Source organism: Mucilaginibacter sp. P2_A4 (genome assembly GCF_056405015.1).
Genome location: NZ_JBFUCX010000004.1, coordinates 346,029 through 403,699, shown reverse-complemented (window position 1 = coordinate 403,699; position 57,671 = coordinate 346,029). Strand labels below are relative to the sequence as shown.

Genomic DNA, 57,671 nt, shown 5'->3' with positions numbered 1-57,671 from the left:
CGGTCATGTTACCGGCAACCAGTGGATCTTCTGAATAATATTCAAAGTTACGGCCACCCAATGGGTTACGGTGAATGTTTAAGCCCGGAGCCAATAAAATATCCACTCCGTATTCGCGCACCTCATTACCGAAAGCTACGCCCACTTTGTTTACCAGCTCGGTGTCCCAGCTGCTGGCAAGCAGAGTTGCAACAGGGAAGGCGGTTGCATAGTATGTTTTTGATTTGTCGCCATCGCGGATAGGCTCTATACGTAAGCCTGCAGGGCCATCAGATACCGTCATTGATGGGATGCCCAAACGAGGGATGGCATGGGTACGACCGGCAGCACCCGGAACTTTTTCAGGAATATTATAGGCATCAGGATCAGATGGAGGCAATTTAAAGCCACCAATATCTATGGCTTCCGGCTTTTTCCCTTTAACAGGCGGCGGCATACCCGGCATTTTAAAGCCCATGCCTACTACAAGTTTTGATTTTTCTTCTAATGTCATCGCAGCCACTATCTGCTTAACATTATTTGCGCGCAATTGCAGCGGCTGTTTTTCACTTTGAGCCTGCACCGTGGAGATTAAACTTCCGGTAGCCCACATAATTACAATAGCAACATTAAATCTGTAGCTTATCTTCATGATTAAAGGTTAAAAAATTGGTGTGTAATAATTGGCTATAACTTGTTTATTAACAGCAAATAACAACATTGTGTCAATATAACACAATAGTATATATTATCTTTTGTAATTGCAAGTGTTTGGAAGATTTTTGGATGGAGGATATTTGGAGCAAGGAACAAGGATTTTTGGACGTTCAGACAAAGGACTATCGGACTTTGGGATGAAGGAACAAGGATTTTTGGCGCTGGATACTTTTGGGGGGCAGAGGCATTAAAAATAAAAAAGGCACCTCAGTTGGGTGCCTTTTCATTTAAATCGTTTGTCCGAACATCCTGTCGTTCAAAAACCCCTCATTCAAAAATCCTTATTCCTTGCTCCAAAAATCCTTGCTCCTAAAAAAGAAGCTTATTCTTTAACGGAGTATCAAACAGAAGCTTTTCGGTGTATGAGCAGCGCAGGGCATCTTTTAATGCGGAAGCGTGTTTTTCATGGTGCATATCACTTGATATGAAATCGATCATATTATTATCGATAAGCATTTCGGCCAGTTTTTTTACTTCTTTTCCATAATAGCCTGTTAATGATATGGTATTCAATTGCATGCTGCATCCCCAGCCCTGTATGTTTTTGTATTGCTCAAGATCCATATATGGATACCTTTCCGGATGGGCTAAGATGGGTTTATAACCCATATCATTCATTTTTTGTAGAACAGGTATAACATTAGGTGGCTGGTTGATAAAAGAAAACTCAAACAGCACATAATTATCGCCCATGGTCATTAATTTACCATCAGCTACACGCTGTTCAAATGTTTCATCAAAATAATGCTCTGCAGCCGTTTCAATAGGTATATCTATGTTTTCCTTTTTCAACTCCGCTTTCAAGCTTTCCAATGAACTTGCAATTGTTTCCGGCGTGTTCCTGTAAAAATCGATCATCACGTGGGGGGTGGCAATAATCTTTTTTATACCCAGATCCATCATCTTACGGATAAGTATAACGGAATCCTGTGGTGTTTTTGCGCCATCGTCTATTCCGGGCAAAACATGTGAATGCATATCAACCATGATAGAATCATAATTGAAATTCACTTCTTTTCTCTCTTTTTTCTTTTTAAATAACCCAAACATAGTTACCGGTTAGTATACTGCCCTTTATAATATTGCTGGTAGTTACCTGATGTAACATTTTGCAGCCACTCCTCATTGGCGAGGTACCAATCTACGGTTTTTTCCAATCCCTCTTCAAAAGTTATTGTTGGAACCCAGCCCAGGTCATTCTTCAATTTTGATGAATCAATGGCATAACGCATATCATGTCCGGCCCTGTCTGTTACATAAGTAATTAGTTTTGCAGAATCACCCGCTTCCCTGCCCAGTTTATTATCCAGGATAGTACACAGTAAGTTGATCAGGTCGATATTTTTCCACTCATTGTGGCCGCCTATGTTATATGTTTCTCCGGCTTTTGCCTTATGAAAAATTACATCTATCGCCCTTGCATGATCCTCTACCCAAAGCCAATCGCGAATGTTCTCGCCCTTTCCATAAACAGGAACGGGCTTGCTTTGTTTGATATTGTTAATGGCCAGGGGAATCAGCTTCTCCGGAAAATGAAAAGACCCGTAGTTATTTGAGCAATTTGATATCACCGTATTGAGCCCATAAGTATCCTGGTAAGCTCTTACAAAATGATCAGAACTGGCCTTTGATGCTGAGTATGGCGAATGCGGATCATAAGCTGTTTCCTCCGTAAACATCCCATCTTCGCCCAAAGTGCCATAAACCTCATCTGTTGATACATGGTAAAAACGGGTTTGATCGTAGCGTCCTTTCCAGCTTTCGCGGGCAACATTCAGCAGGTTAACGGTTCCTACCACATTGGTCATCACAAACTCCAGCGGATTGGTAATTGATCTATCCACATGCGATTCTGCCGCAAGGTGGATCACTGCATCTGGTTTTTCTGTTTCGAAAAGATTATTTATAAATTCAAGATCTACAATATCGCCTTTTACAAACCTGTAATTGGGCTCATTCTCAATATCTCTTAAATTTTCGAGGTTGCCCGCGTATGTTAATTTATCTAAATTAATAATGGTATAGTTTGGATAGGTTTTAACAAACCGGCGCACCACATGCGAGCCTATAAAACCAGCGCCACCCGTAATAATGATCTTTTGCATTAGCTGAATTTTAATTTATAACGGATTTTGAGATATGTATTTTTCCCATTCCCAGGCAGATGACATCATGGTTTCAATCCCCAACTCTGTCTTCCAGCCTAATTTATTGGCAGATTTGGTTACATCACCCCAAACCTTCTCCACATCGCCGGGCCGGCGGGGGCCAACTTCGTAATTTACTTTTACACCAGTAGCGCGTTCAAAAGCCTTTATAACACCCAACACGGTATTGCCCTGGCCTGTACCTATATTAAATACATCGTAGCTTTGATCTTCTTTTTTCTCCAACAACCTTAGCGCAGCCACGTGAGCTTTAGCCAAGTCAACCACGTGGATATAGTCGCGAACACAGCTTCCATCCGGGGTATCGTAGTCATTACCAAAAACAGTGAGTTTTTGGCGTTTGCCAATGGCCGTTTGCGTGATAAATGGTACCAGGTTTTGAGGCACACCAATTGGCAACTCGCCTATAAGTGCTGTTTCATGGGCACCAACCGGGTTAAAATATCTTAATGATACAACTTTATAGCTACTTGTACCAGACGCAATCATGTCTTTCAGTATTTCCTCGGCAATTTGTTTAGTATTGCCATAAGGCGATTGAGCAGGTTGCACAGGGGCTTCTTCATTTACCGGCAAATGCTCTGGCTGCCCGTAAACGGTACAGCTTGATGAAAACACAAAATTTAATGGCTTGCCATAATATGCATCCAATAAATTAATAAGCGAATAAAAATTATTACGATAGTATTTGAGCGGTTTTTGCACCGATTCGCCTACCGCTTTAAAAGCAGCGAAATGAATGATACCTGCAACATCTGGCTCGGCAATAGTCAAAGCCTTTACACTGGCCTCATCACAAAGATCGAGTTTGTGAAAAACCGGTTTGTAGCCAATGATTTTGGCCAGCTGATCTAAAATCTTAGGGTCAGAGTTGGAAAGATCGTCAACAATAACAGGTTCATAACCTGCATTTACTAATTCAACAACGGTGTGGGAGCCTATAAAACCCAGGCCGCCTGTTACTAATATCTTCATTTATGGTGCATGTATTAAAGCTATTCCTTTAACAGGAATAAGGTTGCTATTTATTATAGTACGTAAAATCCTTGTGGTTTATTTCTGTTGCAGGTAATGATTTAAAGTAATCCAATGTGATCTTTAAGCCCTCGCTCCTGGAAACCTTTGGTTCCCAGCCCAATATAGCCTTTGCCTTGGTAATATCCGGACGGCGCTGTTTTGGATCATCTGTTGGTAATGGCAGGCTAATAAGTTTTTGATCGGTGCCTGTTAGCTTGATGATTTCCTCACCAAACTGCCTGATGGTTATTTCATCAGGATTACCGATGTTCATCGGCTGGGCATAATCACTATGTAAAAGCCTGTAAATACCTTCTACAAGGTCATCAACATAACAAAATGAACGGGTTTGTGAGCCATCGCCAAACATGGTTAATGATTCGCCCCTTAAAGCCTGGCCAATAAAGGCTGGCAATACGCGGCCGTCATTCAATCGCATACGCGGCCCGTAGGTGTTAAATATCCGTATGATACGTGTCTCTAAACCGTGGAAAGTATGATAAGCCATAGTTATTGCTTCCTGGAAACGCTTGGCTTCGTCATATACCCCGCGTGGGCCAACCGGATTTACATTGCCCCAGTATTCCTCTGGTTGTGGGTTAACGTTTGGATCTCCGTATACTTCTGATGTGGAAGCGATAAGCATCCTTGCTCCTTTTGAGCGGGCCAAACCTAGCAAATTATGCGTACCTAATGAGCCTACTTTTAGGGTTTGGATAGGAATCTTTAAATAATCAATCGGGCTTGCCGGCGATGCAAAGTGAAGTATGTAGTGAAGTTCGCCGGGAACAAATACAAAGGTGGAAACATCATGGTTATAAAACTCAAAATTCTCCAGCTTAAAAAGGTGTTGAATGTTGCGCAAATCACCTGTTATCAGGTTATCCATTCCAATTACATGGTAACCTTCTTTAATAAACCTGTCGCAAAGGTGCGAGCCTAAAAATCCGGCGGCTCCGGTAATTAATATTCTTTTACGGTTTGTCATTAACTTATTACTTTACGTCCGATACTATTATAATAAAACCCATGGTCTTTCATCCTGTCAAGATCGTAAAGATTACGACCATCAAATATAACAGGAGCATTTAACTTTTCTTTCATGAAATCAAAATCAGGGGTGCGGAAAACCGGCCACTCTGTTACGATCAACAAGGCGTCTGCGCCGTCAAGCGCGCTGTACCTGTCTGCAGCATATTCAATTTTATCGCCAAGTAATTTCTTAACGTTTGGCATTCCTTCCGGGTCATAAGCAATTACGGATGCGCCCGCAGCCAAAAGCTCATCAATGATGTATAAGGCAGGTGCCTCACGAATATCGTCGGTTTCTGGTTTAAATGCAAGGCCCCAAAGCGCAAACCTCTTGCCTTTTAAGCCGTCCTCTCCATAATAGTCCCGCAGTTTAACTACCAGGCGCTTCTTCTGCGTTTCGTTAACCTCCATCACCGAGTTCAGGATCTTAAATTCGTAGTTATTTTCTCCGGCCGATTTTGCAAGCGCCTGCACATCTTTAGGGAAACAACTCCCGCCGTAACCAACTCCCGGAAACAGGAAACGCTTGCCTATACGGGCATCGGCTCCCACGCCTTTACGCACCATATCCACATCTGCGCCAACCAGCTCGCACATATTGGCAATCTCGTTCATAAAAGTGATTTTAGTGGCAAGAAATGAATTGGCCGCATATTTTGTAAGCTCGGATGAGCGCTCATCCATATAAAGGATAGGGTTACCCTGGCGCACATAAGGTGCATAAAGATCGCCCATAATCACCCGCGCTTTTTCATCCATGGTACCAATAACAACCCTGTCTGGTTTCATAAAATCCTCAACGGCCACACCTTCCCGTAAAAATTCGGGGTTTGATACTACCGCAAAGGGAATATCGGTATTGGCTTTCATTATCGCTGTAACCTTATCCGCGGTACCAACCGGTACGGTTGATTTGGTAACGATAACCTTATACTCGGTAATTAACTTTGCTATATCTTTTGCGGCGCCAAGCACGTAACTCAGGTCGGCAGAGCCATCGGCGCCCGGAGGCGTTGGCAATGCCAAAAATATAACCTTTGCAGGACCTATCGCTTCGGCAAGGTTGGTGGTAAATGTTAACCTCTCCTGTTTTATATTGCGGTGAAATAACAGATCAAGGCCCGGTTCATAAATAGGCATTTGACCAGCACGCATCTTATTAACTTTTTCTTCAACTATATCTACGCAGGCTACCTCGTTCCCGGTTTCAGCTAAGCACGTCCCGGTTACCAAACCAACATAGCCGGTACCAATTACAGCAATTTTCATTGTTTATATTGTTTTAAGTGTTTAAGTTCTAAATCCCGCATTAATTTAAAGCAGGCTTTAAGCCCCTCGTTTTTACTACTACAGTAATTAATAATTGTTACTACTTTTAACCCCGGCTAAGATAACGAACATAATTAAAATGGTGTTATTATATAATATTGGGTTAAGGTTATATTTTGTTGCCATATATATAGTGGCGTTTTTTAATAAAAAAGCCAGCCAGTGGATAAATGGGAGAAAAGACCAAAATCTTTTACGTATAAATAGTTGTATTTGGTTTCATTTTGCATCACTCGGCGAATTTGAACAGGGGAGGCCCATTTTAGAAGCGTTGAGAGCCCTCCATCCCGATAAAAAAATCGTTGTCAGTTTTTTTTCACCGTCTGGATATGAGATAAGGAAAAATACCCCCCTTGCCGATTTTGTGTATTATCTGCCTTTAGATACGGCTGCAAATGCCGCTCAGTTTATCAATACTATACAGCCCGAATTGGCTGTTTTTACCAAATATGAATATTGGTACCACTACTTTAACGAGCTGCACAAACACCAGGTGCCGTTATTCATCATATCGGGAATTTTTAGGCCAAAGCAAATATTTTTTAAGTGGTTCGGTAGCTTTTCCCGTAAAACATTGAGCTTTGTAACTCACTTTTTTTTACAGGATGAAGCATCAAAGCTGCTGTTACAAAACATTGGCTTTACCAATGTAACCGTAAGCGGCGATACCCGTTTTGATAGGGTTTGGGCTAATGCGCAGCAGCAAAAAGAGATAGCAGGCATTGCTCAATTTGCCAATGGTAAAAAAGTTTTTGTTGCCGGCAGTACCTGGCCACAGGATGAAGAATTACTGGCTGCGCTACCTGCACTATACCCCGACTGGAAGTTCATTTTTGCACCACATGAAATTGGGGAAGAACGAATAAATAACCTTATCGGTTTATTACCCAAAGGCTCGGCAATAAAATACTCCGGGTTAATTCAAAAAGAGGAACACTCCAATCAGCACTCATACACTACACTGGTTATTGATAATATTGGTATGTTGTCTTTTTTATATGCGTACGGAGATCTTGCCTATATTGGCGGTGGTTTTGGTGCCGGCATTCATAACACATTAGAGGCGGCTGCGTTTGGCCTGCCGGTAATATTTGGGCCTAATTACCAAAAATTTAACGAGGCAAGGGAATTAATAGCTTTAAAGGCCGGGTTTAGCATCAACGATGCTGCACAGCTGAAAGGTATTGTTGATACTCTTGCTACCGATGAAGCTTTTTATAGTATAACCAGTAAAAAGGCCGCGACGTATGTAAAAGAACATACCGGGGCTACAGATAGCATCATGACTCAGATTGGTTAAATACCAGGAAGATGGCCTATTAGTACGATTTGCCCATATATGATTGCAGTAATATCACCGCCGATATGGTATCAACCAGCTCCTTATTCTGCCGGCCTTTTTTATTCATCCCGCTTTGCGCAATAACCGCCGAAGCCATTTTTGAAGTAAAACGCTCATCCAGCATTTCGACAGGAATCTCCGGAAAAGTTTTTTTTAGCAGGCCCACAAAGCCTTTAACATGAATGGCCGATTGTGACGGCGTGTTATCCATCTGTTTCGGTTCGCCTACGATGAAACGTTCAACCTGCTCAGTTTTAAAATACGTTTTCAGGTAATCTATGATATACATAGGATGTACCGTATCCAACCCGGTGGCGATGATCTGCAAAGGATCGGTAACCGCAATGCCAATACGCTTAGTGCCGTAATCAAAAGCCATTATTCTCATTTGGCAAAGATAGGAGATGTGAAAGGTGGTGAGAAAGGCCTGGGAAATTATTTCTCATATTATTAATCCTTAATACTTATTAAATCAGCATATACACTCATCTGCCTATATATCTGCTTCCTATATAAAATCTGTCCCCGTCATATCTCACATCCCAAATCTTCTTCTTATTTTGCACCAAATGCAGTTTAAGCAAATAGTAGGACAAGCGGCAACAAAACAACGGTTGCTTAACTCGGTGACAGAGAACCGGGTAAGCCATGCGCAGTTGTTTTTGGGCCCCGAGGGATCGGGAAGCCTGGCACTTGCTGTTGCCTATGCCCAATACCTATCCTGCGAAGATAAGCAACCGGATGACTCCTGCGGCGTATGTTCATCATGCCGCAAGTACAATAAATTAATGCACCCCGATCTGCATTTTTCATACCCTTTCTTCGCTAAACATAAGGATGATACCGCGCTTACTTTTATTGAGCAATGGCGCGAGGCCTTTACCGCAAACCCCTACATGAACCTGGATACCTGGCGCGGATACCTGGATGCCGAAAACAAGCAAGCCAACATCAACATTGCCGAGTGCCACCAGATTATCAAGAAACTCAGTTTCAAACCATTTGAATCTGCCTATAAAATATTGATCCTTTGGCTGCCCGAATATTTGGAAAAAGAAGGGAACGCATTACTAAAGATCATTGAGGAGCCTCAGCCAAATACCCTTTTTATATTGGTGGCCCAAAACCAGGATCAGATCCTGAACACCATCCTTTCGCGCACGCAGCTGATAAAAATACCTTGCCTGCTTTCGTCCGAAGTGAAGGAATACTTAATTGCAGAGCACAACCAAACCGAGGATGCCGCGGCCGAAATTGCTTACCTCACCAATGGCAACTTAACCGAGGCGTTAACCATGCTGCAGCAGGATACCAAGAGCTATCACACTTTATTTGTGCAATGGCTGCGCCTGTGTTTCAGCAACAAAGGGCTGGAGGTTTTAACTTTTGTTGACCAGTTTGCCAAGATGGGAAGGGAGAACCAAAAGAATTTTTTACGATACGGCATCAGTTTTATCCGCGAATGCTGCCTGCTGATTGCGGGCGCCGGCAACCTGGTACACCTGCCTGCCAAAGAGCTGGAAACAGCCCAGAAAATGACCAACGTGCTGAGTATAGAAAAAGCACAAACCATAAGCACCGAGCTTGAAAAGGCACATTACCACGTAGAGAGAAACGCAAACCCTAAAATTTTATTTTTAGATGTATCTTTACAGATTATAAAAATACTAAATTTAAAAACCATCCCTACGGGGAGTCAATATATACCAAATTAATTATGGGATGTGGAAGTTGCTCAACAGGGGGCGGATGCTCACCTGCGGGCTGTAAAAGTAATGGCTCATGCCTTACTAATGGTTGCAGCAAATTAGATGTTTACGATTGGCTATCCCATATGGATATGCCAACTAATTATAAACCGTATCCGGTTATCGAAGTAAAATTTAAAGGTTCGCGCAAGGAGTTTTTCCTGAATAACGACAATATTTACCTCGAAGCCGGCGAACTGGTAGCTGTTGAAGCAACTACAGGCGGCTATGATATTGGTCACGTTTCTATAACCGGCGAACTGGTGCGCATGCAAATGACCAAGCGCCATGTAAAAGAAGCCGACGTGGTTAAAAAGATCTACCGGAAAGCTACCGTAGCCGATGTAGAAAAGTGGAAAGCCGCCAAGGATATGGAGTGGGAAACCATGCACAAATCGCGTAAGCTGGCATTGGATCTTAACCTGAGCATGAAGCTTAGTGATGTGGATTACCAGGGCGATAAAACCAAGGCTACCTTTTATTATACAGCCGAAGGCCGTGTCGATTTCAGGGAGCTGATAAAAAAAATGGCCGAAACTTTCCGGATCCGGATAGAGATGCGCCAGATAGGGATGAGGCAGGAAGCAAGCCGGTTAGGCGGTATTGGCTCATGCGGACGCGAGCTTTGCTGCTCAACCTGGTTAACCGATTTTAAAACGGTTTCTACCTCTGCGGCCCGCTACCAAAACCTTTCTTTAAATACCTTAAAACTGGCCGGGCAATGCGGTAAATTAAAATGCTGCTTAAATTACGAGCTGGATACTTACATGGATGCCCTTAAGCATATCCCTGATAATGTGAATGTGCTTAAAACCGAAAAGGGCGACGCGCGCCTGCAAAAAACAGACATCTTTAAAAAGATCATGTGGTTTAGCTATCCCCGCGAGGAATCATGGGTGCCTATGCCAATTGCAAAGGTTAAAGAAATTCAACAACTGAATCGTGAAGGTATTATCCCTGCCGACCTGGGCGAAATGGAGGAAGACGAAACACTAACTGTTAAAGCGCTTGACTATGAAAACGTAGTTGGCCAGGATAGCCTTACCCGCCTTGATGACCGTGCGCGCAGCAAAAATCAAAAGAAAAACAACAACAATAATCGCAATAAAACTCAAAAACCGGCTACTCCCGGCAGCGATGTAAAACCGAACAACCAGCAACGCCCACAAGGAGCAGCGCCTGCAACCGAAAAAACAGCCGGCGCCCCGGACGCTAATCGCCCGCCACAAGGTAGCCGCCCGCCAAAGCAACAAGGCAACCGTCCGCCGCAAAACCAGGGTAATAAGCCACAACAACAGGGGCCTAAACCACCGCAGGCAGGCAACAAACCACCACAGGAAGGTGACAGACCGCCGCGTGAAGGAGGCAATAATAACAGGCGTAACAGGCCAAACCGCCCAAACCCCAACAGCCAAAACCGTAACAATAATAATCCACCACAGCAGGATACACCACAATAAAATGAAACGGTTTATAAAGATACTTTATCCGGCAGCATGTATGTTAATCATGCTGCTGAGTAGCTGTACCGACCCTAAAGCGGTTATTGATGCCAACTCGTCCATTACAGATCACAATTGGTCGTACGTTAACCGGGTAAAGTTTGATTGTAACATCACAGATGCAAATGCTGCCTACAACCTATACTTTAATTTAAGGGTTACCGATGCCTACAAATACTCCAATATGTTTGTACTCATTTATCAAACATCGCCCGGCAAACAGGTAAAAGTAACCCGTTACGAAGTAAAACTTGCCTCCCGCGATGGCGAATGGCTGGGTAAAGGCTCGGGTAATTTGTATAGCTACCAGCTGCCTTTTCAAACCAACATTAAATTCCCGGCAAAGGGCAAATACCATTTCGAGATAGAGCAAAACATGCGGGATAACCCTTTGCATGAGGTAAGCGATGTGGGCCTGAGGATAGCGAAGGTCCAGTAATTATTTCTTTTCCCCTGATCCCAAATACAGCCATGCCTAACTATAACCGCGCTTGATAAAGCCGGTGCCTGCGCTGATTTTAATAAAGCCGTTGCCACGGGTAATAAACTGGCTCCTAATAATATTACTAATTTTTGTAAGTAAAATATAGCTTATCTCATTTATTTCGGCACCGTATTTTTTGGTATTGCCTCTTATTTAGCAATACCATTTTTGTATATCCCCCCTTCCTTTACTAAAAATATTATCTTAAATTTGCTAATATTTTTATCAAAATGAGTGCTGATATACTAATTATCGTAGCGGTTGTTATCCTGCTGATAGCCGTTTTATTGTTCATCAAAAAGCCTAAGGCTGCTGAATTAATTTCGGCAGAGGAACTGAACAGGCTACGTGCGGAAAGTGACCAACTTAAAATTTCACTGGCAAGAGCTGAGGAAAAAGCGAGCGGCTTATTAAGCGACAAGGAAAGTATCACCCGGTTTTTAAAAGAAGACAAGGACCGTATACTGGATGAACTTTTTCAGGAACGCGCACTGCTGGCACAGGCCAATCAATCGCTGGAGAGTGCCCGGTCTTACTATAAATCGCAGCAGGAAAAAATGCAGGAGCAGAAGCTGGAGATAGAGCAGATCAGGGTACAGTTTCAGCGGGAGTTTGAGAATGTGGCCGAGAAGCTGCTGAAAGAAAAATCAAAAGAATTTATTGATGTAAACCGTACCAACCTGGATCTGATCCTTAATCCGCTTAAAGAAAACCTGAAAGCTTTTGAAGATAAGGTAGAGAAGGTTTACAACATGGAGGCCGCCGAACGTAATACGCTTAAAGGGGTAATTACCCAACTGATGGACCTTAACAAACAGATAAGCGATGAGGCGCAGAATTTAACAAAAGCTCTTAAAGGTGATAACAAAAAACAAGGCAACTGGGGCGAGGTGATCCTGGAGAGGGTATTAGAACGCTCGGGCCTGGTTAAAGACCAGGAATACCGCATCCAGGCAGCTATGCAGGCCAATGATGGCACACGTTACCAACCCGATGTAATTATCGATCTGCCGGATGATAAGCATTTAGTAATCGATTCCAAAGTATCCCTCATTGCCTACGAGCGACTGGTAAATGCCGATACCGAAGAAGACAGGAAGCTGTTTGCCAAGGCACACATAGAATCTATCCGCGGCCACATCAATGGGCTATCGGCCAAAAAATATCATGATTTGTATAAGATCAATTCGCCCGATTTTGTGTTGCTTTTTGTGCCGATAGAATCCTCTTTCAGCATTGCTGTACAGCTGGATGGCGAGTTGTTTAATTATGCCTGGGATAAAAAAGTGGTGATCGTGAGTCCGTCTACATTACTGGCAACCCTGCGTACCATTGCCAGCATGTGGAAACAGGAACGCCAAAACCGCAACGTACTGGAAATTGCCCGCCTAAGCGGCGATATGTATGATAAGTTTGTAGGCTTCCTGATCGATATGGATAGTATCGGGAAGAATATTACTTATACCCAAAATGCCTATAACAGCGCCATAAATAAACTTTCAGACGGCCGTGGTAATTTGACTACTACCGCCGAGAAGATCAAGAAGTTAGGTGCAAAGGCCGATAAGCAGATAGATCAAAAGTTTTTGGGGGAGGAGTAAGTTCTCGACAGTACCCTAATGCAGGAATAAAAAGCAATAAACGTGAGCCCATTTAGCCCCGAAGTCATGCCGAATTTATTTCGGCACCCCACAGGACAGGTAGGCAGGGGATAAGTCTACAAAATGCAAGTAGCAGACCTAACAGACGTGATTATCCTAAAGGCCTCACTTTTTAACTTTATAATACCCTCAAGCTAATGAAAAAGCATTTATAAATTAAAAAAAGCGATTTTTCCTTTTTAGAAAACATTTACACTAAGTCCTTTTTTTTAATTTTACTTACCTAAACCGATTCTCAAAATGCTCTATAAACAAGGTCATGTTTATATAATGACAAACATTTATCGCACTACTTTTTACATTGGTGTCACCAGCGATCTACGTACGAGGGTTTGGCAACATATAAATGGAGAAGGGTCTGAATTTGTTAAGAAATATAAGCTTTATGATTTGGTTTACTATGAATACTTTGAGAGAATAACGGATGCTATCGATCGTGAAAAGCAATTGAAAAGGTGGCATCAGGATTGGAAAATAAACCAGATTAAATCTGTGAATCCAGAGATGAAGGATTTAAAAGACGATTTGGAATTTTAATCATATCGATGAACTTTTATGGTGTAGACTTGTCCTGTGGGATGCCGAAATAAATTCGGCACGACTTAGGGGATTAAATCATAGATATTAGTAAAGTGATAAATGATCTTTTTTAACTTGTTTCAGTATCTCACAGGACGGTAGACCGAATGCTGTAACACAAAGGTATCGCAGACTTGTCCTGTGGGATGCCGAAATAAATTCGGCATGACTTCGGGGTTAAATTAGAAAAGCATTAAATTTGGCACTACTTCGGAGTTAGATCGCCTTTATCCTCACTCTATTAAACCACACCTTTGCTTCCCCCGAAAAAAGCAACCCCATTGCTATCAATTCAACAAACACCTCTACAACAAACAACGTAGTTAAAACCACAGGGGACTTATAAGGAACCGCAGGCTCATGGGGCTTTAATACTATTACAGGGTGTGTGATACTTGCAACCAGAGCGTAGGAGTTTATTAATATCAAAATAAGCATCACTATCCTTGCCCATTTCCGGCCCTCGCCGGTCATAAAAATGAAGTAAAAGAGAAAGCCGAACAGAAATATAAAAGCCGCCAGGTTAATGCCCTCCAGCAAATTGCTGACCATTTGCAATAGCAACGCTAAATAGAGCAGAAATGTGCCTGCAATTACTTTGTTGGGCACTATCCCCTCGGGATGTTTATTTAAATAAAACCAGCCAAAAAATTTGTTCAGCATTTACTCTGATTTTTTAAATGCATTCCATCCCTGGGCTTTCAACGGGTGCGAATTTCCGGCTTTAGTGATCAGATTACAGCCCGCTGAGGGCTCTGTGATATGGCCGATGATGGTAATATCCATTTTAAACTTGATCTTGTCGTAGTCGGCTTGTTTAACGGTAAAAAGAAGCTCATAGTCCTCTCCACCACTTAGCGCGCACACGGTTGGATCAAGATTAAATTCGCGGGCAGTTTCAAAGGTCATTGGGTCTAAAGGGATCTTTTCTTCATATATGCTGCAGCCTTTTCCGCTCTGCTTGCAGATGTGCATAATTTCTGATGCCAACCCGTCAGATACATCTATCATGGCTGTAGGTTTTACATCAATACTTTTCAATAATTCAACTATATCCCTCCGGGCCTCAGGTTTAAGCTGGCGCTCAACGATATAGTCTTTCCCTTCCAGGTCGGGCTGAATATTAGGATTTTCAAGATATATAAGCTTCTCCCTTTCAAGCAATTGCAAACCAGTATAAGCACCACCAAGATCTCCTGATACACAAATCAGATCGCCTTCCCCTGCACCGTTACGGTATACAATATCGGCTTCATCCGCATACCCTATAGAGGTCACGCTGATCACCAACCCTTGTTTTGATGATGTTGTATCGCCACCAATCAAATCCACATTATATTTTTCACAGGCAATGTAAATGCCTTCATACAATTCTTCAATAGCCTCTAACGGAAACTTACTTGATAAACCTATCGAAACCGTAACCTGCGATGCAGTTCCATTCATGGCATAAATATCACTCAGGTTTACCTGGATGGCTTTATAGCCTAAATGCTTTAGCGGGGTATATGCTAAATCAAAATGAATCCCTTCAAGCAGCATATCGGTACTTATTAACACCTTTTTGCCAGTAAAATCAAGTACTGCTGCATCATCACCAACACCCTTAACCGTGCTTGCCTGCTCCAGCTTTATATTTTTAGTTAAATGATTTATCAAACCAAATTCGCCTAAGTCTTCTAAATTCGTTCTTTCCTGATTTTCAAACATATCCTTTATGATTACACCTGTTTAGGTGATTTCATTGATTAATCTTTTTATAATTTTAACACGAGTAAATTGCTCCTGCTTTTCCTGTCTTTTCTCTAAATTTTTCGCGCCGTCGCAAAAAACCGCTTGCTGCCTACCGCCGAAGGCGGGAAATTTTTTGAGAATTTAGGGTAGTTATCAACAATTCAATTTTATTGACCCCTAAATTTTCGCGCCGCCGCAAAAACAATATATCCGCCAAAGGCGGAAAAATTTTTTAGCTTTTTAGGACCTTTTCTTACTCTTCATTGCGAGGTACGAAGCAACCTCCAAGCTGTACAGAGAAATCAGTCAAGTTTGATCTGCCTGTGTAGAGATTGCTTCGTACCTCGCAATGACATATTTTCTAAAGCCCCCTTTTTAACGTCATTTCTCCTTCAGTGTCTCCCGGATTCTCCCCCCAGCAATGACGGGACGGTTTATTTATTTAATTACTCTTACAACCCCAATCTTGCCGAAATCTCCAGCATCCTTTCGATAGGTTTCACCGCTCTTTCAATAATATCGGCTGGTACAGTAACCTCGGGCAGCTCATTTTTAAGGCACAGGTATAATTTCTCCAGTGTATTACGTTTCATGTGCGGGCAATCGTTGCAGGCACAGCTGTTATTTGGTGGCGCCGGTATAAATGTTTTATCCGGGTTTTCCTTTTGCATCTGGTGTATAATACCTGCCTCGGTAGCTACAATAAATTCCTTATCCGGGTGACTGCCTGCATATTTCAGGATCCCGGTAGTTGAACCTATATAATCGGCCATCTGCAAAATAACCTCTTCACACTCAGGGTGGGCCAGCAGCTTAGCACCCGGATGTCTTTCCTTCAGTTTGGTTATTTTTTCGCGACTAAAAATCTCGTGCACCATACAGGCTCCGTTCCATAACACCAGGTCGCGCCCGGTTTTTTTGGCCACCCAGGCACCAAGATTTTTATCCGGTCCAAAAATTATCTTCTGGTCCTTTGGCAAACTTTCAACTATTTGTACGGCATTGCTTGATGTACAAACAATATCGGTCATAGCTTTTAGTTCGGCAGTACAGTTTACATAAGTGATCACCAGGTGATCAGGATACTTTTCCTTAAACTTTTTAAATAAATGTGGCGGACAACTATCTGCCAATGAGCATCCTGCCTTTAAATCGGGCAATAAAACCTTTTTTGTGGGCGAAAGTATCTTGGCTGTTTCGGCCATGAAATGCACCCCGGCGAAAACGATAATATCAGCATCCGTTTTTGCAGCTTCCTGAGATAAGCCGAGGCTATCTCCAATATAATCTGCAATATCCTGAATATCAGGATCCTGGTAGTAATGCGCCAAAATAACGGCGTTTTTTTCCTTTTTAAGTTTTTCAATTTCAGCAAAAAGATCAAGGCTTGGGTCGATGTATTCGTCCACAAATCCCGTCACATTTATTTCTTCGAAGATATCCATTTCAACAAATCAATTAATAACAACTAATTATTTATATAAATAAAACTATTACTTGTTAAGGTGTTAGTTATGTGCAAAAGTCGGTATAGATTTTAGATTAAAAGTTATTTTTCATTTTTTATTAACAGTTATCAACACTTTGTTAGCTCGTATCACTTTGATTTTGTGAATTCTAATAGTTTCAAATTTTTCTTTTGAAAGTTATATGTTAATATTTTGTTAATGTTTAAAATGTTAGCTTTAGTGTTTAAAGTATGCAAAAGTCGCTCAAAAATTATTCATTTCATTTACAAAATCCAGGGTTATCCACACTTTGGTTATTTATTAGCTATTTCTTTACATCAAATTAACATCTTTATCCCTGTTATTAACATATCGTGTACATTTGCACAACTTATATATAAAATATGACCCGAACTGTTGATTTCCTGATCGTAGGATCAGGCATTGCCGGACTAAGTTTTGCCCTTAAGGCTGCGAAACATGGTAAGGTTCTGATAGTTACAAAATCAAATGAAGACGAATCCAACACTAAGTATGCCCAGGGCGGTGTTGCGGTAGTTGTGGATAAAAAGGAGGATTCTTTTGAAAAACACATTGAGGACACCTTAATTAGTGGTGATGGCCTTTGCGACCGTGATGTTGTGGAAGCCGTTGTTAAAGAAGGACCGGAAAGAATTAATGAAATTATTGATTACGGGACTAATTTTGATAAAACAAACGAAGGTTTTTATGACCTGGCAAAAGAGGGGGGCCACTCAGAGTTTAGAGTTTTACATTATAAGGATGTAACCGGGCTGGAGATTGAAAGGTCATTGTTAGAAGAGATCCACAAGAATCCCAATATTGAGATATTAACACATTATTTCGCGGTAGATTTAATAACCCAGCACCATTTAGGCCAGCTGGTAGGAAAATCAAGCACCGATATAACCTGTTACGGTATTTACGCCTTTAATACCGAGAGTAATGTTGTTGAAAAGATATTATCGAAGGTTACGGTGATGGCATCCGGTGGGGCCGGCCATATTTATTCAATTACCACCAATCCAACTATTGCTACCGGGGATGGGATTGCTATGGTATACAGGGCAAAAGGTAAGGTTAGGAATATGGAGTTTATCCAGTTTCATCCTACAGCTTTGTATAATCCGGGTGAGTATCCTTCGTTTTTGATATCTGAGGCCGTTCGTGGCTTTGGAGGGATATTAAAGCGTACCAATGGTGAAGAGTTTATGCAGGAGTATGATCCGCGTAAATCATTGGCGCCAAGAGATATTACGGCGAGGGCCATCGATGCCGAGATAAAAAAATCGGGCGAGGATTTTGTTTACCTGGATATCCGTCACCGCAGTAAAAAAGATATTTTAAATCATTTTCCTAATATATATGCCAAATGCCTGGAGATCGGTATTGATATGACCAAGGATATGATCCCGGTTGCACCGGCCTGTCATTATATGTGTGGCGGCGTTATGGTTGATCATGTAGGCCAGTCATCTATATTAAGGTTATATGCCTGCGGCGAATGTTCTTCAACAGGTTTGCATGGTGCTAATAGGTTGGCTTCCAATTCGTTATTAGAAGCGTTGGTTTTTGCACATCGTATTTATGAAGATGCTGTAGATAAATTTAACGATTTTGTGATACCCGCTAATATCCCTGATTGGGACGAGCATGGCGTACAATTGTCAAATGAAGATATTTTGGTTACGCACAACGTGCGCGAAATGCAGAAGCTAATGAATGACTATGTAGGCATTGTTCGGTCTGATTTTAGGCTGGAGCGGGCAATGCGTCGTTTAGGTTTATTGTATGAGGAAACAGAATCATTTTATAAAAAAACCAAACTATCCGTAAAACTTTGCGAGCTCCGTAATTTAATCCAGGTATCATTCATCGTGGTAAAATCGGCCATGTTACGTAAAGAGAGCCGGGGCTTACATTATACTACTGATTATCCTGTGCATGCTGAAGAGGTTAAGGATACGGTGTTTTAAAAGAAATTTAAAAAAATATGTCATTGCGAGGCACGAAGCAATCGCATGCTATACAGGGCGTACTTGTACAGTTCGCGATTGCTTCGTGCCTCGCAATGACTTGGTTGTTGTTTGATTCTATGTTGAAACGTCATCCTGTTGTGCCGTTTTAGCACACGGTGAGGAAAGAAAGTGAAGTTATATGAGCGGAAAACGGGATTCGAACCCGCGGCCTTCAGTTTGGGAAACTGATGCTCTACCAGCTGAGCTATTTCCGCTTATTTTGTCTTCAAACATAAAGAAAATTAATTATTGAATTATTGAATTATTGAATTATTGAATTAGCTTAGTTAGATATGAATGATGTTAGCAGAATTGAATTTGCTGAAATGTTTAAAAAACGAACAAAGAAATTTGTTGTTGATAATATTAAGCTTTTCAAGTCTTTACCTAAAACAGAAGAAGCAAAAATAATAGGGCGGCAGTTATTACGTTCGTCGTCGTCGGTCGGGGCAAATTACAGGGCCGCTTGCAGGGCACGATCTCAAGCCGAGTTTCATGCCAAACTATCTATTGTGGTAGAAGAGGCTGATGAATCGGTATTTTGGATGGAAGTATTAGTTGAAGCTGAAATAATTAAAATTTCTGATATTTCTATTTTAATGGATGAAGCAAATCAAATTCTTAAAGTAGTATCAGCGTCAAGAAAAACAGTAACTATTAATAAAAGTAACTAAATCGATAATTCAATAACTCATTAATTCAATAATTTAAAAATGCCAGTTATATTGCCAGTTAAAGGTAAAAGCCCGGTTTGGGGCGAAGATTGTTTTATAGCCGAGAATGCCACTATTGTGGGAGATGTGGTGATGGGCAGTAATTGTTCCGTTTGGTTCAATGCGGTTATCCGCGGCGATGTGCATTACATTAAAATAGGGGATAACACCAATATACAGGACGGAGCGGTGATACATGCTACCTACTTAAAAGCACCTACAAAGATAGGCAGCAATGTATCTATAGGGCATAACGCGCTTGTACACGGCTGTACCCTACATGATCATACGCTGGTAGGTATGGGCGCCATCGTGATGGATCATGCTGTGGTGAATGAGTTTGTTATCATTGCGGCCGGTACTGTAGTATTAGAAAATACCATTTGCGAAAGTGGCTTTTTATACGCCGGTGTACCTGCCAAAAAAATAAAGCCTTTAACAGATGAGCAAATGGCGATGCTTAAGCAGCTTCCAAAAAATTATGTCATGTACTCGGGTTGGTTTAAGGAGTAATGGGCTCCTTGGGCACCGTAATAGGCTCTTCTGCTTCCCAATTGGGTCTAAGCGTGATCTCTTTTTCGTTTATCCAGATGTTTTCCGGTTGCTTTTTTAAATGGACGTTTCCGCTGTCCCATTTGCCATTACGGTTCTCATCATAAATAACCCGCACCATATATTTCCCGGTTAAATAGTTTTTGTAAACTAAAGATGTGCTTTTGGTGATGGCGTTACTTTGCAGTATAGTTTTTTGATCGTTCAGCAGTTCAACTACGTAAGCTTTTGATGTATCGGGTACCGTAACCTTAACGGTAAGGGTACTGTAGTTTTCCGTTTTATCTGATTGAAATTTCTTTGCAGCATATTTATTCTTATCACCATAGATATCTGTAAAGGCGGCTTCATTAAATATCAGTTCATATTTGGCGTTTTGCCGCCACCTGTATTTTAGGGTGAGGAACTTAGTATTACCTGTATCTTTTTGTAAGGTATAGTCAGATGTTGCCAGGGTGATGGAGTCTTCTTTAAGGGAGATCTGCGCGCTGTTTATTGTTTCGATGGGCAGGTTACTGGTAATTTTTAAATCGTCGCCTGGCTTTAACTTATCGTTTGATATATTGTATTTGAAATTGAAGACCCTTAAAAATACTTCCTTTTTGCTTTTTAACAGGTAAGTGGTATCAACGGGTTTGTTATTATCATAAATGGCTACCCGTATAGAATCGAAGTTCATGTATTTTACATATACCGAGGCTGTATCTTTAGTTTTGCTAAATTCTACGTATTTCTGATTATTGATATCTGCAGGGTATATAATTTTTAATGATGGTTTTATTAAAGCTTTATTAAAAACAAACAACATCTTTCCATCAACATCAAAACGTTTTTCGGCAAACCTGAATTTCTCAGGGAATTGTTTAAACAGATTTAGCTTGACGTTCTTCGTATCGGATTTTAAATCGATCGGTTTTTTAAGGAAGCCGATCAATTCATTATCGTTATTAAATATCTTATCCGGACTGGCCTCTTTCAACGCGTAAATTCTGTACTTGTCCTCATGCAGATTATTGAGACTGAAATTTCCCGATGAATCTGTTGTTGTGAAAATGGACGGCTTCTTTTTTCCAAAAAGTAAGGAATCCTGTTTTAGCGGGAAAAGCATTACGGTGATATCTTTTTCTTTTTCCTGGGTGAGTGTATTGGTTACCGATCCCGAGATGCTCAATGAGTCGATGTGCGGACCTGTAGAAAATACGTAGGTGAAATTTTTCATCACGTTACTTTCATTTACATCCTGGATGGATTTTCCGAAGTTGATAACGTAGGTTGTATTTTTATGGAGTGTGTCTTTAAAAACTATGCGCAGCTTCTTTTTATTGGAAGTGTACTCCGGTGCTTTTTCCATTGTTGGGCTCATGGTAATTTCCTGGTACTGGTTGGTGAGTTTTATAAACTCATCAAATTCCAGGTCAATTTCTTTGGCAACAAAATTTCGGGTTTTGTTGGCCGGCAGTGCCTTCACTAAAACGGGTGGCGTTACGTCACGTGGCCCTCCCTGGGGCTGTTGTTGCGCGGCGCAGCCAGAAATCAATAAAACAACAAAAATATAGAGGAGAAAATTGTAAAAATTGGCCGGTTTTTGATTTAACATAGTTTTTAGGCGATATAAGCGATTTTTATGTTTTTATGAACTCCGCTATTAAAAATCTGAAATAATTGATTTAAAAAGACTTTTTATAATTATTTAATTATCAGTACTTTACGTATTATCTTGATACATGAACCATCAAAACGGAAACATCTGATGGCGACACGCCCGAAATTCGTGAAGCCTGGCCCAAAGTGCGTGGTTTTATGCGCATCAATTTTTCACGTGCTTCTTTTGATAGTGACACCAAAGTATGATAATCAAAATTTGGATTGATTTCCCGGTCTTCCATTTTTTTCATCCGGTCTACAATTTCCAATTCTTTTATAAAGTAACTCTCATATTTAATTTTTATTTCAGCCTGTTCAATTGTTTCTTTATCGTAGGTAGATAACATTTCTTCTAAACCACTGTCGGCTGTTTTAAGATCGTTAAATCCAATCTGTGGGCGGCTCAACAAATTGAAAAGCTTAGCGCCCTGGTTAATGGCTGAGGTACCTAATTCTGCCAGCAAGCCATTTACTGCTGATGGATCGATAGACTTACTGCGGGTGTAGGCTACAATATCATCGGAGTTTTTTACCTTCTGATTTACTTTATCTAAACGCTCATCGCTAATTAAACCCAGTTCGTGGGCCATAGGAGAGAGGCGGATATCTGCATTGTCCTGGCGTAAAAGCAGGCGGTGTTCTGCCCTTGAGGTAAACATGCGGTAGGGTTCTTCGGTACCTTTGGTTACCAGGTCATCAATCAAAACACCAATATATGATTCAGATCTTTTTAGTATCAGCTCATGTTTATCATTGATTTTTTGGTGCGCATTAATACCCGCGATGAAACCTTGTGATGCGGCTTCTTCATATCCGGTAGTTCCGTTGATTTGCCCGGCGAAGTAAAGGTTACTGATTAGCTTGGTTTCTAAAGTTAATCCCAGTTGGGTAGGTGGGAAGTAATCATACTCGATGGCATAACCCGGGCGGAACATTTTAGCATTCTCAAATCCGGGGATCTGGATTAATGCTTTGTATTGTACATCCTCTGGCAGGGAGGTAGAGAAACCATTTACGTAGATCTCTACTGTATTTAAACCTTCGGGTTCTACAAAAATCTGGTGACGGTCGCGCTCAGCAAAACGGTTGATCTTATCTTCTATAGAAGGGCAGTAACGCGGACCTAATCCTTTGATTCTGCCAGTAAACATTGGCGATTTTTCAAAACCTTCTTTTAAGGTTTCGTGTACGTTGGTATTGGTATACGTGATCCAGCAGCAACGTTGTTCTTTAATCATCTCTACATCGGTATAGGAAAATCTACCGCGGTCTTCATCGCCCCATTGCTCTTCCATCAACGAGTAATTCAGGCTACGTCCATCAATGCGGGGTGGGGTACCGGTTTTCATTCTGCCGGCCTCAAAACCTAATTGTGATAGTTGTTCGGTTAATCCTGTTGCTGATTTTTCACCAGCCCGGCCACCGCCAAATTTCTTTTCGCCTATGTGGATGATGCCATTTAAAAAGGTACCATTGGTAAGCACTACTGAGTCTGCTTCTATCTCTACACCCAGTGATGTACGCACCCCTGCAACGGTATTTCCCTTTACTAAGAGGGATGCTACAGTGTCTTGCCAGAAGTCAACATTGGGGGTTCTTTCCAATGCTAAACGCCATTCTTCAGCAAAGCGCATACGGTCGCTTTGTGCTCTTGGGCTCCACATAGCGGGACCTTTTGACTGGTTTAACATCCTGAATTGAATAGATGATTTATCCGTGATTATTCCCGAATATCCACCCATGGCATCAATCTCGCGCACTATCTGTCCCTTGGCAACACCGCCCATGGCGGGGTTACAACTCATCTGTGCAATGGTGCCCATATTCATGGTGATGAGCAAAACAGATGATCCCAGGTTGGCGGCAGCAGCAGCAGCTTCACAGCCTGCATGCCCGGCACCAACCACAATTACGTTGTATTTCCTAAACATTTTATACCTCCATGTTCCACGTGGAACAATCAAAATCTCTCTATATATAACAGCAGATATTTGCCGTTATGAGTATTTTTATTCTCCATGTTCCACGTGGAACATGGAGAATATGTTGTTATTATTTTGGCTGATTAGCCTGTGTTTTAATTAATCTCTGCCTGCGTTTATAAGGGTATATAGGCGGGGGTTTAATTGTTTTAGTTTAAAAGATTGTGTTTATTATAAACCTTCACTTTTTAGAATTTACTTACTCTTTTTTTGAAATAAATTACCTGTTTATAGTTGCTGACAGGTCTTTTTATATTCAAAATTACCTCTTTTATACTGATGTTCCACGTGGAACCTTTAATAATGACACCAGTGCTACAGTACCCCAAACACCCTCTAATGCTACAAAAGGGTAAAAACTCACCATATAAGAAGCATAGCAGCAAGTACCTGCACCTATAAAATTCATCAGCTTATAAGCTTTGCTTTCTGATGATAGCTTGTTCATTAAATTAAGTACAAAAGCTATCAATAAAATGATAACACCTACCGATGCTATGATATCTGATAGTTTCATTTTATGCTTCTTTAAGCTCAGTTAGTTCAATCCAGCGGGCGCTTTTTGCATCAAGCTTTTTGTTTAAATCAGCTATTTGCGCCATGATCTCGTTCAGTTTTACAAGTTCGATACCTACCTTGTTTAGCTGTTCTGTTTTATCCTTTATTTGGTTTTCTATTACGGTAATTTCAGCTTCGGTTGTTTCCAGTTCCTTGGCTTCTTTAAAGCTTAATTTGCTTTTTTTAGCAGCAGGTGCAGGGGTTGGCGCAACAGGGCCTTTTTTGTTTTGTTGCTTGGCTTCTTCCAGCTCTATTCTGTATGATGAATAGTTGCCATTATAGATGCGTACCTGTCCTTGGCCTTCCATAATAAATAGCTGGTCGGTTAGCTTATCTAATAGATACCTATCGTGAGATACCATCATTAATATGCCCGAATAATTGGTTAAAAATTCTTCCAAAACATTCAGCGTATCAATATCCAGGTCATTGGTTGGCTCATCCAGAATAAGGAAGTTTGGATTCTTCATCAGGATGCTCATCAGCTGCAGGCGTTTCTTTTCGCCACCGCTTAGTTTGGATATAAAGCCATACTGCTTAGCAGGTGGAAACAAGAATAAGGTAAGTAGGGCAGAGGCCGAGATCATTTTACCATCGGCCATGGTAATAAACTCGGCTACGTTTTTTACTATATCTATAACCCGTTCATCATCCTTAAAAACAATACCCGATTGGTGGAAATAGCCAATCACTGTGGTTTCGCCTTTTACTATAGTTCCTTTATCTGGCTGTAAAGCGCCGGTTATTAAATTTAAAAGGGTTGATTTACCGGTACCATTCTTTCCGGCTAAACCAATACGATCACCTTTTTTAAATATATAGCTGAAGTTATCAATATAGGTATTGCCATTAAAACCTTTATAAAGATGTTCCATCTCCATGATCTTGTTTCCCTGGCGCGCTGTTTTAACGCTTAGTTCAACTTTTTCGCGGATGCCGCCACTCTTGGTTTTGTCTTCCAAATCATAATAGGCATCAATACGGGCTTTTGATTTGGTACCCCGTGCCTGCGGTTGGCGGCGCATCCATTCCAACTCTTTACGCAGTAGGTTGCTGTTTTTTTGAAATGCTGCATCATCAGCTGCGTCGCGCTCTGCTTTCTTCTCCAGGTAGTAACCGTAGCTGCCATTATAGGGAACTATCTTACCCCGGTCAATTTCCAATATCTCGTTACAAACGTTATCCAGGAAATACCTGTCGTGCGTAACCATTAATATGGTTTTTGATCCATCGGTCAATAATTTCTCCAACCATTCAATGGTGTCAATATCCAGGTGGTTGGTAGGCTCATCTAAAATATAAATATCAGGGTCTTCAATTAATAGCTTAGCCAATGCCAAACGTTTCTTTTGTCCGCCCGATAGGGTAGTGATGGGCTGATTAAGATGGTGGATATCCAACCGGCCCAAAATGGTTTTAATTTTATATTCATATTCCCAGGCATCCACCTCGCTCATCTCTTCCATTATTTTTTCAATGGCTTTGGCATTGTCCGGGTCGTTTTCCAATAACTCTTCGTATTTACGAATCATCTGCTGCTGCACATCATCAGCATGAAAAATATAATCGCTGATGGTAACGGCATCTTTAAAGCCTGGATCCTGCTCCAGGTAACCCATGTTAAGGTCACGGGCCTGCACTACCTTGCCTTCGGTTGGTTTAATATAGCCAGCCAGTAATTTTAATAAGGTTGATTTACCGGCGCCATTAACGCCAACAAGCGCAACCCTGCGACCGCGGTTAATGCCTATGGTTATATTTTTAAATAACCAGTTGTCATGAAATTGATGGCCAAGATTCTCGGCGGATAGATAAGTACTCACGATAGTTGTTTTATTACGTTTGACGGGTACACAAATACACCCACCTCATTTTTTGTTGATTGTTTGTACATGGCCAATGCCACGGTTTCGGCAGGTATGCTCCTGTATTTTTTTAAACTGCCAATCAGTAACGGATCAATCACTTTCGCAAGTCCGCCTGCAATCTTTTCCATCAACCGCTTTTCCTGCCTGTCGCCGGTTAATAATGATGGCCTGTATATATAGGTAGAGTTTATTCCCACCTTTGTAATATCATCTTCAGTTTCTCCCTTTACCTTTGTATAAAAGTTGCCCGAAGAAGCGTTTGCACCTATGGCAGAGACTAAATGATATTGCTTAACGCCATTTTTATGCGCTAATTGTGCCAGTTGTAAAGGATAATCATGATCTATCTTGTGATAGACTTTCAAATCGGGTGTTTTAGCTTTGGTTGAACCTAAACAGCAAAACAGAGCATGCCCTGTTATAGCGGTGGCATACGTATGCAATTGGTCAAAATCCACCACCAGCTGCGTTAATTTTTTATGCTGAATATCAATTTTTTTCCTCACCAGGATTAAAACCTCATCATAAAACGTTTCGCGCAGCAAAATCTGGAGCAATTTACTGCCAATAAGTCCGGTTGAACCTGCAATAATAGCTTTATTTGCCATAGGTTATTAACTTTTTGCAAAAATACACATATTTAATTTGTGGAATGAATATTGTATGTTTAAACATATAAATGGAGATATAACAATGAAAACAATATTTTATCCTGAAAACGAACGTGGTAAAAATGATATAGGCTGGTTAAAAGCTAATTTTTCTTTCAGTTTTGGCCCGTATTACAATCCCGAACTGATGCATTTTGGGGTTTTAAGGGTTTTAAACGATGATATTATAGCCGGCGGCAAAGGATTTGGATTGCATCCGCATGATAATATGGAAATAGTGACCATCCCGCTGGAAGGTGGCCTGGAGCACCAGGACAACATGGGTAATAAAGGAGTGATTAACGCTGGTGATGTGCAGGTGATGTCGGCCGGCACAGGAGTTTATCATTCAGAATATAATGCATCTGCAACAGAGGCAGCCAAAACGCTTCAGATCTGGCTTTTCCCGAGAGAGAGAAACGTACTGCCGCGGTATGATCAAAAAAGTTTTAAAGATGTATTTAAATTAAATGAGTTAACGGTTATGGTTTCACCCGGTAAGGAAGAGGGCACCCTTTGGTTACACCAGGATGCTACTTTTAGCATGGGTACTTTTGAAGCCGGGAAAGCGCTTAATTATACTATAAAAACTCCCGGAAATGGCGCTTACGTGTTCCTGTTAGATGGGAAGGCTAAATTAAATGGTGACACTTTAAACAAAAGAGACGCGATGGGTGTTTATGATACCAGTTCATTTACAATTGAAACCGAAGAGACATCCCGTTACCTGATCATTGATGTGCCAATGTCATAAATCTGCAAGCCGACCCTAAAGGTTAATTTTTCCTGAACTGCAAAACATTTTGACGGTACATTGTTTATCTGTCGAATTTATAATGTATCATATGGCAGAACAAGCAATTACGGGTTGGCGAAAATGGATGATGGGCATTGGTGAACAATGCGTTTTCTTCGGCCGGTTTTTCAGAAACATATTTGCGGGGGGCTTTGAGTGGTCTGAATTTGTAAGGCAATGTTATGAAATAGGCTATCGCTCCATGATGTTGGTGGGTATTACCTCCTTCATCATGGGGTTTGTGCTCATTCTTCAATTGAGGCCGTCGCTTGTTGCCCTTGGGGCCGAAAGTATGCTGCCTAAAACCCTCGCGGTATCTTTTATCCGCGAAATGGGCCCTGTAATTACGGCCATTATCTGCGCCGGAAAAATAGCCTCCAGTATAGGCGCCGAGCTGGGTAGTATGAAGGTTTCCGAGCAAATAGATGCTATGGAAGTATCCGGTGCTAACCCCATTCAATACCTGGTTGTTACCCGTATTTTAGCTACCACATTGATGGTTCCCTTGCTGTCTGTAATTGGGGACGTTATAGGGCTTTTCGGGGGCTTTCTGGCGCTTAATATCACTGATGCTATCAGTTTTTCACTCTACTTTAATAAATGTATTGGCTCGCTTGATTTCTCCGACTTTTTGCCGGCGCTTGTTAAAACTATATTTTTTGGCTTCGCGATAGGCTTTGTGGGATGCTATAAGGGTTATCACTCCAATAAAGGTACCGAAAGCGTAGGTATCGCCGCAAACTCGGCCGTGGTAACGGCATCCCTCTGGATTTTTGTTATTGATGCTATAGCTGTTCAAATCACCAGTATATTATTTTATAGGTAAGATGGCGGCAGAAAAAGAAATTAACGGCATAAATAAAAAGCCGCAGAAACCTAAGGATGAGGTTGTTATTCATGCCAGTGGTTTAAAGAAAGCTTTTGGAGAAAAAGAGGTATTGAAAAATATAACCTTTGATCTGAAACGCGGCGAGAACATGGTGGTGCTCGGCAAATCGGGCGAGGGTAAATCTGTTACCATACAATGCGTGGTAGGCATGTTGAAGCCCGATGAAGGCGATTTGAAGGTTTTTGGTGAAGACGTGGCCGATATGAGCGATGAAGAACTGAAGCAGCTGCGCATTAAAATAGGTTTCCTGTTCCAGAGCGGCGCTTTATATGATAGTATGACCGTGCGCGAGAACCTCGAATTCCCGCTCACCAGGGTACTTAGGCTGAAAGACCAGGCAGAGATAGACAAAAAGGTAGAAGAGGTGCTGGACAACGTTGGATTGCTTGAGGCGATTGATAAAATGCCCTCAGATCTATCCGGAGGGATGCGTAAAAGGGTAGGGCTGGCCCGTACGTTGATTGTAAACCCGGAGATTATGCTTTACGATGAGCCAACCACAGGGCTTGATCCCATAACCTCGCGCGAGATCAGCGAACTCATACTCCATATGCAAAAAAAATATAAAACATCATCTATCATCATTACTCACGACCTGGAATGTGCCCGCATAACGGCTGACCGCATTGTGATCATGAACGACGGAGAATATATAGCCGAAGGTACCTGGAAAGAACTCCAAAAATCGGATAACGAACTTGTAAGATCATTTTTTAACGAAACAACATGAGAACCACATCATCGCAAAAAATAAAAATTGGACTATTTACCTTCGCCGGATTGGTGGTATTGGTTTTGGCTGTATTTTTCATTGGTAACCAGAAAGGGATGTTCAACTCCACCTTTACAGTTTACGGCACATTCAAAAATGTAAGCGGCCTGCAAGTGGGCAATAACGTACGTTTTGCCGGTATAAACGTTGGTGTGGTGCAGGCTATCAATATTGTAACAGATAGTTCGGTAAGGGTTGACCTTACGCTGAACAACAACGTGAAAAAGTTTGTAAAAGCCGATTCTAAGCTGAGTATAGGCAGTGATGGTTTAATGGGCGATAAACTGGTTGTTTTGGCGCCCGGGGGCGTAACCAGCACCCAGGAAGTACAGGATGGGGGCAGGTTGGCATCATTAAACCCGGTGGATGTGGACAAGATAATAGTCAAACTTACAAAGGTGGCTGATAATGCAGAATCGATGACTGCAAGCCTGGCAGAAATAGTAGGCAAGATCAATAGCGGCAAGGGTAGTATTGGTCGCCTTTTAAATAATGAAAGCCTGTCCAGAAGCCTTGAAAGTACGGTAAAACAGGCACAAACAACCATGAAAAACGTACATGCCACTACGGGTACTTTAAATGAAGACCTGAAGGCCGCACAATCAAATTTCCTGTTAAAGGGCTTCTTTAATAAAAAGAAAAAAGCGGCAAAAGCAAAACAGGATTCCATCAAAAAAGTACAGGAAAACCTGCAGAAAGAAAAGGAAAAGGCAGCTAAGGATAAGGCGGATAATTAAAATCCAAACCGATAACGTTAAAAAAGCAAAGGCCACGATTTTCGTGGCCTTTGCTTTTTTATAAATCTGTCATTCAGATAGGGAAGAAATAATTTCTGAACGATCTAAATATTATCGGTTTTACTCCGTTTTTCCATCAGGTTTAGCCGCGGGTTTCTTTTTAGGAGCAGCCTTTTTAACCGCAGGTTTTGGCTTTTCAACCTCCGGATGATCAATAACCAGTGGCAACTCCTGTTGGTGGGCCTCATTTATGATTATAGTGGGTTCGGCATCATTAACAGGCATTATTTTAGCAGCAGGTTTTGCCGTTACCTCAGTTATTGCGCTTGGCAATTCGGCCAGGATAGTTCTGCCACCTTTCACAACATCGCCAATGTTTACTAATACTTTGGTGCCTAATGGCAAAAACACATCAACCCTTGATCCAAATTTAATAAAGCCAAATTGTTGACCTTGTTCAACAATATCGCCTTCTTTTACATACCATACAATGCGGCGGGCCAATGCGCCGGCAATTTGCCTGAACAATACCGATACTCCTTCGCTATTTTGAACACAAACTGTGGTCCGCTCGTTCTCGGTTGATGATTTTGGGTGCCAGGCTACCAGGTATTTACCTTTATGATATTTAAAATAGCTCACCACGCCCGATATGGGGTTACGGTTTACGTGTACATTCACCGGCGACATAAATACCGATAGCTGGATACGTCTGTCTTTTAAAAACTCTGTTTCATCAGTTTCCTCTATCACCACTACTTTTCCATCGGCAGGGCAAAGCACGGTAGTTTCATCGATACTGATATCAAAGAATGGGCTGCGGAAAAACTGCACTATGATCAAAAAGAAAATGCCCGATAAAATGTAGATGATCCATTTTAACGTATGCGCTTCAGGAAAATAGAACTGTATCAGTGCATTGAGCACAAAAATAAACAGTACGGTGATGGCCAGTGAGGTGTATCCTTCTTTATGAAAAGTCATATTATAGGTGATTTATTACAAAATTACTAATTTGAAATGAAGTACAGGTATACATAAACAATTGGTGCAGCCATTAATAAGCCATCAAACCTATCCAGGAGGCCGCCATGACCCGGTAATATGCCTCCGCTATCCTTTACATTAATGCTGCGTTTAAACATGGATTCAACCAAATCGCCCATGGTACCAAAGCATGAAATTAGGATTGATATAGTAACCCATTGTTTCCAGGTAAGCTCTGTATAAAAATGACCCAATATAAGCGCTGCTATTGCGCTGATGATTATACCGCCAATTAAACCTTCATAAGTTTTTTTGGGTGAATGCCTTTCAAATAATTTTGTTTTACCCATTTTACTGCCTACAAGGTAAGCGCCGGTATCGTTACTCCATAAAATAATCAAAAATGCCAGCGGAATATGGAAGTTAAAATTGCTACCGATAAAGGCCATTGCATGAAAAAATGCGAAAGGGACTACAGCGAATATGATTCCCAAAAAGGTGAAAGCGATATTGCTGAATGGGGCCGGAGTTTTCTTATAAAGTTCCTGCATAAATACCGCAGCACCGGCAAGTGGAATTAAAAGAAGCAGCTTTATAACAGCATGATTTCCGTTTAATGCAGATGAAGTAAATTGTTCGGGATAGAAGAATAACGCGGTTCCGGCGAAGAGTAATGCACCGTAAGTTAACCCCGCAATAATGTTTGGTTGCGCCGTGTTTTGTTTTATGAGCTTATAAAATTCAAAAAGGCAAAATGATGCCAGCACAAGGTAAAACAAACTGAAAACATATGTACCCAATAAAGTGGAGGCAATCATCACGATGATGAAAAAGAAGCCTGTAATGGCGCGTAATCTCATAAATTAATTTGGTTGAGGATCATGATCTCAATGGCCTTGCTAAAATCCTCCTGATGAATGTAAACTTCAATATCGCCAAAGGCCCGGTGCGATGAATCTTGTTTGTTTAATAAAACAGTGTCAATATGGTGCCCGATAAGCACTTGCTTAACAATCTCTGATTGATAAAAATTGGATGAAGTGAAAATTTTGATCCAGTTTTTTTCCATCAATTACTTAACTCTGGCTTTTTACCAATTGCAACATACCTGTATATAAAAAGCAAAAATAAAACAATTATTATGCTAATAGCATACAGGGGGTAATTAAATACGTGTTGATCATCGGGATCTAATTTAATGGTTTTGTGCTGAAATAAGTAAGTGATAAGCACCGCGGAGCCATTATTTAAAAAGTGCCCCCAAACACCCGTCCATATGCTGCCGCTATAGGCAACAAAATAACCAAATATGGCTCCCAGAAATACCCTTGGCAAAAAAGTAAAGAACTCCATATGAAAAGCGCTGAAAAGGATGGCTGTTATCCATATGGCAGCATGTTTATTGCGGGTCCACCTAATAAAAATGGTTTGAATTACACCGCGAAATAAAAACTCCTCGGCAATGGCCGTTAATAAACCAACCACAAACAACGCCCACAGTAAAGCCCAGATGCTTTTCATATTCAGCATAGCCTCGGTAGCTTTTTGCGCTGATAGCTCCATGGCACGCAGTTTATCTTCAAGCCCCTTAAGGGCTGCAGGTAATGATAGCTTTTGATTAATATTACTTAACATCTCCATGACAGGCGGTGAAAACAGCATGATGGTGAATATCAGCAATAAAAAAATGGGCAGAAACTTAAAGGTTGGCTTTAAGTAAGTTGCGGTATCCGATACAATGAACCTTGCAAAAAGCACCGGGGCAACAAATAAGGGTACTGTGGTACTCACTATTTGCAATATCCATAACGTAGCGCCAACGTGGGGGTTTTGCGTATTGAAACTAAAGGTATCGCCAAGCGTTTTAAAGCCGAATATAGCGAGTATTATCCCCGCTGCGATAAACGAAAAGACAATCACCAGGCCAATGGTTATACCCACAATTGCTAAAAATTGTACAAATATAGATGGCTGATTTGTCTGCTGTATGTAGTCCTTTGTGGGTTCTTGTATCATTTGGGGTAAAATGCTTATTTTTGCAGGGCTAAAGATAAGCATGTCTGTACAAATAGGAAATATTGATTTAGGAGAGTTCCCGCTGTTGCTGGCGCCGATGGAAGATGTGAGCGATCCTCCCTTCCGTTATGTGTGTAAGCAACATGGCGCGGATATGATGTACACGGAGTTCATCTCATCAGAAGGATTGATACGTGATGCTGCCAAAAGCAGGGCGAAGCTTGATATATTTGAGTATGAGCGCCCTATAGGTATCCAGATCTTCGGCAGCGATATCGATCATATGCGCGAAGCTACCGAGATAGCATCTCTTGCCGGTCCCGATTTAATGGATATCAATTATGGTTGCCCGGTAAAACAGGTGGCTTGCCGCGGTGCAGGGGCCAGTTTATTACAGGATATTGACAAAATGGTGGCCATGACCAAGGCTGTTGTTGAAGCAACACACCTGCCTGTAACGGTAAAAACCCGTTTAGGCTGGGATGATAATACCAAAAATGTTTATGAAGTGGCCGAGCGCCTGCAGGATGTAGGTATTAAAGCCCTCACCATACATGGCCGTACCCGCGCCCAGATGTATAAAGGCGTGGCTGATTGGTCATTAATCAGGGATATTAAAAAGAACCCGCGGATAAAAATCCCCATTTTCGGTAACGGAGACATCGATTCCCCGGAGAAAGCGGCCAATTGGAAAATGGAATTTGGCGTAGATGGCATGATGATAGGCCGGGCGGCAATTGGTTACCCCTGGATTTTTAGGGAGATAAAACATTTCTTTAATACCGGGGAACATTTAGATAAGCCCACCATTACCGAGCGGATTGCGGCTTGTTCAACCCATTTGCAAAAATCAATAGAATGGAAAGGCCCTAAAACAGGGATCTTTGAAATGCGCAGGCACTACTCCAACTACTTTAAAGGTATAGATCATTTTAAAGAATTCCGGATGAGGTTAGTGACCGCCGGCACCCTGGATGAAGTACAACAGATACTCGCCGAAATAGATGAAAAATATGCCATTGAAATGGCCTAATATTTGCTCCCATTCATTATATTTGAATTAATAAGAAATTAAATGCACATGGTTACCACTATAACAGAAGGCGTTAAGGTTTCCATAGAAACCATATACCAGCCCGAATATTCTAATCCGGCTAATGATCATTTTATGTTTGCTTATAAGGTGAATATCGAAAATATGAGCAACTACGCCATACAATTAATTAGCCGTCATTGGTATATTTTTGATTCTAACGGAGCCAAACGTGAAGTTGAGGGAGAAGGGGTGGTAGGCCAGCAACCGGTTATTGAACCAGGGCATTCACATGAATATGTATCGGGCTGTAATCTTAAAACCGATATGGGCAGTATGAAAGGCGAGTATCAAATGAACCGTTTACTGGACAATGCCAGCTTTAATGTCCAAATTCCTGAATTTTATTTGATAGCACCTTACAGGATGAATTAAGATATCTAAAAAAATAAGATATAGGAGCCTGGATGAGTAATCATTCGGGCTTTTTGTTTGATAGAACTTTTTTGATAACCAACAAAAGTTTGTCTTGGGTAACGCTTGAAGCATCTATTCTCGGCGATGCTACTTACGATGCGTTTGTTGATGTAAGTGAATTTCAAAAAAGGGCTGTCACCCTGAGCTTGTCGAAGGGTCGCGCGCAGAGGCCTTTGCCCACATGCTTCGACAGGCTCAGCAGGACAGCCCTTTTTTGAAATGTCATTTCACCTTCCACCATCTTTAACATTCCTAAGAATAACAAAATGCTATTTTGCTTTCCTTAAAAAAACTTTACACGTAGGTGTAACCTCCTTCAAAATAATGTTGTCATAACTTACAAATACACCAATAGTGGTGATTACAAAAAAGTTAACAACATAATAAATTATAGAAATCATGGATACCGGGAATTTAGGAATATTAGCAGGCATTGTTATCTCACTTGGCTTTTTCGCAATGATCTTTGCAATCATTTACCTGTACAAGCGCGAAAGAATGGCAATGATTGAACGTGGCATGGATCCACGCAGTTACAAACCACAATCAGCACCTTACCAAAACTTAAAATGGGGGTTATTACTTATCGGCTCAGGAATAGGATTGTTCCTTGCTTTTATTTTAGATCACTCCGTATTTCGTAGCATGGATGATGATGTGTTTTTCCTTTACTTATCACTTATAGCCATCTTTGGTGGCGCGGGCTTGTTCCTGTCATATAAGATAGAGAAAAAGGAAGTATTAGATAGGGAAGATGTGAGATTAGAGAAATAAGAGAATTCTTTGTAAGAATAAAAAAGTCGCGGTTATTTAATTAACCGCGACTTTTTTATTTTATCTGAACTTGTGGAGATTTTACCCTATACCATACCGCTCCTTAAAAATATTCAGGTGGTGTAGCTCGTGCCCGGCCAGCATGTAAACAAATGCCCTAACGGTGAACCGGCTGTTGCTGGCGATGCCATCGCGCAGTAACTGATCATCGCTAAAGCTTTTGATCATATAGATATTTGATAAGCGGGCGGCTTTAAATTCTTCGGCCAGATCAATGATGCTGACTTTACTTAAATCATTATTATTAACGTAAATATCCTGGTCAAACCCTGGCAGCTCCACATGGTTGCGGGAAAACACCAGTGCCCGATAGGCAAAAGTCCGCTCTGTATCTATCATATGGCTAAGGGCTTGCTTAACGGTCCACTTGCCGGGAGTATACGCGTAAGCAGCCTGCTCGCTGGTAAGATTGCTGAACAGCTGGTAGCTTGATGTCATCAATTGCTCCAATAATTCAATCACATTTTCATTGGGCACAAGGCCAACATAGCCCGCCGCAAATGGCGAATATTCATCAGGACTTGGTTTGCTTATTATCATTGCGTATGTTTTTTAATACTATCCTAAAGGTTGTACCCTTGCCTACTTCAGAATCTTTTACAAAGATCTGGCCGTTGTGATAGTTCTCTATCATGCGTTTGGTTAAGGACAAGCCCAATCCCCAACCGCGTTTACGGGTGGTATATCCCGGCTGAAAAACGGTATCAAATTTAGAACGCGGGATGCCTTTACCAGTATCCGTTACATCAATAAATACCTGGTTCTTTACTTTATTGCCACTAATATCTACCTTAATACTACCTTTTCCGTCTATGGCGTTAACGGCGTTTTTAAGCAGGTTCTCTATTACCCAATCAAACAACGGTACGTTAAGGCCTGCTTTAAGGTGGGGGTTTCCACTCATTTCAAAACTGATGTTTTTACTTACACGTACCCTAAAATAATCAACATAATCCTTCACTACTTCATAAACACCATGCTCTTCCAATACAGGTTTTGATCCTATTTTTGAGAAACGATCGGCTACAATTTCCAGCCGTTTTACATCGTTTTCCATTTCGGCCACCAGTACATCATCTTCTGCGTTGAATTTTTCCTTCATCAACTCTATCCATGCCATTAGCGATGATATCGGGGTGCCTAACTGGTGAGCGGTTTCTTTAGCCAAACCAACCCAAACCTGGTCTTGCTCAGATTTGCGGGAAGAGCTAAACGCGGTATACGCCATGAGCAGGAATATGGCAATTACCGTTAACTGGATATAAGGAAAAATCCGTAATTGCTGCAACAGGGGAGAGTCTTTATAAAACACCAGTGTCTCCTCGCCCAAAATCTGGAGTTTAATAGGTTCATGCTGTTTTTTCATGTATGCCAGCTCAGCCTTAAAATAATCAGGGTCGTATTTTTTCTTGTTGCCTACGGATGGAAGATCGATAAAGGTTTTGGTAGTATCCAATCCCCGGGATAAGCGAATGTCTCCTTTGCCATCGGTAACAATGGCCGGTACAATTAAACTGTCGCGAACGGCAATTGTATATTGTAAAAAGTCATTATCGTCTGAGTTTAGGATCTGCCTCATGCTCATGGCCCAAACCTGCGCACGCGTTCGTTCAGACCGGGCAATGTTTTTAACAAGGTACCGGGTATAAATAAGGGAACCGCTGGCAATTACAACCGCGAACGCGAGTAGTAAATACTTCCACCGTTTTTTTTGCTGATATGGGTTCATGCTGGCCAAGCCTCAAATAACGTAAAATTATTTCAGAAGTACAGATTACGGATGTGCAGATTATAGATTTCAGATGTGCAGATGATTTTGTCTGAACCAGGATTTATCAGATTAAGAGATTTCCATAATTGAATTTGCGAATCAAAATCCCATAATCTGATAAATCTCTTTAATCGCGGTTCAGACAAAATCATTTGCACATCTGTAATCTGCACATTTGAAATCTGAAACCTTATCTTTGCGCCATCATGACCGATAAAAAAGTAAGAGTTCGTTTTGCGCCAAGCCCAACAGGTGGTTTGCACCTGGGTGGTGTTCGTACCGTATTGTTTAACTATTTATTCGCCAAAAAACATCATGGCGATTTTGTTTTGAGAATTGAAGATACCGACCAGACCCGTTACGTGGAAGGTGCCGAGCAATATATTTTAGATTGCCTTAAATGGTGTGGTTTACACCCGGATGAAAGTCCGGTTGAGGGAGGCCCTTTTGCACCATATCGCCAAAGCGAACGGAAGTGCATTTATCGTGAATATGCCGAACGCCTGGTGATGCAGGGGCATGCCTACTATGCTTTTGATACTGCCGAAGAGCTGGATAAAAACCGTAAGGAGATCCCCAACTTTCAATACGGGCAGGTTTATCGGGAAACATTGCGTAACTCCATTTCGCTGCCGCAGCACGAGGTGGATGCCTTGCTGGATGCCCATACGCCCCATGTTATCCGCATAAAAATGCCTGCTGATGAAACAGTAAGCTTTAATGATATGATACGCGGGCATGTAAGTTTTGAAACCAACCAGGTTGACGATAAAGTTTTATTGAAAGCCGATGGAATGCCTACTTACCATTTGGCTGTTGTGGTTGATGATTACCTGATGAAAATTTCGCACGCTTTCCGCGGCGAAGAATGGCTGCCATCTGCACCGGTACATTTGCTGCTTTGGGAATACCTGGGCTGGAAAGCCGAGATGCCGCAATGGGCGCATTTGCCATTGATATTAAAACCAGATGGCCATGGTAAATTGAGCAAACGGGATGGCGCACGCCTGGGTTTCCCGGTATACGCTATGACATGGTTTGATGCAAAAACCGGCGAACTTACCCCTGGTTTCCGCGAGCTGGGCTTTTTGCCCGAAGCGTTTTTAAACCTGTTGGCCACCCTGGGCTGGAATGATGGTACCGACCAGGAAATATTTACGCTGGATGAGCTTATAGAAAAATTCTCGATAGAGCGGGTTAGCAAAGCCGGCGCCAAGTTTGATTTTGAAAAAGCCAAATGGTTCAATGCCGAATGGATAAAACGCTCAGAAGTTGGCAGTTTGAAGCCGGCAGTTAGCAAGGTTTTGGCAGATAAAGGGATTGTTGTTACTGACGATGAAAAACTGGAAACGGTTATCAACCTGATAAAAGACCGCTGTGTGGTATTGCCTGATTTTTATCAGCAGGCAGGCTACTTTTTTGAACAGCCTAAGGAGTATGATCTAAATGCTGTAAAACCAAAATGGACAGCTGCCAAAACGGATTTCTTTAATGCGTTAACAGAGCTGTTAAGCACCGGTGGCGACATCGAAGCTCATGACCTGGAAACCAAATTTAAAGCCCTTGCCGAAGAAAAGGCGCTAAAAGTTGGGGATGTAATGCTGCCCTTCCGCATTATGCTGGTTGGTGGCAAATTTGGCCCGCATGTATTTGATATAGCCGCTTTGTTGGGTAAAGAGGAATCCATCAGCAGGATAGAGAAAGCTTTGGAGGCGTTTAGCGCCCCAGCCCCCTGAAGGGGGAGCTTTTAATTTGCAATGCGATGTAATAATAAAAAAAGAGGGCTTTGACGGCCCTCTTTTTTTATTATGGTGGATGATGTTATTTTAACGAAAATATCCAGTTAATAATTTGTTTGATTTCGGCTGGTTTCAGGTTTGGATGCGCTGGCATATCCACATCGCCCCAAACACCGTGGCCTCCTGTTGTTACTTTTTTAATCAGGTGACTGGTTGAAGCGGCATTACCAGGGTACTTCTTTGCAACCTCGGTAAATGCCGGGCCTACTGACTTTTCGGATACCTTATGGCATGCCTGGCAATCTAACGACATCATGAGTGTCTTCCCGGCAGCGTTTGCTTGCATGCTGGCCATTTTTAGTTTCATATCGGGCGAATCCTGGCCGGCCAAAACGGCTATGGTTTTACTTAGGGTAGCGGCATCCCGGTCGTCCTTAACTTCAACAGAAACATTGTAGGTGCCTTTTTTGGTATAGGTGTAAAGCAGCTTTGGTAGCTGAGTTGTTTTTTTGATACCATTGCCCAGGTTCCAGGTATAGGTCAATTTATCCTTCTCGGGGTCGGTTGCTGTTACCGTAAATACTACAGGCAATGGCAATTTGCCATACAGTTTATTGGCGGCTATCGCTTTTACTTCGGGTGCACGGTTACCGGTGTTATAATCAATACGTGCCAGGCCGGCATCTTTGTTTTTGGTAAACCAGCCTGAGCCATATTCCAAAACATATATCCTGCCATCTGGGCCTGTTTCCATATCAATAGGCGCGTTAAATTTGCTTGTAGCCATAAAGGGTTCCATTTTATCCAGGTCGCCGTTTGGTTGCAGGGTAAGCACTTTTATCCAGCCACGAATCCAGTCGTAAAAAAATACTTTTTTGTTATAATAATCTGGCAGGCGGGTAGCTTTTGGATAAAGGTCGGTATAATAAATAGGCCCAGCCATAGCGGTACGGCCTCCGGAGCCAACTTGCGGAAATTCTTTCGATTCGCCGTAAGGGTACCAGATAAATGCCGGTTGGGCAGGTGGCAGCTCTCTTAAACCTGTGTTGTTTTTTGAATCATTTATCGGGTGCAAGGGATCAAAATTTGGTCCGGATTCGCCGGTTGCATAATTGTAGGCATGGTAAGGGATATTTGGACCGATAAACAATGGCCATCCGAAGTTGCCCGCGGCTTTGGCCTGGTTAAACTCGTCGTAACCACGCGGTCCCCTGGTGGCTAAGCTATCATTATTGGCATCGGGGCCAACTTCGCCCCAGTACAGGTAACCGTTCTTTTTGTCTACGGCTATCCGGTAGGGGTTTCTGTCACCCATTACATAAATTTCTGGCCTTGTGCCGGCTGTTCCTGGTTTAAACAGGTTTCCTTCGGGGATGGTATAGCTACCATCATCTTTTATTTTTATCCTTAATATCTTACCCCGTAAATCGTTGGTGTTACCTGCCGAACGCCTGGAATCATGGTTTAAATACTCCGGGCGATCATCCAGAGGCGCAAAGGCGTGCGTATCATGAGGTTGTTTTTTGCCTTCATCAAACGGGGTGGTGTTATCGCCTGTAGATAGAAAAAGGGTATGATCGGGCCCAAAGGCTACGGAGCCGCCGGTATGGCAGCAGATCTCGCGCTGCGAGTACAATTGCAATACTATTTTTTCTGATTTGTTATCAATGGTATCTCCCGTCATGGTAAAGCGCGACAGGCGGTTAACCGAAGTATCAGACGGGCTGTAGTAAATGTAAACGTAATGGTTGGTTTTAAAATCCGGATCGGCCTGTATTCCTAAAACGCCTTCTTCGGCATTTACTCCTTTTTTGGTACGGGTTTTAAAATAAGCATCTAAAAAGCCCGCTTGCTTCACTGTTTTAGTTGCATTTTTAAACAGCATGATTTCGCCGCGGCGCTGGGTTACCAAAATATCCAGGTTGGGTAATATGGTCATTTCGGTTGGCTCATAAAAAGTGCCCTGTATCAGCGAGGTTTTTGAAAAACGGTTTTCCTCAGGCACCCGTAAAGTGGTACATTTAGAATAGTCCAGTTTTTTGTTATCGCCAATGGCGTATTGAATACCGCCCAGCAAATGTTTTAAATAGGCCGGGTCGCTGTATGATTCATCGGTATGGCCAAGCTCGGTATAAAATGCTCTGCCGTTCTCAAAATTATGGTACCAGGCCATAGGGTGATTAACACCATTTGTGCCGCCCTTATAGCTGTTTTCATCAATAGTGATGAGTACATGAATGTTTTTGCTGATGGATTTAAAGTTGTACCATTCGTCGGTCCTCTTCCAGGTATCGGGCAGGGCGCGGGTTGATGGATGATTTTTATCAATAACATTTAAAACGGCTTCCTGCATGGCCGGGTGGCTATCAAAGTAGGCACCCACTAAGCGGCCATACCAGTGCCAGTCATACTCGGCATCCGCGGCAGCGTGTACACCTACGTAATTACCGCCTGCCTGCATATAGCGTTCCAGGTCGGCCTGCTGGTAATTATTAAGCATGTAACCGGTTGTGCTTAAAAACACAACAGCCGAATACTTGCTTAAGCTTGCTTCGGTGATCTTCGCGGCATCGGAGGTGGTATCAACCGAAAAATTGTTTTCGGCGCCGAGCTTTATAATGGCCGCTGTACCCACGGCGATAGAAGCATGATGATAGCCCGATGTTTTGGTAAACACCAGTATTTTGGGCTTTTCAACTATTTTACTAAAATTAAACACCAGTACGCTGAGCGCAAGGAGCAGGGTGGATTTAAATCGCATAGTTTAAATATGGGTTATGATGGTTTGGCGGAATTAGTAATTTTTCGGCTCTAAAGATAAAAAAAACAATCGATTGCGGGTTTCGTATCTTAAATATTACATCTTAAATTTTGGCAACCTTATCCGTGTTATTGGCATAAGGGGTAAATATATCAAAGCTGGTAGATTTATTGATCCCGAAAAGGCAAGGTACTTACCTGGGTTTATAAAGATGAGCTGCATAAATTAACCGTTTTTGGTTGAGCGGGGCCGAAAGAGATTATAACAGGCTGATGGATTATTGGATGAAATAGTAATATTGCCTGACAAAACGGGCCTAATAAAATTCACACAAAAGCAAATTTTTATCTCGCAAAGAAATCGCGTTGCCGATAACGATTAAACTTGCAATAAATTATAGTGTTGGGTATTATTTTTAATACAAAAAGCAATAATTTGTTGGCAAACTGAACTTTATCCAGTACTTTTAAGTCCCTTAATTAACTGGCTATGATCCGCGTACGATCTAAGAATGTGCTATTGATTGCTCCCGAAACTTTCTCGGTAGAGTTGTTGTCTAATAACAAACAATTCAGGCACATCTCGGCAACGAGTCATATCTTTCCATCTATACATGAGCAAAAGCCCAATGTAGTGATATTGGACTATGATCACCTGACCAATGATATTGAAAAGATATTACGGCGACTGCAATCAAACCCGGCATACGGTAAAATTAAGATCTGCTGCTACAAGCAAAAAGAACATACAAAGGTTGATAGCCTACTAAAAGCCCTTGGTGTAGACCACATTTTTTATCCCCATGATTTCGAGAAAACTGAAAAAAGCAATGGAATTGTAAATGCATTTGCCAATGTTTTCGATGTCAGTCTTTTGGGGTTGCTTGTAAGAACTTCAAATTAGAAAAGTGTATTAACACATCGCTTTGCGCATGCTGTTTGTGAGTATGGCCATGATTTGGCTTAAGCCCCTCTTGCTATCTATTTATCCGCTCCATAAATGGGACGACAATGAATTAAAGCGTTATTTACCTTCAATTCCTCATTGCCGTTGGTTTCAACCAACGGATAGAAAGTATTATTCAAGCATGGCTTTAGCCTAAATAATCAACATTTCGCACAATGGGAGGGGGTATTCCAGTAATTTGTGTCCCCACATACAGCTATCTCCTTGCTTTGTGCAGGTATTTGAGCTGAAAAAAAGCAGGGACAAAAAAATAGCCCCTTAAAAGGGGCCGTAGTTTTAATCAATCCATTCAAACTTGGTATAAGGCACCAATACCTCCGGTATCTTAATGCCCCTTTCTGTTTGGTTATTTTCAAGTAATGTAGCCACAATACGCGGCAAAGCCAATGCGCTACCATTAAGCGTATGCGCAAGCTGAGTTTTACCTTCGGCATTGCGAAAACGCAGTTTCAGGCGATTGCTCTGGAAGGTTTCGAAATTGGATACGGAAGAAACTTCCAGCCAGCGTTGTTGAGCGGCACTCCAGGTTTCCATATCATAGGTTAAAGCCGATCCAAAACCCATATCGCCGCCGCAAAGGCGCAATACACGGTAGGGCAGCCCAAGATTTTGCAATAATCCTTGCACATGAGCGCTCATAAGCTCCAGGGTTTCGTATGATTTATCGGGGTGTGCTATCTGTACAATCTCCACCTTATCAAATTGGTGCAGGCGGTTAAGTCCGCGTACGTGTGCGCCGTATGAACCTGCTTCGCGACGGAAGCATGGTGTATGGCCGCAGTTTTTAACCGGCAGGTCATCTCCCTTAAGTATCACATCGCGGTATAGGTTGGTGATAGGCACTTCGGCGGTAGGGATGAGGTATAATTCATCTTCATTTACAAAATACATCTGCCCTTCCTTATCAGGAAGTTGACCTGTACCAAAACCAGAATCTTTATTAACCATCAATGGTACGCTAACTTCGCTGTAGCCAGCTTTTTCGGCCTCGTCAATAAAATAATTGATTAAGGCGCGTTGAAGTTTGGCCCCTTTGTTTTTATACACCGGGAAGCCGGCCCCGGTTATTTTAACCCCAAGTTCAAAGTCAATCAAGCTGTATTTTGCTGCCAGCTCCCAATGTGGCAAAGCATTTGCAGGCAATTCGGGCTTAGCGCCGTTCTCTAAAACCACCTCATTCTCTTCGGGGGTTAAACCTTTTGGTACAGAACTATGTGGCAAATTAGGGAGTAATACCAGTTTTTGATATAGATCTTCCTCGGTTGCGGCAAGTTGCTCGGCAAACTTTTTTATATCTTCTTTCCAGGTTCCTGTTTTTGATTTTACCTCTTCAGCTTCGGCTTTTTTGCCGGCACGCATCAGCTCGCCAATTTGTTTGGCGGCAGCATTGGCCTCGGCCGAAACAGTATCCATACTGGTTTGGGTTGAACGACGTTTATCATCTAACCCTATTATCTCATCAACCAGTTCGGGCTGTTTAAAATTTTTTACAGCCAAACGTTCTAAAACCTGTTCCCTGTTATCACGGATATAACTAACTTGCAGCATTATTTTATTTTTTGACAAAGATATAATCAGTTGGCGGTTTGCGGCGTGCAGTTTGCAGTTTTTTTCGGGAATAGGTTTGCAATGCCATTTTGGAGGCAAACAAAGGCCCCTGCTAATCACTAACTGCGAACGGAAAGCCCACTGCCGATTGTTAACTGCAAACTAAAAAAATGCCCGGTAAACTATACTTAGTACCCACCCCAATTGGCAACCTGGAAGATATCACCTTCAGAGCGATTCGTGTATTGAAAGAGGTTGATCTGATCCTGGCCGAGGATACGCGAACATCAGCTCCCTTACTTAAACATTTTGATATTCATCAGAAAGTGTTTTCGCACCATCAGCATAATGAGCACCAGTCATCAAACGAGATAGTGAAATTTTTGCTGGAAGGAAAAAATATCGCGCTCATATCCGATGCCGGCACACCAGCCATATCCGACCCGGGTTTTTTCCTGGTTCGCGAAGCTTTAAAGTTTAATATTGATGTGGAATGCCTGCCCGGCGCTACAGCTTTTGTGCCCGCGTTGGTAAACTCTGGCTTCCCTACAGATAGGTTTTGCTTTGAGGGCTTTTTGCCATTGAAAAAAGGCAGGCAAACACGGTATAAATTCCTGGCCCAGGAAGAGCGTACCATTATACTATATGAGTCGCCACATCGTTTATTGAAAACGCTGGATGAAATGGCTACTTATTTTGGTGCCGACAGGCAGATCTCGGTATCGCGCGAGCTAACTAAAATGTTCGAAGAAACCGTAAGGGGTACTGTTACCGAAGTGAAGCTGTATTTTGAAACGCATCCCTTAAAGGGCGAGTTTGTAATGTGTGTGGCAGGAGCCGAAGCAAAATCATCTAAAGACAAATACAGGGAAGACGAAACCGAAGAATAAGCCGATTATGGAAATTTATTTGGATAGTGCAATAAAGCGATTTGCTTATTACAAAATGCTTGGGGAGCAAACCTTTGAGCAGTTGAATGATGCCGATTTATTTTGGCGCTTCAATGATGAAAGCAATAGTATCGCCATTATAATTAAGCATCTATCCGGTAATATGCTGTCGCGATGGTCGGACTTTTTAAATGCCGACGGAGAGAAACCATGGCGCAAGAGGGATGCCGAGTTTGAAGATGAAATTAACACCCGCGCCGAACTACTAAATATATGGAGTGAGGGTTGGGAATGCCTGTTTGCCGCATTAAATTCAATAACGCCCGATGATTGGCAAAAAACTATTTATATCCGCAACGAACCACATAGCGTTGTAGATGCAATTAACAGGCAACTGGCACATTATCCATATCACGTGGGGCAGATTGTGTTTATTGGAAAGATGATTGCCGGTTCAAAATGGAAATCGCTGTCAATCCCTAAAGGCGAATCAGAAACATTCAATGCAGCTAAATTTTCGGCTCCAAACGATACTATCAAATAAGACCACATTATACATTTAATGAAAAAAAATCTTCCCTTAGCCATACTTTCCGGCTTATTACTTTGGATAGCATGGCCACCAACTCCTTACACTACCTTCCTGCTTTTTATTGGTTTTGTACCCATGCTGCTGGCGATGGAGAACATCATCGAATCAACAGCTGCAAAAAAGGGCCGACAGATTTTTAATGTAAGCTTTATCGGCTTTTTTGTTTGGAATACAGCATCTATATATTGGGTATACAACGCCCTTAAACAAGTAGGCAATTTAGTGGCCATACCTATTACATTAATACCATATGCGCTGGGGCCACTGCTTATGGCCACTGCTTGCTGGCTGTATTATCGCTTGCGCCTGTTAACCAACCGGGCTTGGAGCCTGGCTGGATTAGTCTGCCTTTGGATAGCCTACGAATACCTGCACCAAAGCTGGGACCTGAATTTTCCATGGATGACGCTGGGCAATGGCCTGGCAGTAACCCACCAATGGATTCAATGGTATGAGTATACCGGGGTTTACGGCGGTACTATTTGGATATGGGCTGTAAACATCCTGGCCTTTTTAATTTACGTTGGGATGCGCGAAGCCCAACCAAAACAGGTTCGGCTTAAACTCATCACCGCTTTTGTGTTTACGTTGCTGCTGCCAATTGGCTTTTCGTTATTCACTTATTATAATTATACCGAGCAAAAAAATCCATCTAATATAGTTGCTGTTCAGCCTAATATTGATCCTTACGATAAGGAGGGCGTTATACCTGCTGCTTTGCAAATTGATGTGATGATTCACCTGTCGCGACAGATAGCCCAGCCCAATACCGAGTTTTTTTTATGGCCCGAAACTGCCATTCCTGAATATATGGACGAGGATAAGATCCTGCAAAACACATACTATAAACAGGCTCATTACTTTTTACGCAATTACAAAAACGGCAACCTGTTAACCGGCGCTGAAACCTACAAGCTATACAATACCCGCAAAACACCAACGGCCAGCCCAACCCAACAGCCAGACTTATTTGCAGATAATTTTAGCACGGCTATGAATATCGAAAACGGGGATAAAGTGCAGTTTTACCATAAATCGCGCCTGGTGCCGGGAGCAGAGTCATTACCTTTTGGCAATGCCCTATCGTTCTTAAAGCCGGTGTTTGAGCATTTGGGCGGTGCTACAGGTGCTTATGGTAGCCAGCCTGATGCAGAGGTTTTTTATTCGCAAAGCGGTATAGGGGTTGATCCGGTTATTTGTTTTGAATCAATCTGGGGGGGATACGTGGCCCGCTCTGTTAAAAAGGGAGCTCAGTTCATTGCCATCATTACCAATGATGGCTGGTGGGAAAATACATCGGGCAAAGACCAGCACCTGGATTATGCCAAGTTACGCGCCATTGAAACCCGCAGGTGGGTAGCGCGATCAGCAAATACAGGTATCTCGGCATTCATCAACCAGCGCGGCGATATTGTACAGCAAACCAAATGGTGGACAAAAACGGCCATCAAACAGGATATTAACCTTAACTCAGATCTTACCTTTTACGTTGAGCACGGCGATTACTTGCCAAAGGCAGGGAGCGGTATTGCGGTATTGCTGATGCTGTTTATTGTAATAAAGCCGCGGCTGAAAAAGAGGGCGATTGCAGCTTAAGGAAAATATTGAAACGTATTGTTTAGGCTAACTGCTCATTCCGTTTTAAGATAAACGCCATCAGATCACTTATGGGTTGCTTAATGATCTTGCCTGTTTTTACACCTTGCGTGTGGCAAAGCGCGGTAAGCTCTTCGGCAAAAAAATAGGCTATAGACCCTACAAAATGGCATTTGTATTTATGGTATTCGGGGTACGATTTAATATTGGTTTCGATGAATTCCAATAAACCCCGCTGTAAAACTTCCTGTCCGTACGGCGTGGTTTTAATCTCACTTACAAATTTAGAGAAGGATGCCAGGTAAGTGTTGCCGTTAGCCTTTTGATAAACATTTTTGATGACGATATCTTTGTTCAGGTGATAAGCTTCTTCAAACCGTTCATTGATCTCGGCAGGCATCCGGCCATATAAAAAATCGGTGATCAGGGTTTTGCCAAACCACGTACCTGATCCTTCATCGCCCAAAACATACCCCAGGCCATGTTGGCCTTCAAATATTTCCTGTCCATCAAAAAAAGAGATGTTTGATCCGGTACCCATCACGCAGCAAATACCTTTTTCGTGACCACACGTTGCATAAGCACAGCCCAAAAGATCGCTATCAACAGAGACATAGGCTTTAGGGAAATGGAGGCTGATGGCATTTGATACAATTTCGTGCCTGTCCGGACTGGAGCAGCCGGCTCCAAAGAAATAAATTTCATCAATGCTATCGGCATAGGCAAGCATTCCCGGCGCCTGGTCATGAATTATTTTGGCTATTTCTTTTTCGCTTAAAAAGTACGGGTTTAACCCCGCTGTTTTAAAAGCTACCGGTTCCTGTTGAGGGATGTGTAGCAACCAGTCTGTTTTTGACGATCCGCTATCGGCTACTAAGATCATGCACTAAGTTCTTCAAGGGCTTTTGTGGTTAACGGCTTATGTATAAGTTGGGTAATGTATTTATTGTCAGCTGATTGTTGCATATCGGTTGGATCAAGCGAAGAAGAAAGCATAAATATTTTTATGTTCTCCTTATCAATTTCCAGCAAATCATACTCCTGCAAAAACTCAAACCCATCCATGGTAGGCATACGGATATCAAGAAAGATAACATCAGGCTTAACAATGCCAGACCTGAGTGAATCAATAGCCTCCGTTGGCGATTGACGCACAATTATCGTCTCGGCAAAATTGCTGGCCTCTAAAACCTTGCGCGTAACAAAGTTATCGATGTAGTTATCATCGATTAACAAGCAAATTTTGTAAGGGATAGACATACACCAAATATATGTGTTTTTACAAGTAAATTAAAAAATATGCTTTTTTATTGAATGTTTATGCTGTTTGTGATTTGTTTGAGGGTAATTTCTGCCTGTTTTGACTGGTATTGGGCTGCAAAAAACTTTGATTGTGCATCAAGGTAATTACGTTGAGCCTCCCGAATCTCGAGCGGGGTGATGTTGCCCAGCTTATATTTTTCCAGCGAAATGTCAAGGTTCTTCTTTGCTATTACCACATTGGCCTGCCCCAGCTTGATCAGGTCAAGGCCCGATAGGTAGGAGGCATACAGGCTGTTCACCTGGGTTTCTACGTTCAGCTGAATTTTTTTAGCGTTGATGTTTGCGTTGTCTATCTGGATTTTGGCGTTCCTTTCGCGACGGGTTTGGTTAAAGCCATCAAAAATATTGATGGTGGCTGTTAAGCCATAGTTTAAGCCATGGGTATTTTGCTGCAAAGTAAAGCCTGCAGGTGTTTTATTATCGCTAAAAGTATACCCCGATGTTACAGCTACCTGTGGATAACGGGTAGCGCGTACCTGTTTAAGGTTGATCTCGGCCAGTCGGCGGTTTATTTGTGTAGATAATATAGTTGGGTTTTGTAATTGAGCGTTGGTTAAAATATCGCCCAATAATAACTTTTCATCTACAACAATGGTATCTGCTACAGAAAAATCTGTCTGAAGATCACGAACCAGGATCTGGTTGAGCAAAATTTTGGTGGTTTTAAACATCTGGAATTGCGTAACCAGGTTTGCAGTATCGGTATTTAAGTTTACCTGCGCGTTTAAAACATCCAGCTTTGATGCCCGGCCAACACGAAACTTATCATTGGCATAACGCAATTGTGTGCGCGAAATATCAATGGCCCCCTTTAATGCTTTTATTTGTTCGTTTTGGCTGATAAGGTCATAGTAGGTGCCTATCACGTTGGCAACGGTGTTTTGTATGGTATCCTGTAAGCGTAAAGCGCCAAGTTTATCCAGTTGTTGCAACTGATCATAGGTAGCAAACATGTTAAAGCCATCAAAAATAGTCCAGTTAAGGGCAACGCCGTAATTGATACCAGAGTTTGCCGCATTGTGGATGTTATTCACCGAGCCGTCGCTACGGGTTTGTTTGGTGGTTTGCCTGCTGTTGGTAGATGCAAAATTGCCGTTCACCTGTGGTAAAATGCCCGCGTTGCCAAGCGTAACGTTGTTGGCGGCAATAGTTTTGTTGTTTTGCGATAGCTTGATGTTGTAATTGTTTTTCAAAGCTATTTCAACCGCATCTTTTAATGTAAGCAGCGGTGCATCCTGTGCCCATGTGTTTATACCCAAAAAGGTACAGCAAAAAAACAGGAACGCTATTTTTTTAATGATCATATCGCTTAAAAATTTTCAATAAGTTTTGGTTTTTTCTCTGTTTTGATTTCTTCTTCCGGCTCCTCTTCAGGGTCGTGGCGTGTTTTTGAAGCAAAGATCACGTACATCATTGGAATGATGTATAGCGTTAATACAAGGGAAAATAACATACCACCCATGATTACTATACCCAGAGATACCCGGCTTTTTGCCCCGGCACCCAGCGCAAACGCGATAGGTACAGAACCTAACACAACGGCCAAGCTGGTCATTAAAATTGGGCGTAAGCGGGCGGTGGCTGCTTCAACGGCTGCTTCATATTTGCTGATGCCATGTTCCATCCGCTGGTTGGCAAATTCAACAATGAGGATACCATTTTTGGTTACCAGCCCCACCAGCGTAATTATCCCGATTTCGCTGAAAATATTAAGTGTTTGGTTAAATAGCCATAAGGACATGAACGCACCCGAAATAGCCAATGGCACGGTGAGCATCACGATGAAAGGGTCCATAAAGCTTTCAAATTGCGCCGCAAGTACCAGGTATATCAATAAAAGGGCAAAGCCAAATGCAAACAGGATGTTTGATGATCCTTCCGCATAATCGCGCGATGGTCCGCTTAACGCGGTGCTGAATGTTTCATCAAGTAAGCTTTTAGAGATGCGGTCCATTTCGGCAATACCATCACCAACGGTTTTGCCTGGTGCTAAACCTGCTTGTACCGTGGCAGATTTGTAACGGTTAAAGTGGTAAATAGCCGGAGGGGTTGCACCTTCGGTAGTTTTTACCACGTTATCCAGCTGCACCAATCCGCCTTTGCTGCTGCGCACATAAACCGATCTCAGATCGAGCGGCTGATCGCGGTTGGCCCTGTCAACCTGGGCAATTACCTGATATTGCTTTCCGTTGATCAAAAAGTAATCTAAACGGCCTGCACTATAGTATAATTGTAAGGTTTGGGCAATGTCATCTACAGAAACACCAAGGTCACGCGCCCGGTCGCGGTCGGTAACCACCCTTAACTCGGGTTTGGTAAACTTAAGGTTCACATCCGTTCCCTGGAAAACAGGGCTCCGGGATACTTCTGCAAAAAACTTAGGCAATACGGCCCGGATCTTTTCAAAATCCTGGTTCTGGATAACATATTGTACAGGCAATGAGGTACGCGCGCCGCTACCTCCACCGCTTATAGTTTGTTCCTGTACCACAATAGCGCGGGCATCGGGCATTTTACTCAGCTTTTTATTCATCCAGTCGGCAAGTTGCTGCTGTGTGCGCTCCCGTTTATCAGGAGCAACCAGTCCTATACGACCAAAGCCAGAGTTGGCCGAGCCGCCACCACCAAAGGATGGAGAAACAATTTCAAGATTGATGTTAGCTTCGGGGATGGAGTCTTCAACGATGTTGGCCACCTTATCCATATATTTGGTCATGTACTCATAGGTCGCCCCCTCAGATCCCGTTACACTATAGCGTAACAAGCTGCGGTCATCCAAAGGAGCAAGTTCTGATGGAATCACCTTAACAAGTACCCCGATAATGATTATCGATACGATCAGGATCACGAACGACACCCACCGCACCTTCATAAACTTAACCAATGTTTCTGTATATGAATTGGTCATGTTAACAAAGAACGGTTCTGTTCTTTCGTAGAACTTAGATTTTTTGTTGCTCTTACGAATCAGCTTAACATTCAGCATCGGTGTTAATGACAGGGATACGAAGGCCGATATTAATACCGCCCCGGCAACCACTACCGCAAACTCACGGAACAGCCTGCCCGTAAAGCCCTGTAAAAACACGATGGGTAAAAATACTGCCGCCAATGTAACCGATGTGGATACTACCGCGAAAAAGATTTCGGCAGAGCCTTCAAAGGCCGCTTTGCGGATGGCCATACCGGCCTCTACTTTTTTGTAGATATTTTCTGTTACAACAATACCATCATCCACCACCAGCCCCGTTGCCAGTACAATACCCAGCAGGGTTAATATGTTGATAGAGAAACCGAAAACATACATAATAAAGAAGGCTCCAATCAATGATACCGGGATATCAATCAGCGGGCGAAAAGCGATCAGCCAATCCCTGAAGAACAGGTAGATAATGATAACTACCAGCACAAACGAGATAAGAAGCGTTTCCTGCACCTCGGTAATGGATTGATTGATGAACCGGGTATTATCCAGCGCCACTTTTACAGATATATCTGGCGGAAGGTCTTTTTTGATCTGCTCCAGCCGGGTATAAAAATCTTTGGCTATCTGTACATAGTTGGCGCCGGGTTGTGGCACAAGGGCCAGGGCCACCATCGGCACTCCCGACTCTTTAAATATGGTTTCTTCATTTGCCGAACCTAAAACGGCATAACCAATATCGCTAAGATGGATTACCCGGGTGCTATCGGCACGGATAATAAGGTTGTTAAAATCTTTTTCTGTTGATAATTTACCCAGGGCCCTGATGGTTACTTCGGTATTGTTACCTTCAATTTTACCGGCCGGCAGCTCTACATTTTCCTTTGCGAGGGCAGCCCCAATATCGGTAGCAGTAAGGCCGAGGGCCGATAGCTTGGTGGGGTCTATCCATAAGCGCATTGCATATTGCCGCTGGCCCTGTATGTTAATGGTACTTACACCGGGGATGGTTTGCAAGCCTTCCTGCAATACGTTCTCGGCATAGTCATCCAACTGGGTTATGTTACGGGTATTACTGCTTACCGTAAGGGTAATTATCTGATCGGCGCTGGCATCGGCTTTGGTAACTACCGGCGGCGCATTTATATCCTGTGGCAGTTGGCGTTGTGCCTGCGCAACCTTATCGCGTACGTCGTTCGCGGCGGTTTCAAGATCGGCATCAAGGTCAAACTCAACCGTGATATTACTTTGCCCAACAGAACTTGTTGAGGAAATATTACGGATTCCCGGTACACCGTTGATGGATTTCTCCAAAGGCTCGGTTATCTGTGATTCTATTACATCCGCATTGGCGCCAGAGTAACTGGTGGATACAGAAATAATTGGCGGGTCAACCGAAGGGAAATCCCTTACTCCTAAAAATTTATAGCCTATGATACCAAATACAACAATAACCACAGACATTACTGTTGCCAATACCGGCCTTTTTATACTAACTGAGGATAAACTCATAATGGTTACTTAATAACTTTAATAATTTTTAAAGGAACTTTTGGTCGCATTTGTATAAGGCCCGATATTACAACACTATCGCCGGGCTTTAAGCCATCTATAACTTGTATTTTGGTATCGGTTCGCAGATCTGTTTTTACAGCCCTGGTAATAGCCATGCCATTTTGATAAACGTAAACCAGGCTACTTTTTAAATCAGGTATAACGGCCTGGGTTGGTAGCAGAATAGTTTTAGGAATTTGATCGAGCGTCAGGTTTATTTTAGCAAAGCCACCTGCAGTTAATGCGCCATTTGGATTGGGTGCTTTTGCGCGTACGGTAATAGTGCGCGAGTTAACATCTATAGATGGTTCAATGGCGTATACTGTGCCGGTAAAGTTTTCTCTTGAGCTCTCGACATTAAACCTCACTTTACTGCCCACTCCAAGTATAGAAATGTACCTTTCAGGAACGGAAAAGGTAAGCTTTGCCGGATCAATATTTACAAGCTGCGCTATTGGTGAAGCCGGCGATAAATAACTACCCGGACTAACATTGCGTAAACCAATAGTGCCCGAAAATGGCGCACGGATCTCGGTTCTGCTTATCTGTGCTTTAATTACATCGGCAGCGGCTTTCAGGGTGTTTAGCGAAGTTAAAGATGTATCATATTCTTCCTGGCTGATGGCTTCTTTTTGTAGCAAGGCTTTATTGCGAAACTCTATTTGTTTGGCCAGGGCTACCTGGTATTGATTTTGGGCCAGTGACGCCTCCAGGTCCTGGTTATAAACTTTAACCAAAAGTTGTCCTTTTTGTACTTTGCTGCCCTCGTTAAAATAAATACCTGTAATGTTGCCGGCAGTCTGGCTTACCAGGTTCACTTTTTCGTTGGCATCAATGCTACCGGTTACATCAATAATATTGTTTACTGCGGTATCCTTTACAATCATGATGTTAACTGATACAGGGCCGTTTTTCTTTTTGCCGCTTTTGCCGCCAGCGTTTGCCGCAGCGGTTTCTTTGGCTTTTTGGCTAAAAAACTTATTGTAAACTAAAAAAGCAACCAGCAAAGCCAGCGCTATGTAAATGATATACCTTGTTCTCATATTGTATTAATCATTTTGTGATTTTTAAAATTGGTTCGGTTGTTTGGGGTTTTATATTGGTTTGCATTTTTTGCAATACGCTTTCAAAGATCTTCATTTCATGGGCCGAGATCCCTTTGGTGATATCTGAGTTAATGTGCTCAAATGTTGCCACTATTTGCGGTACGGCCAGTTTTGCTTTTTCGGTAACCCTAAGCAAATGTTCGCGCCGGTCAACGGGATTGGTTTCGCGGTAAACAAAGCCTTTGGCGGTAAGCATATTAATGATGTTCACCATCGCCGATTTATCTTTATCCAAGATCTGCGCCAATGCGTTTTGCGTAAGCTGTCCATCGTGATTGTATATCAGCGATAAAATAAAATGATACCGGGTAACATCAAGGTGGGCGGTATGCTTGGCCAACACGTTAAGGTACAATTTACCTATGCGTATGAGTTTACGGGATATGGGTTCAACTAACTTCATTTTAATATGTGCCTGCAAACATAACCTGCTATAAAGATTAATAGTTGCATGTATCAACCATTTTACAAGTGCTTAAAGGGCAGATATTTTAAAAAACTATAATTTTTATAACTTGCGAGCATGAAACTAATTAAGCTGACCGCGACTGTATCATTAATTTTACTATTTATGAATTTATCTGCCAGTGAGGCTCAAACTACTGCAAACATATTTTACACTGTTTCTTTTCCGGAGGCGCAAGCCCACTATGCTGATATCGAAATGCATATAACAGGATTAAAGCAAAACGCACTCGACCTAAAAATGCCCGTTTGGACACCGGGCTCATACCTGATAAGGGAATTTGCCAAAAATATTGAAGCTTTCAGTGCCAATATCAATGGTAAAATTGTGGCTTCGCCCAAGATCAATAAAAACACCTGGCGCATCAACACAAAAAATATAGGCGAGGTAACGGTAAGGTACCGTGTTTACGCTAATGAAATATCAGTGCGTACCAGTTATATTGATGCCTCACATGCTTTTGTGTCAACATCGGGGATATTTATTTACCCGGCTAATATGCTGCATTCGCCATCAACAATTACTATAAAACCCTATAAAGACTGGGCTAAAGTTTCTACCAGTTTAGATATGGTAAACGGCGATCCGTTTGTAAGGCATTCGCCTAATTTTGATATCCTGTTCGATTCACCTATCGAGGTAGGAAACCAGGATGTTTTTGGTTTTGATGTATCGGGGGTAAAATACGAGGTGTGTATGTATGGTGGCGGTAATTATGATAAGGAGCGCCTTAAAAAAGATATGCATGCTATTGTGGAGCAGGAGGCCGCCATATTTGGCGAAAACCCTAATAAGCATTATACCTTTATAGTACACAATCACTTGCGTAGCGGGGGAGGTATTGAGCATTTAAGCTCAACAGTTTTAGGTGCATCGCGTGATAATTATAGTAACGAAAAAGGATACCAGGGTTTCCTGGGCCTGGTAGCTCATGAGCACTTTCACTTGTGGAATGTAAAACGCCTGAGGCCAATAGTATTAGGTCCGTTTGATTATGATAACGAGAATTATACTACTAACCTTTGGATAGCTGAAGGTTTTACGGAGTACTACCAGGAAATAGCCGTACGCCGTACTAACCTTTATCCGCCAGAAAACTACCTGGATCAAATAGCCAATGAGTTTAATGTACTGGAAAACCTGCCGGGTAAAGATGTGCAGAGCGTGGCCGAATCGAGCTTTGATGCCTGGATCAAGGCCTATCGCCCTAATGAAAACTCCAACAATACTACTATATCCTATTATACAAAAGGGGCCATAATAGGCATGATGCTCGACCTGGAGATCATCAATAACTCAAACGGGAAACACTCGCTTGATGATGTGATGAAGTATATGTACATCACTTACTACAAAACTAAAAAACGCGGCTATACAGATGCCGAGTTTAAAAAGGCGTTTGAAATGTTTGCCGGTAAAAAGCTGGATGATTTTTATAAAAAATACATTAACGGCGTTGATCCGGTTGATTATAACAAATACCTGGGCTATGCAGGTTACAAAATAGTGGATGAGCTGGCCGATAATAATGACGCGGCTCTTGGTGTAGTTACCGGTACAACAGCTGCTAAAAAAGTAATGGTTACCAATGTAATCCGCGGCACCGCGGCTTATATTGATGGTATTAACGTAAACGACGAAATAACAGCCATTGATGGAAACCCTATTACAGATGCATCTACCATGATAAATGGCAAAAAACCTGGGGATAAAATAGAGGTAACCGTAAACCGCGACGGCCAAAACATTACTTTGCCGGTTACCCTGTTAAGAAACGCAAGGGTAAAATATAAGATTGTATCAATAGATAACCCAACCATGCCGCAATTGGCTGTAAGGAAAAAGTGGTTGAGTTTGTAATTACGACTTAGAAAAATTTGAAGGCCGGCTGTTTATTCGCCGGCCTTTTTTTGTGTCCGGACGGTAGATTAAAAAAACAGGATGTTATCAGGCACTAAAAAACTTTTGAAAGATATTTGAACTTTGTAAAGTTTGTTTTACATTTGGTAAGCCAAACTTTACAATTATGAAGCCATTATTCTTATTCCCTTACTGGGGCCGCTATTTAGGTTACTTTTTGGTATTTGTGCACATCCCTTTTGTGTTGTACAAAAAACAGCTGATGGGTGTTCATGGGGACGATACAGATATGGGCATTTTTAATGGCCGGCACCTGTTTTTTATGTCGACCACCTTATTGATGGCCATTGGCTTATTCATTGCTGCATTTTCAAAAGAGAAAATTGAAGATGAACAAATAGTACAATTACGGCTCGACTCGTTACAATGGGCGGTATATGTGAATTATTTGTTTTTAATCATCAGTTTGGTTTTTTCTACAGATACCGAGCATATCCTGTTTTTAAATTTACTGGTTCCCCTTGTGTTTTTTATTATCCGTTTCAGGTGGAAGATATTCCAGAATAACCGTTTAATTAAGGAATAAGTACAGTCATGAAAAACAATATTAGGGTAGAGCGCGCTATCAAAAACATTACCCAGGCCGACCTTGCTGAAAGGGTAGGAGTGTCGCGCCAAACTATAAATACCATTGAGAGCAACAAATACGTGCCTTCAACCGTGCTGGCTATGAAAATAGCGCGGGTGTTTGGAAAGGCCGTTGAAGATATTTTTACGTTGGATGAAGAGGATTAATTAAATGATATAATTATGAAAGACAAACCAATTTTTGCACCCATGCTGGCTATACCCAACGGGGTTACAGATATCAGCTTTTATATTAATGCTTTTGGGGCCGAGGAGCTCCGCCGTTTCGGCAACGATGATGGCACTATTCATGTATCCGAGCTTTCCATCAACGGCGCGATGTTTCACCTGCATGAACAAACCCCATATTCTGGTTTTTTTAGTTTGGAAAAAAATAAACCATCGGTAACTATAGGCCTTTTTGTAGATGATGTGCATGCGGTTATGGCGCAGGCTGTTGCTGCGGGAGCTACCATCAAATCTGCAGTGCAGGATTATGACTACGGCTACCGCCAGGGCGAGATTGAGGATCCGTTCGGCCACCGCTGGCAGATTCAGGCTGTTATTTGAGCAATAGATTAGAGTCAAGAATTAAGAGTCAGGAATCAAGACAAGAAGTATTTTGCAAGACAAAAGGTATTTAGGCATATAAATTAACTAAC

The 57,671-nt window shown here is 42.1% G+C and carries 53 protein-coding genes, 1 tRNA gene and 1 pseudogene (1 of these 55 only partly in view); 25 read left to right on the top strand and 30 right to left on the bottom strand.

Features of this window, described 5'->3' with window-relative positions; all coding sequences use genetic code 11:
• From AC1DYB_RS10760 to AC1DYB_RS10735, 6 genes are all read right to left on the bottom strand, one after another.
• Nucleotides 1–631, bottom strand: partial view of a glycoside hydrolase family 3 C-terminal domain-containing protein gene (locus AC1DYB_RS10760; RefSeq protein WP_477434759.1) — the beginning only. 1,754 nt of this gene lie to the left of the window's left edge; 631 of the gene's 2,385 nt are visible here — the first part of the coding sequence; it begins with the start codon at nt 629–631; its stop codon lies off the left edge, out of view.
• Nucleotides 632–1,005: 374 nt separating this feature from the next.
• Nucleotides 1,006–1,746 (bottom strand): tyrosine-protein phosphatase, encoded by a 741-nt coding sequence (locus tag AC1DYB_RS10755; RefSeq protein ID WP_477434757.1) that lies wholly within the window; start codon nt 1,744–1,746, stop codon nt 1,006–1,008.
• A 2-nt stretch (nt 1,747–1,748) separates the two neighbouring features.
• Nucleotides 1,749–2,801 carry a dTDP-glucose 4,6-dehydratase gene (gene rfbB / locus AC1DYB_RS10750; RefSeq protein ID WP_477434754.1) on the bottom strand — a complete coding sequence of 351 codons (1,053 nt, stop codon included), beginning with the start codon at nt 2,799–2,801 and terminating at the stop codon, nt 1,749–1,751.
• 15 nt (nt 2,802–2,816) lie between these two features.
• Nucleotides 2,817–3,839, bottom strand: a complete 1,023-nt coding sequence (gene galE / locus AC1DYB_RS10745) for a UDP-glucose 4-epimerase GalE (protein WP_477390615.1) — start codon at nt 3,837–3,839, stop codon at nt 2,817–2,819.
• A gap of 46 nt (nt 3,840–3,885) precedes the next feature.
• The gene (locus AC1DYB_RS10740; RefSeq protein ID WP_295720705.1) at nt 3,886–4,869 is read right to left on the bottom strand and encodes a UDP-glucuronic acid decarboxylase family protein; all 984 of its coding nucleotides are present in this window, start codon (nt 4,867–4,869) and stop codon (nt 3,886–3,888) included.
• Nucleotides 4,869–6,182, bottom strand: a complete 1,314-nt coding sequence (locus tag AC1DYB_RS10735) for a UDP-glucose dehydrogenase family protein (RefSeq protein ID WP_477390611.1) — start codon at nt 6,180–6,182, stop codon at nt 4,869–4,871. The genes AC1DYB_RS10740 and AC1DYB_RS10735 overlap by 1 nt, the downstream gene beginning before the upstream one ends.
• A 139-nt stretch (nt 6,183–6,321) precedes the next feature.
• Here AC1DYB_RS10735 and AC1DYB_RS10730 point away from each other — a divergent pair, with 139 nt between their 5' ends.
• Nucleotides 6,322–7,542 carry a 3-deoxy-D-manno-octulosonic acid transferase gene (locus AC1DYB_RS10730; protein ID WP_477434752.1) on the top strand — a complete coding sequence of 407 codons (1,221 nt, stop codon included), beginning with the start codon at nt 6,322–6,324 and terminating at the stop codon, nt 7,540–7,542.
• A gap of 19 nt (nt 7,543–7,561) precedes the next feature.
• On the opposite strand, the gene ruvX is transcribed toward AC1DYB_RS10730, so the two are convergent.
• Complete coding sequence (gene ruvX, locus AC1DYB_RS10725) at nt 7,562–7,972, bottom strand: Holliday junction resolvase RuvX (RefSeq protein WP_477434749.1); 411 nt, start codon at nt 7,970–7,972, stop codon at nt 7,562–7,564.
• A 181-nt stretch (nt 7,973–8,153) separates the two neighbouring features.
• On the opposite strand from ruvX, the gene AC1DYB_RS10720 reads away from it, so the two are divergent.
• The 5 genes from AC1DYB_RS10720 to AC1DYB_RS10700 all read left to right on the top strand — a co-directional run bounded on the left by AC1DYB_RS10720 (nt 8,154) and on the right by AC1DYB_RS10700 (nt 13,516).
• Nucleotides 8,154–9,299 carry a DNA polymerase III subunit gene (locus AC1DYB_RS10720; protein ID WP_295720709.1) on the top strand — a complete coding sequence of 382 codons (1,146 nt, stop codon included), beginning with the start codon at nt 8,154–8,156 and terminating at the stop codon, nt 9,297–9,299.
• Nucleotides 9,300–9,301: 2 nt separating this feature from the next.
• Nucleotides 9,302–10,792, top strand: coding sequence for a PSP1 domain-containing protein (locus AC1DYB_RS10715; RefSeq protein ID WP_477434747.1), 1,491 nt, complete (start codon nt 9,302–9,304; stop codon nt 10,790–10,792).
• Nucleotide 10,793: 1 nt separating this feature from the next.
• On the top strand, nt 10,794–11,273 hold the full coding sequence (locus tag AC1DYB_RS10710) for a gliding motility lipoprotein GldH (protein ID WP_477434745.1): 480 nt from the start codon (nt 10,794–10,796) through the stop codon (nt 11,271–11,273).
• A 275-nt stretch (nt 11,274–11,548) separates the two neighbouring features.
• The gene (locus AC1DYB_RS10705; RefSeq protein WP_477434743.1) at nt 11,549–12,919 is read left to right on the top strand and encodes a DNA recombination protein RmuC; all 1,371 of its coding nucleotides are present in this window, start codon (nt 11,549–11,551) and stop codon (nt 12,917–12,919) included.
• 300 nt (nt 12,920–13,219) lie between these two features.
• A complete protein-coding gene (locus tag AC1DYB_RS10700) occupies nt 13,220–13,516 on the top strand; it encodes a GIY-YIG nuclease family protein (protein ID WP_477434741.1) in 297 nt (98 codons plus the stop codon).
• Between the two features lie 258 nt (nt 13,517–13,774).
• Here AC1DYB_RS10700 and AC1DYB_RS10695 read toward each other — a convergent pair whose 3' ends face one another.
• The 3 genes from AC1DYB_RS10695 to nadA form a co-directional block, all read right to left on the bottom strand.
• Nucleotides 13,775–14,221 (bottom strand): hypothetical protein, encoded by a 447-nt coding sequence (locus AC1DYB_RS10695; protein ID WP_477434739.1) that lies wholly within the window; start codon nt 14,219–14,221, stop codon nt 13,775–13,777.
• Nucleotides 14,222–15,268: a thiamine-phosphate kinase gene (gene thiL / locus AC1DYB_RS10690; protein ID WP_477434737.1), complete on the bottom strand. Its 1,047-nt coding sequence runs from the start codon at nt 15,266–15,268 to the stop codon at nt 14,222–14,224.
• Between the two features lie 476 nt (nt 15,269–15,744).
• The gene (gene nadA / locus AC1DYB_RS10685) at nt 15,745–16,737 is read right to left on the bottom strand and encodes a quinolinate synthase NadA (RefSeq protein WP_477434735.1); all 993 of its coding nucleotides are present in this window, start codon (nt 16,735–16,737) and stop codon (nt 15,745–15,747) included.
• 407 nt (nt 16,738–17,144) lie between these two features.
• Between nadA and nadB the strand changes: the two genes are divergently transcribed.
• Complete coding sequence (gene nadB / locus AC1DYB_RS10680) at nt 17,145–18,737, top strand: L-aspartate oxidase (RefSeq protein WP_295720717.1); 1,593 nt, start codon at nt 17,145–17,147, stop codon at nt 18,735–18,737.
• Between the two features lie 184 nt (nt 18,738–18,921).
• On the opposite strand, the gene AC1DYB_RS10675 is transcribed toward nadB, so the two are convergent.
• Nucleotides 18,922–18,994: transfer RNA gene (locus AC1DYB_RS10675), tRNA-Gly, on the bottom strand.
• A 78-nt stretch (nt 18,995–19,072) separates the two neighbouring features.
• On the opposite strand from AC1DYB_RS10675, the gene AC1DYB_RS10670 reads away from it, so the two are divergent.
• Complete coding sequence (locus AC1DYB_RS10670) at nt 19,073–19,453, top strand: four helix bundle protein (protein ID WP_477434733.1); 381 nt, start codon at nt 19,073–19,075, stop codon at nt 19,451–19,453.
• A 39-nt stretch (nt 19,454–19,492) separates the two neighbouring features.
• A complete protein-coding gene (locus AC1DYB_RS10665; protein ID WP_477434731.1) occupies nt 19,493–20,005 on the top strand; it encodes a gamma carbonic anhydrase family protein in 513 nt (170 codons plus the stop codon).
• Here the strand turns inward: AC1DYB_RS10665 and AC1DYB_RS10660 are convergent.
• From AC1DYB_RS10660 to AC1DYB_RS10640, 5 genes are all read right to left on the bottom strand, one after another.
• A complete protein-coding gene (locus AC1DYB_RS10660) occupies nt 19,995–21,641 on the bottom strand; it encodes an Ig-like domain-containing domain (protein WP_477434728.1) in 1,647 nt (548 codons plus the stop codon). The two genes, AC1DYB_RS10665 and AC1DYB_RS10660, sit on opposite strands and share 11 nt — an antisense overlap.
• Before the next feature lie 115 nt (nt 21,642–21,756).
• Nucleotides 21,757–23,619, bottom strand: coding sequence for a tRNA uridine-5-carboxymethylaminomethyl(34) synthesis enzyme MnmG (mnmG, locus tag AC1DYB_RS10655; RefSeq protein WP_477434726.1), 1,863 nt, complete (start codon nt 23,617–23,619; stop codon nt 21,757–21,759).
• A 322-nt stretch (nt 23,620–23,941) separates the two neighbouring features.
• Nucleotides 23,942–24,187 (bottom strand): CBU_0592 family membrane protein, encoded by a 246-nt coding sequence (locus tag AC1DYB_RS10650; protein WP_477434724.1) that lies wholly within the window; start codon nt 24,185–24,187, stop codon nt 23,942–23,944.
• Between the two features lies 1 nt (nt 24,188).
• Nucleotides 24,189–26,051: an ABC-F family ATP-binding cassette domain-containing protein gene (locus tag AC1DYB_RS10645; protein WP_477390583.1), complete on the bottom strand. Its 1,863-nt coding sequence runs from the start codon at nt 26,049–26,051 to the stop codon at nt 24,189–24,191.
• Nucleotides 26,048–26,704, bottom strand: a complete 657-nt coding sequence (locus tag AC1DYB_RS10640) for an NAD(P)H-binding protein (RefSeq protein ID WP_477434722.1) — start codon at nt 26,702–26,704, stop codon at nt 26,048–26,050. The genes AC1DYB_RS10645 and AC1DYB_RS10640 overlap by 4 nt, the downstream gene beginning before the upstream one ends.
• 85 nt (nt 26,705–26,789) lie before the next feature.
• On the opposite strand from AC1DYB_RS10640, the gene AC1DYB_RS10635 reads away from it, so the two are divergent.
• The 4 genes from AC1DYB_RS10635 (at nt 26,790) to AC1DYB_RS10620 (ending at nt 29,940) form a co-directional block, all read left to right on the top strand.
• Nucleotides 26,790–27,500: a pirin family protein gene (locus AC1DYB_RS10635; RefSeq protein ID WP_477434720.1), complete on the top strand. Its 711-nt coding sequence runs from the start codon at nt 26,790–26,792 to the stop codon at nt 27,498–27,500.
• Between the two features lie 91 nt (nt 27,501–27,591).
• Nucleotides 27,592–28,368 carry an MlaE family ABC transporter permease gene (locus tag AC1DYB_RS10630; RefSeq protein WP_477390577.1) on the top strand — a complete coding sequence of 259 codons (777 nt, stop codon included), beginning with the start codon at nt 27,592–27,594 and terminating at the stop codon, nt 28,366–28,368.
• Nucleotide 28,369: 1 nt separating this feature from the next.
• Complete coding sequence (locus AC1DYB_RS10625; protein WP_477390575.1) at nt 28,370–29,161, top strand: ABC transporter ATP-binding protein; 792 nt, start codon at nt 28,370–28,372, stop codon at nt 29,159–29,161.
• Nucleotides 29,158–29,940, top strand: coding sequence for an MlaD family protein (locus tag AC1DYB_RS10620; RefSeq protein ID WP_477434718.1), 783 nt, complete (start codon nt 29,158–29,160; stop codon nt 29,938–29,940). Before AC1DYB_RS10625 ends, AC1DYB_RS10620 begins: the two co-directional genes overlap by 4 nt.
• A gap of 330 nt (nt 29,941–30,270) precedes the next feature.
• Here the strand turns inward: AC1DYB_RS10620 and AC1DYB_RS10615 are convergent.
• From AC1DYB_RS10615 to AC1DYB_RS10600, 4 genes and pseudogenes are all read right to left on the bottom strand, one after another.
• Nucleotides 30,271–30,924, bottom strand: a pseudogene (locus AC1DYB_RS10615) (phosphatidylserine decarboxylase family protein); the annotation flags it as partial.
• A 26-nt stretch (nt 30,925–30,950) separates the two neighbouring features.
• Entirely contained in the window at nt 30,951–31,787 is an 837-nt protein-coding gene (locus AC1DYB_RS10610) for a phosphatidate cytidylyltransferase (protein ID WP_477434716.1), read from the bottom strand.
• Nucleotides 31,784–31,996, bottom strand: a complete 213-nt coding sequence (locus AC1DYB_RS10605; protein WP_295720728.1) for a putative signal transducing protein — start codon at nt 31,994–31,996, stop codon at nt 31,784–31,786. The genes AC1DYB_RS10610 and AC1DYB_RS10605 overlap by 4 nt, the downstream gene beginning before the upstream one ends.
• The gene (locus AC1DYB_RS10600) at nt 31,996–32,943 is read right to left on the bottom strand and encodes a lysostaphin resistance A-like protein (RefSeq protein WP_477434714.1); all 948 of its coding nucleotides are present in this window, start codon (nt 32,941–32,943) and stop codon (nt 31,996–31,998) included. Before AC1DYB_RS10600 ends, AC1DYB_RS10605 begins: the two co-directional genes overlap by 1 nt.
• A 40-nt stretch (nt 32,944–32,983) precedes the next feature.
• Here AC1DYB_RS10600 and dusB point away from each other — a divergent pair, with 40 nt between their 5' ends.
• From dusB to AC1DYB_RS10585, 3 genes are all read left to right on the top strand, one after another.
• Entirely contained in the window at nt 32,984–33,976 is a 993-nt protein-coding gene (dusB, locus tag AC1DYB_RS10595; RefSeq protein WP_295720730.1) for a tRNA dihydrouridine synthase DusB, read from the top strand.
• A gap of 48 nt (nt 33,977–34,024) precedes the next feature.
• Nucleotides 34,025–34,411, top strand: a complete 387-nt coding sequence (gene apaG / locus AC1DYB_RS10590; protein ID WP_295720731.1) for a Co2+/Mg2+ efflux protein ApaG — start codon at nt 34,025–34,027, stop codon at nt 34,409–34,411.
• Between the two features lie 441 nt (nt 34,412–34,852).
• A complete protein-coding gene (locus tag AC1DYB_RS10585; protein ID WP_295720732.1) occupies nt 34,853–35,227 on the top strand; it encodes a DUF6249 domain-containing protein in 375 nt (124 codons plus the stop codon).
• Between the two features lie 81 nt (nt 35,228–35,308).
• Here AC1DYB_RS10585 and AC1DYB_RS10580 read toward each other — a convergent pair whose 3' ends face one another.
• Complete coding sequence (locus AC1DYB_RS10580) at nt 35,309–35,827, bottom strand: DinB family protein (RefSeq protein WP_477434711.1); 519 nt, start codon at nt 35,825–35,827, stop codon at nt 35,309–35,311.
• Nucleotides 35,802–37,016 carry a sensor histidine kinase gene (locus AC1DYB_RS10575; protein WP_477434709.1) on the bottom strand — a complete coding sequence of 405 codons (1,215 nt, stop codon included), beginning with the start codon at nt 37,014–37,016 and terminating at the stop codon, nt 35,802–35,804. The genes AC1DYB_RS10580 and AC1DYB_RS10575 overlap by 26 nt, the downstream gene beginning before the upstream one ends.
• A 248-nt stretch (nt 37,017–37,264) precedes the next feature.
• Here AC1DYB_RS10575 and gltX point away from each other — a divergent pair, with 248 nt between their 5' ends.
• Nucleotides 37,265–38,794, top strand: a complete 1,530-nt coding sequence (gene gltX / locus AC1DYB_RS10570; RefSeq protein WP_477434707.1) for a glutamate--tRNA ligase — start codon at nt 37,265–37,267, stop codon at nt 38,792–38,794.
• A gap of 85 nt (nt 38,795–38,879) precedes the next feature.
• On the opposite strand, the gene AC1DYB_RS10565 is transcribed toward gltX, so the two are convergent.
• Entirely contained in the window at nt 38,880–41,558 is a 2,679-nt protein-coding gene (locus AC1DYB_RS10565; protein WP_477434705.1) for a ThuA domain-containing protein, read from the bottom strand.
• Between the two features lie 489 nt (nt 41,559–42,047).
• Here AC1DYB_RS10565 and AC1DYB_RS10560 point away from each other — a divergent pair, with 489 nt between their 5' ends.
• Complete coding sequence (locus AC1DYB_RS10560) at nt 42,048–42,461, top strand: hypothetical protein (RefSeq protein ID WP_295720737.1); 414 nt, start codon at nt 42,048–42,050, stop codon at nt 42,459–42,461.
• Between the two features lie 339 nt (nt 42,462–42,800).
• Here the strand turns inward: AC1DYB_RS10560 and serS are convergent, their stop codons facing one another.
• On the bottom strand, nt 42,801–44,072 hold the full coding sequence (gene serS / locus AC1DYB_RS10555; RefSeq protein WP_477390555.1) for a serine--tRNA ligase: 1,272 nt from the start codon (nt 44,070–44,072) through the stop codon (nt 42,801–42,803).
• A 170-nt stretch (nt 44,073–44,242) separates the two neighbouring features.
• Here serS and rsmI point away from each other — a divergent pair, with 170 nt between their 5' ends.
• From rsmI to lnt, 3 genes are read left to right on the top strand one after another with little or no spacing between them, the layout of a single operon-like run.
• The gene (gene rsmI / locus AC1DYB_RS10550; RefSeq protein ID WP_477434703.1) at nt 44,243–44,962 is read left to right on the top strand and encodes a 16S rRNA (cytidine(1402)-2'-O)-methyltransferase; all 720 of its coding nucleotides are present in this window, start codon (nt 44,243–44,245) and stop codon (nt 44,960–44,962) included.
• A gap of 7 nt (nt 44,963–44,969) precedes the next feature.
• On the top strand, nt 44,970–45,506 hold the full coding sequence (locus AC1DYB_RS10545; protein ID WP_477434701.1) for a DUF1572 domain-containing protein: 537 nt from the start codon (nt 44,970–44,972) through the stop codon (nt 45,504–45,506).
• An 18-nt stretch (nt 45,507–45,524) separates the two neighbouring features.
• Nucleotides 45,525–47,150 carry an apolipoprotein N-acyltransferase gene (gene lnt, locus AC1DYB_RS10540; RefSeq protein WP_477434699.1) on the top strand — a complete coding sequence of 542 codons (1,626 nt, stop codon included), beginning with the start codon at nt 45,525–45,527 and terminating at the stop codon, nt 47,148–47,150.
• Between the two features lie 22 nt (nt 47,151–47,172).
• On the opposite strand, the gene AC1DYB_RS10535 is transcribed toward lnt, so the two are convergent.
• The 6 genes from AC1DYB_RS10535 to AC1DYB_RS10510 are packed head-to-tail and all read right to left on the bottom strand — an operon-like array spanning nt 47,173 to nt 54,459.
• A complete protein-coding gene (locus AC1DYB_RS10535; protein ID WP_477434697.1) occupies nt 47,173–48,033 on the bottom strand; it encodes a BadF/BadG/BcrA/BcrD ATPase family protein in 861 nt (286 codons plus the stop codon).
• Nucleotides 48,030–48,410 (bottom strand): response regulator, encoded by a 381-nt coding sequence (locus AC1DYB_RS10530; protein WP_295720743.1) that lies wholly within the window; start codon nt 48,408–48,410, stop codon nt 48,030–48,032. The genes AC1DYB_RS10535 and AC1DYB_RS10530 overlap by 4 nt, the downstream gene beginning before the upstream one ends.
• A 47-nt stretch (nt 48,411–48,457) precedes the next feature.
• Nucleotides 48,458–49,777, bottom strand: coding sequence for a TolC family protein (locus tag AC1DYB_RS10525; protein WP_477434695.1), 1,320 nt, complete (start codon nt 49,775–49,777; stop codon nt 48,458–48,460).
• A 5-nt stretch (nt 49,778–49,782) separates the two neighbouring features.
• Nucleotides 49,783–52,908, bottom strand: a complete 3,126-nt coding sequence (locus AC1DYB_RS10520; protein WP_477434693.1) for an efflux RND transporter permease subunit — start codon at nt 52,906–52,908, stop codon at nt 49,783–49,785.
• Nucleotides 52,909–52,913: 5 nt separating this feature from the next.
• Nucleotides 52,914–53,993, bottom strand: coding sequence for an efflux RND transporter periplasmic adaptor subunit (locus AC1DYB_RS10515; RefSeq protein ID WP_295720746.1), 1,080 nt, complete (start codon nt 53,991–53,993; stop codon nt 52,914–52,916).
• A 10-nt stretch (nt 53,994–54,003) separates the two neighbouring features.
• The gene (locus AC1DYB_RS10510; protein ID WP_477434690.1) at nt 54,004–54,459 is read right to left on the bottom strand and encodes a MarR family winged helix-turn-helix transcriptional regulator; all 456 of its coding nucleotides are present in this window, start codon (nt 54,457–54,459) and stop codon (nt 54,004–54,006) included.
• Nucleotides 54,460–54,579: 120 nt separating this feature from the next.
• Between AC1DYB_RS10510 and AC1DYB_RS10505 the strand changes: the two genes are divergently transcribed.
• The 4 genes from AC1DYB_RS10505 to AC1DYB_RS10490 all read left to right on the top strand — a co-directional run bounded on the left by AC1DYB_RS10505 (nt 54,580) and on the right by AC1DYB_RS10490 (nt 57,579).
• Nucleotides 54,580–56,382, top strand: a complete 1,803-nt coding sequence (locus tag AC1DYB_RS10505) for a M61 family metallopeptidase (RefSeq protein WP_477434688.1) — start codon at nt 54,580–54,582, stop codon at nt 56,380–56,382.
• A 166-nt stretch (nt 56,383–56,548) separates the two neighbouring features.
• Nucleotides 56,549–56,968 (top strand): hypothetical protein, encoded by a 420-nt coding sequence (locus tag AC1DYB_RS10500; RefSeq protein ID WP_477434686.1) that lies wholly within the window; start codon nt 56,549–56,551, stop codon nt 56,966–56,968.
• Between the two features lie 8 nt (nt 56,969–56,976).
• A complete protein-coding gene (locus AC1DYB_RS10495; RefSeq protein WP_477434684.1) occupies nt 56,977–57,177 on the top strand; it encodes a helix-turn-helix transcriptional regulator in 201 nt (66 codons plus the stop codon).
• Between the two features lie 15 nt (nt 57,178–57,192).
• Nucleotides 57,193–57,579 (top strand): VOC family protein, encoded by a 387-nt coding sequence (locus AC1DYB_RS10490; RefSeq protein ID WP_477390535.1) that lies wholly within the window; start codon nt 57,193–57,195, stop codon nt 57,577–57,579.
• Nucleotides 57,580–57,671: the final 92 nt, after the last annotated feature.

Bases quoted from the DNA above. Each gene is read 5' to 3' on its own strand.
- AC1DYB_RS10580 (WP_477434711.1), bottom strand. From the start codon at position 35,827: ATGATAATAAGCAAACCAAGTCCTGATGAATATTCGCCATTTGCGGCG.
- AC1DYB_RS10695 (WP_477434739.1), bottom strand. From the start codon at position 14,221: ATGCTGAACAAATTTTTTGGCTGGTTTTATTTAAATAAACATCCCGAG.
- galE (WP_477390615.1), bottom strand. From the start codon at position 3,839: ATGAAGATATTAGTAACAGGCGGCCTGGGTTTTATAGGCTCCCACACC.
- nadA (WP_477434735.1), bottom strand. From the start codon at position 16,737: ATGGATATCTTCGAAGAAATAAATGTGACGGGATTTGTGGACGAATAC.
- apaG (WP_295720731.1), top strand. From the start codon at position 34,025: ATGGTTACCACTATAACAGAAGGCGTTAAGGTTTCCATAGAAACCATA.
- ruvX (WP_477434749.1), bottom strand. From the start codon at position 7,972: ATGAGAATAATGGCTTTTGATTACGGCACTAAGCGTATTGGCATTGCG.
- AC1DYB_RS10740 (WP_295720705.1), bottom strand. From the start codon at position 4,869: ATGACAAACCGTAAAAGAATATTAATTACCGGAGCCGCCGGATTTTTA.
- AC1DYB_RS10715 (WP_477434747.1), top strand. From the start codon at position 9,302: ATGGGATGTGGAAGTTGCTCAACAGGGGGCGGATGCTCACCTGCGGGC.
- AC1DYB_RS10605 (WP_295720728.1), bottom strand. From the start codon at position 31,996: ATGGAAAAAAACTGGATCAAAATTTTCACTTCATCCAATTTTTATCAA.
- AC1DYB_RS10710 (WP_477434745.1), top strand. From the start codon at position 10,794: ATGAAACGGTTTATAAAGATACTTTATCCGGCAGCATGTATGTTAATC.
- AC1DYB_RS10500 (WP_477434686.1), top strand. From the start codon at position 56,549: ATGAAGCCATTATTCTTATTCCCTTACTGGGGCCGCTATTTAGGTTAC.
- AC1DYB_RS10525 (WP_477434695.1), bottom strand. From the start codon at position 49,777: ATGATCATTAAAAAAATAGCGTTCCTGTTTTTTTGCTGTACCTTTTTG.
- thiL (WP_477434737.1), bottom strand. From the start codon at position 15,268: ATGTTTGAAAATCAGGAAAGAACGAATTTAGAAGACTTAGGCGAATTT.
- AC1DYB_RS10520 (WP_477434693.1), bottom strand. From the start codon at position 52,908: ATGAGTTTATCCTCAGTTAGTATAAAAAGGCCGGTATTGGCAACAGTA.
- AC1DYB_RS10670 (WP_477434733.1), top strand. From the start codon at position 19,073: ATGAATGATGTTAGCAGAATTGAATTTGCTGAAATGTTTAAAAAACGA.
- AC1DYB_RS10625 (WP_477390575.1), top strand. From the start codon at position 28,370: ATGGCGGCAGAAAAAGAAATTAACGGCATAAATAAAAAGCCGCAGAAA.
- AC1DYB_RS10705 (WP_477434743.1), top strand. From the start codon at position 11,549: ATGAGTGCTGATATACTAATTATCGTAGCGGTTGTTATCCTGCTGATA.
- AC1DYB_RS10495 (WP_477434684.1), top strand. From the start codon at position 56,977: ATGAAAAACAATATTAGGGTAGAGCGCGCTATCAAAAACATTACCCAG.
- AC1DYB_RS10700 (WP_477434741.1), top strand. From the start codon at position 13,220: ATGCTCTATAAACAAGGTCATGTTTATATAATGACAAACATTTATCGC.
- AC1DYB_RS10610 (WP_477434716.1), bottom strand. From the start codon at position 31,787: ATGAGATTACGCGCCATTACAGGCTTCTTTTTCATCATCGTGATGATT.
- AC1DYB_RS10535 (WP_477434697.1), bottom strand. From the start codon at position 48,033: ATGATCTTAGTAGCCGATAGCGGATCGTCAAAAACAGACTGGTTGCTA.
- rsmI (WP_477434703.1), top strand. From the start codon at position 44,243: ATGCCCGGTAAACTATACTTAGTACCCACCCCAATTGGCAACCTGGAA.
- AC1DYB_RS10515 (WP_295720746.1), bottom strand. From the start codon at position 53,993: ATGAGAACAAGGTATATCATTTACATAGCGCTGGCTTTGCTGGTTGCT.
- AC1DYB_RS10660 (WP_477434728.1), bottom strand. From the start codon at position 21,641: ATGTTAAATCAAAAACCGGCCAATTTTTACAATTTTCTCCTCTATATT.
- AC1DYB_RS10575 (WP_477434709.1), bottom strand. From the start codon at position 37,016: ATGAACCCATATCAGCAAAAAAAACGGTGGAAGTATTTACTACTCGCG.
- AC1DYB_RS10600 (WP_477434714.1), bottom strand. From the start codon at position 32,943: ATGATACAAGAACCCACAAAGGACTACATACAGCAGACAAATCAGCCA.
- AC1DYB_RS10560 (WP_295720737.1), top strand. From the start codon at position 42,048: ATGATCCGCGTACGATCTAAGAATGTGCTATTGATTGCTCCCGAAACT.
- AC1DYB_RS10530 (WP_295720743.1), bottom strand. From the start codon at position 48,410: ATGTCTATCCCTTACAAAATTTGCTTGTTAATCGATGATAACTACATC.
- AC1DYB_RS10510 (WP_477434690.1), bottom strand. From the start codon at position 54,459: ATGAAGTTAGTTGAACCCATATCCCGTAAACTCATACGCATAGGTAAA.
- AC1DYB_RS10640 (WP_477434722.1), bottom strand. From the start codon at position 26,704: ATGGCAAATAAAGCTATTATTGCAGGTTCAACCGGACTTATTGGCAGT.
- mnmG (WP_477434726.1), bottom strand. From the start codon at position 23,619: ATGTTTAGGAAATACAACGTAATTGTGGTTGGTGCCGGGCATGCAGGC.
- lnt (WP_477434699.1), top strand. From the start codon at position 45,525: ATGAAAAAAAATCTTCCCTTAGCCATACTTTCCGGCTTATTACTTTGG.
- dusB (WP_295720730.1), top strand. From the start codon at position 32,984: ATGTCTGTACAAATAGGAAATATTGATTTAGGAGAGTTCCCGCTGTTG.
- AC1DYB_RS10635 (WP_477434720.1), top strand. From the start codon at position 26,790: ATGAAAACAATATTTTATCCTGAAAACGAACGTGGTAAAAATGATATA.
- AC1DYB_RS10505 (WP_477434688.1), top strand. From the start codon at position 54,580: ATGAAACTAATTAAGCTGACCGCGACTGTATCATTAATTTTACTATTT.
- AC1DYB_RS10650 (WP_477434724.1), bottom strand. From the start codon at position 24,187: ATGAAACTATCAGATATCATAGCATCGGTAGGTGTTATCATTTTATTG.
- AC1DYB_RS10665 (WP_477434731.1), top strand. From the start codon at position 19,493: ATGCCAGTTATATTGCCAGTTAAAGGTAAAAGCCCGGTTTGGGGCGAA.
- AC1DYB_RS10630 (WP_477390577.1), top strand. From the start codon at position 27,592: ATGGCAGAACAAGCAATTACGGGTTGGCGAAAATGGATGATGGGCATT.
- AC1DYB_RS10720 (WP_295720709.1), top strand. From the start codon at position 8,154: ATGCAGTTTAAGCAAATAGTAGGACAAGCGGCAACAAAACAACGGTTG.
- AC1DYB_RS10730 (WP_477434752.1), top strand. From the start codon at position 6,322: ATGGTGTTATTATATAATATTGGGTTAAGGTTATATTTTGTTGCCATA.
- AC1DYB_RS10755 (WP_477434757.1), bottom strand. From the start codon at position 1,746: ATGTTTGGGTTATTTAAAAAGAAAAAAGAGAGAAAAGAAGTGAATTTC.
- AC1DYB_RS10735 (WP_477390611.1), bottom strand. From the start codon at position 6,182: ATGAAAATTGCTGTAATTGGTACCGGCTATGTTGGTTTGGTAACCGGG.
- AC1DYB_RS10490 (WP_477390535.1), top strand. From the start codon at position 57,193: ATGAAAGACAAACCAATTTTTGCACCCATGCTGGCTATACCCAACGGG.
- gltX (WP_477434707.1), top strand. From the start codon at position 37,265: ATGACCGATAAAAAAGTAAGAGTTCGTTTTGCGCCAAGCCCAACAGGT.
- nadB (WP_295720717.1), top strand. From the start codon at position 17,145: ATGACCCGAACTGTTGATTTCCTGATCGTAGGATCAGGCATTGCCGGA.
- AC1DYB_RS10585 (WP_295720732.1), top strand. From the start codon at position 34,853: ATGGATACCGGGAATTTAGGAATATTAGCAGGCATTGTTATCTCACTT.
- rfbB (WP_477434754.1), bottom strand. From the start codon at position 2,801: ATGCAAAAGATCATTATTACGGGTGGCGCTGGTTTTATAGGCTCGCAT.
- AC1DYB_RS10545 (WP_477434701.1), top strand. From the start codon at position 44,970: ATGGAAATTTATTTGGATAGTGCAATAAAGCGATTTGCTTATTACAAA.
- serS (WP_477390555.1), bottom strand. From the start codon at position 44,072: ATGCTGCAAGTTAGTTATATCCGTGATAACAGGGAACAGGTTTTAGAA.
- AC1DYB_RS10620 (WP_477434718.1), top strand. From the start codon at position 29,158: ATGAGAACCACATCATCGCAAAAAATAAAAATTGGACTATTTACCTTC.
- AC1DYB_RS10565 (WP_477434705.1), bottom strand. From the start codon at position 41,558: ATGCGATTTAAATCCACCCTGCTCCTTGCGCTCAGCGTACTGGTGTTT.